We start from the raw sequence: 57,671 nt of genomic DNA on the forward strand, positions 1-57,671 counted from the left end.
TCAACAATACAAAAAATTTCTGTAAAATCGTACATGGTAGTTAGAGCCTTTGGGTTGTGTCGTAACTTTCTAAATGGCTCTAACTACCTTTTTTTCAAGGGCTTTTCTTATCCGTAATTCGGGTTAAACATAATTTAAGGGTTTTAAATTTATTTAAATATCAAATATTTAGAAATGTGCTTCTAAGCCTAAATATGGGCCTTTAAACTCTAATTGAGTTTCCTGATTGGAATCTTGATTGAGCTTAATATCTAAAATGCGATAACCTGCTTTTAAACCAACATCGACTAAAATGGCATCTATAAAGTTATATTTAATTTCTGCCTGAGCATCACGAACTTCATTGTCGCTATTTTTGGCATAGTTAGCTTCAGCTTTGGCACTTAAACCTGTAAATGGTAATTTGACCGCTGCTTCTGCATACAGCATAGGTAAAGTTTCACTGACGTCTTGTGTCGAAAACAAATTCGATCTTAAGTCGCCTTCAAGTACTTTGGCACCAAATCCAACATCTGCGGCAACAATGTTATCTAAAATTTCATAATATAAAATGAAGTCTGAGTAATCTAAATCTAGTTGATTGATTTTTACACCAGCAGCGCTTTGCTCGCTTTCGGCCTGCAAATTGGCATGCTTAATTTTGGCATTGGGTAAAAAAGGAACAGGATGTTCTACTGCCAGAGTAAAGGGTAAGGCAAAATCGTTATCTAAGTTTGGTGATAACTGAGCCTGATTCCAGTCTGCGCTATATTTCCAATAATCTACACTGGCTTTTACCCCAATAATATCGGCATGAACCGCTGAACAACCAATTAAACTGCATGCTAAAGCAAAACGTTGTAATGTAAGCATATAAACCCTAGTATTTTTCATCATCATTTGGGATGAATGGTTTAGTGTTGTGATGTTCTCGTGACAAAAAATCATGTGAAATATTGTCCAACTTAGCGCATCATACATTTTCTTGAATCAAAATTCTTGTAAAAATATAGCCTAATTCGCGCCAAAAATAGAGGATTTCAGTATGCAAAATACCCATCCACCTGTCGATTACCCGCTCTATCTTGCCAATAAAGCCGTAGAAACAGGGCAATGGTTAGCCGTTCAGCATAAATATTCTCAAAAAGTATATGCGCGTGTTGCACTTGCCGATGAAAAAAGTATTGAAAAGGCCATTCGTGCAGCCGTAAAAGCAGAAGCTGAAATGGCAAAATTACAGCCCTTTCAAAAACAAAAAATTCTGTTGCATTGTGTGCAGCGTTTTCAAAACATGCGTGAAGAATTGGTCGAAATTTTAATTGCCGAAGGTGGAAAACCACGTTTGGCTGCGATGGCAGAAGTCGAGCGTTTAATTAATACCTTCCAAATTGCGGCAGATGCGGTGTCACAACTAGATGAAGGGCGTATTTTGCCGTTGGCAGTGACGGCTGCTGCTGCGAATTATCAAGGGATGGTTAAGCATGTACCCATTGGTACCGTGTCTTTGATTAGTCCTTTTAATTTTCCGTTGAATTTAACTGCACATAAAATTGCACCTGCGATTGCCGCAGGTTGTCCTTTTGTATTAAAACCTGCCAGTGCCACGCCTATTTCAGCATTGAAAATTGCAGAAGTGTTGGCAGAAACAGATTTACCTAAAGGTGCGTTTTCGGTATTGCCTTGTGAGCGTGAACAAGCTGATGTTTTAGTGACAGATGACCGCTTTAAACTGCTCAGTTTTACTGGTTCAGATGTGGTGGGTTGGGATATGAAAGCCCGCGCAGGACGCAAAAAAGTAACGCTAGAGTTGGGCGGCAATGCAGCAGTGATGATTGAACCCGATACTGAATTGAATGATGCATTGATTCATCGCTTAATTGGTGGTGCGTATAATCATGCTGGGCAGGTGTGTATTAGTGTGCAACGTATTTTGGTGCATGCTGACGTATATGCCGAACTGAAAAAGAAACTTGTGAGCCAGCTCAAGAAAATTAAAGCGGCAGATCCTGATTTAGACAGCACTTTGGTCGGGCCAATGATTAAGGAAGCTGAAGCGCAGCGCTTGAAAAAGTGGATTGATAAAGCGGTGAAAAAAGGCGCAAAAATATTGGCAGGTGGCGAGCTGAAAGGTGTGATGTTTGAACCGACTTTATTGGAACAGGTCGATCCAAACTTGGAAGTTTATAAAGATGAAGTTTTTGGCCCTGTTGCCATTTTGGAAAAATATTCATCTTTTGAACAAGGAATTACACATATTAACCAAAGCCGTTTTGGTTTACAGGCGGGTATTTATACACAAAGCTTGGAAAAAATGCTGTATGCATGGGATCAGTTACAAGTTGGTGGGGTGATTATTAATGATATTCCATCGTTCCGTGTGGACAATATGCCTTATGGTGGCGTGAAAGATTCGGGTTTAGGGCGTGAAGGGATTCAATCTGCTATTCGGGATATGCAGGAAGAGCGTTTATTGGTAATTAAGCGTTAAGTATCTGATCTAATGATGCATCGTTATAAATAAAGAGAAAGGATGAGTTAACTCTGAATTTTGAGATGATTGATTACAGCGCTGTGGTTTGGTGAATAATAAGCTACAGCGCTGCTATAATAGATGAAAAGTAAAACAACTCAAATAGCACCAACATTACATTCCAAATAGTTATATGACTTATAACCAAAAAATCAAGTCAAAATGGAGTGGAATTTGAACGTTTGATTAAAAAAATGCATACAAAAAGCATCTTTCTAAGCAGAATTTACAGAAAAATTGTTCAAAAATGAGTATTGTTAAGCCATACAAAAGCGCAATATTGGGCAAAGACTTTAAGCAAGATTTTCCGAATATTTCGCTGTTTGACCTTTAGAATTTGATGCTCAAAAGGTGTGACTCTAAAGCAAACACCCAGATTTTCATTTTTTGCAGGATATTTTTTGCGTGCGCTAAAGTACCGTTATATAAAGTAAATTTAAGCTAATGAAAAAGCAAGTTATTTATATAAAAGGTCAGAATTAAAAAACAAGCAGCAAAAAATAGCCTGAAGTTTAGGTGTTCTATGACAGATTCTCGTGAGAGTTGGTCCGCGCGATCAGGCTTTATTATCGCAGCCATTGGTTCTGCGGTCGGGTTGGGCAATATTTGGCGTTTCCCTTATGTTGCCTATGAAAATGGCGGCGGCGCATTTTTAATCCCTTATTTAATTGCGATCTTTGCCGCAGGTTTGCCATTGCTGTTTTTGGACTATGCAGTCGGACATAAATACCGTAAAGCACCACCAACCGCTTATAAAAAGCTCATGAACAGTGAAGCATTGGGCTGGTGGCAGGTGATGGTGACTTTACTGATTGGTATTTACTATGCCAGCGTATTGTCTTGGGCAGGTAGTTATATGTTCTATTCCATTGGTCAGCAATGGGGAACAGACACTGAAAAATTCTTTTTCACAAGCTACTTACAAAATGGTGAAGGCTTAGCCTTTGGTTTTGTACCTACTTTATTTATTGGCTTGGTCATCGTATGGACGGTGGTGATGTTCATTTTATACGGCGGGGTGAAAAAAGGGGTTGAGCTGTCAAATAAAATCTTTATGCCACTTTTGGTGATTTTATTCTCTATTCTTGTGGTTCAAGCGTTACGTTTACCGGGTGCAGTCGATGGCTTAAATGCTTTCTTTACGCCTAACTGGGAAGCGATGGCGAACTATAAAGTATGGTTAGCTGCCTTTGGTCATATCTTCTTCTCACTTTCAGTGGGTTTCGGGATTATGTTGACCTACTCATCTTACCTAAAACGTAAAACCAACTTGACTGGTTCAGGCTTGGTGGTTGCACTTGCAAACTCATCTTTTGAAATTTTAGCGGGTATTGGTATTTTTGCTGCGCTTGGTTTCATGGCGTACAGCGCAGGTTCATCGGTAGATGAAGTGGTTTCTGGCGGTATTGGTTTAGCCTTTATTGCATTCCCGAAAATCATTTCAAGCTTGGGTGCAGGTGGCGATTTATTTGGTTTCTTATTCTTCGCTTCATTGACGGTTGCAGGGGTGACCTCAATGGTGAGTATTCTGCAAGTGCCCATTGCTGCGTTCCAAGACAAGCTGGGTTGGTCGCGTAAGCGTGCAGTAACCATTATTGCGGGTGGTTCAGCTATTGTTTCAACCATTTTATTCTCTACCCACAGCGCGATTACTTTTGTCGACATCATTGACTACTTTGCCAACAACATTGGTATTGTTGGTGGTGGTTTATTGTCGATCATTTTGGTGACTTGGTTCCGTCGTCCATTGCTCAAAGAGTTACAGCAACACGTTAACCAATACTCAAGCATTAAATTGGGTTGGGGCTGGAATTTCCTGTTAACCATCGTGACGCCGCTTTCATTGCTCGTGGCTTTAGGTTTAACCCTTAAATCTATTTTTGCAGAAGGCTATGGTGGTTATCCATTACACATTTTACTCACCGTGGGTGGTGGTACCGTGGTGCTCTTTATTATTGGCGCGGTATTGCTTAGCCGCTTAAAAGATCACGACGCAGCGGAGAAATAAGATGAATACATCTGCATTGGTGATGTTGATTATTTCAACAGTGGTACTTTGGGGTGGTTTGGTTTTGGCGATGATTCACCTGATCAAAAACCCAGATGAACTTGAAGACTAAGCATTTTACTGAACGAGTGCAATGTTGTAAGGCATTGCACAGCCTGAGCAAAAACAAGCACTGCTTTGTTTGCAGCGCAAGGCGCAGCGAAGGACAAGCATATTTTTTGCTGCTATTGCGTTATGTGCCAGTCATTTAGAATGACTAAATTTCCTGTCCCATGCCTTATATCAGCTAAAAAATATGCGTCGTCGCAAACATAGACGAAGTGTCAACAGACCCTAAATTAACCCTTGATTGATTCAAGGGTTATTTTTTTGGAAAGGCTATTAAATGAGAAGAATCGTTAAAACAGAAACAGCTTAGGCGGTTTTTTCAATACGACAATAATAAAAACCATCCCCGCGTCCTTGTTGCGGCAATAATTGGCGTCCATACAGTTGTGGAATGCCCCAATCTGCCTCAATTTTGACTTCTTTGGCATTTTGATGTTCGGCAAAGAATTGCTGCATTTGCTGTTCATTTTCGGCTTTTAAAACCGAGCAGGTAATGTAAAGCAAGGTGCCACCAACTTTGAGTTGCTGCCACATCTGCTGCAAAATCTGTTGCTGTAATGCCACCGTTTGCTGAATATCGCTAGATTGACGCAGCAAACGAATATCTGGATGGCGACGCAAGACTCCAATTGCAGAACACGGTGCATCCAATACAATACAGTCCACTGCTTCACTGGCATTCCATGTGGTTGCATCGGCAGCCAAAATTTCAACTTGCGCTTCTTGATTCAGTTGCAGACGTTCTAGGTTTTCGCTGACACGTAACAGACGTTTGGCATCCTGATCTAAGGCAATCAATTTTTTAGGCTGAAATTTTTCGAGCAGATGCGCTGTTTTACCGCCGGGTGCTGCGCAGGCATCGACCACGACTTTGCCATCTAAATTTGGCAAGAGCGTTGCACACAGTTGGGCATGTTCATCCTGAACGGAAAATACGCCTTCATCAAAACCAGGTAAGTCAGGAATGTGCACATTTTGCAGCATCACAATACCGACTTCAGACACGGTGCAAGCTTCTGCAGCAATCTCTTGTTCCTGCAAAATTTCTAAATAGTCATCGCGGCTGATTTGGCGTGTATTGACTCTTAAAGTCAGAGGCGCGGTTTGCTTTAAAGTTTGCGTCAGTTGTTCTTGTTGTTCAGGCCAATCTTTTTTCAGACGTTTATACAACCAACTTGGCAAACCATGTGCCTGCGCCAAAGCCTTTTGAAATTCCGATGTTTCACGTGAAACACGACGCAGAATTGCATTCACCACACCGCTGAGTGCTTGATAGCCCAATTGTTTGGCTGCAGTTACGGTTTCAGAAATTGCGGCATGACTGGCTACACGAGTACAAAGCACTTGATATAAGCCGACATATAAACAGGTTTCAACAGTTTCATTGTTGAGTGGTTTCACCAACAGCGGCAAAGTAATGCTTTTTAGGGCATACCATTGACGCAAAGTGCCCAAAACCAGTTCATGAAACAAGGCGCGGTCACGTTCTGCGACTTTACTTAAATGTGCAGGTAAAACGCTCGCCAATGATTGCCCTTGTTGTACAGCCAATAGCGTACGGATGACTTGGGCACGCAAGTTCAAATGTGAGTTGCCTGATTCAGAATGGCTCATGCGAGAACTTGTCCTGTTTGAAGTTTTTGAGTTTGAATGATTTGCACAGGATTCAGCGGTTTAGCGCCTGGCCATTGCAACGAGCTTAAGCATACCGCTTGTTGATCGCCACAAGCGACGTGTACGCCTTGTTTGTCCAGTTTTAAAATTGTGCCTGCAGCTTTGCCTTGTGCAGATTCATCCGATAATGCTGAACCCCAAACGCGCAAGTTTTGTGTTTCATCTAAAGGGATAAACGCCACCGGCCACGGGTTAAAGGCACGGATATTACGGTCAATTTCGGCTGCAGTTTGTGACCAGTCAATTTGTGCTTCGGCTTTGGTCAATTTGTGTGCATAGACCGTCAAGGCTTCATCTTGCACTTCACGCGCAGCCAAATAGTCTTGCAATTTTTGCTCTGAAGCCAGTACTTCAACAATTGCTTTGGCACCTTGCTGCGCCAGTTTGTCATGTAAAGTGGCAGAGGTGTCTGTGGCAGTAATTGGGCATAGGGTTTTATACATCATATCGCCCGTATCTAAGCCTGCAGCCATTTTCATAATGGTGATGCCTGTTTCGGTATCACCTGTGGCAATCGCGCGCTGAATCGGCGCTGCACCACGCCAACGTGGCAATAACGAACCGTGAATATTCAAGCAGCCATATTTAGGAGTATCTAAAACCACTTGCGGCAAGATTAAACCATAGGCCGCAACCACCATCACATCGGCATTCAGGGCAGCCAATTCTTGTTGGGCCGCTAAACCTTCTTCAGTAGATGATTTAAAATGCAAAGGTTGATAGACAGGAAGATCGTGTTGCAGTGCCAATTGTTTAACCGCTGAAGCAGTGAGTTTTTGCCCACGTCCCGCTTTACGGTCAGGCTGAGTGTAGACCGCGACAATGTCATGTTCAGTGTTCAGGAGTGCTGCCAAAGCACTTGCAGCGAATTCAGGCGTACCCGCAAAAACGATTTTCAATGGAAATCAACCCATGTAAATAGATAACGCAGCAATTATAACAAATTGCAGCTCAAAGGTCGGAAAGGGATGTAACAAATCCCCTCTGCGGCTGTTCTGTGCTATAAATTATTATGATAAAAATTAGTAATGCAAAATTTAAAAATTATTCATGAAAGTTTTGTATTGCATTCAGTATGATCAACAAGGTGCTGTGGGTTCTCGTCACTTTTTATCCATCATAAAGTTGGTAAAGCAGCAGCCTTACTACCTCAAGCTGTAGTAAAATAGAAAGACTCTTAAACTATTTTGCAGTGATACAGATCTTGCAAACAGTATTATTTCGCCAGAATGAATTTCAGATTCATTTCAGCACAACCAAGTTGGAACTTTATAATGCCTGACTATCGTTCAAAAACATCGACACACGGAAGAAATATGGCGGGTGCACGCGGCTTATGGCGTGCAACGGGTATGAAAGACGAAGATTTCGGTAAGCCGATTATTGCGGTGGTCAACTCATTTACCCAATTTGTACCTGGCCATGTGCATTTAAAAGACCTCGGTCAAATGGTGGCAGAGCAAATTCAGGCGGCAGGTGGTGTTGCCAAAGAATTTAACACCATTGCTGTAGATGACGGGATTGCCATGGGTCATGACGGCATGTTGTATTCATTGCCATCGCGTGACTTGATTGCCGACTCGGTAGAATACATGGTCAGCGCACACTGCGCCGATGCAATGGTGTGTATATCCAACTGTGACAAAATCACACCAGGGATGCTGATGGCTGCCATGCGCCTGAACATTCCAGTGGTGTTTGTGTCTGGCGGCCCAATGGAAGCAGGTAAAGTCAAAATTCGTGGCAATGAACACGCGATTGACTTGATTGACGCGATGATTGTGGCGGCAGATGACAACTATACGGATGAAGAAGTTGCTGAATATGAGCGTTCTGCATGTCCAACTTGTGGTTCATGCTCAGGGATGTTCACTGCAAACTCAATGAACTGCTTAACAGAAGCTCTAGGTTTATCTTTACCGGGCAACGGTTCAATTGTAGCAACTCACGCCAACCGTAAAAAACTGTTTGATAAAGCAGGTCAGTTGATTGTGGAATTGGCCAAACGCCATTATGAACAAGACGATTACAGCGTATTGCCACGTTCAATTGCAACCAAAGCATCTTATGAAAATGCTATGACGTTGGACATTGCCATGGGCGGTTCAACCAACACCGTACTGCACTTGTTGGCGGCTGCCAATGAGGCAGGTGTGGATTTCACCATGGATGACATTGACCGTTTATCACGTAAAGTGCCTGTACTATGTAAAGTAGCGCCTGCAAAACAAGATGTTCACATGGAAGATGTACACCGTGCGGGTGGCATTATGTCTATTTTAGGCGAGCTGGATCGCGCAGGTTTATTGGACACTTCAGTAGGCACAGTTCACGAAGCGACTTTAAAAGATGCTTTGGATAAATGGGACATCATCCGTACCGAAAATGAAGACGTTTACCAGTTCTTCCGTTCTGCACCGGGCGGCGTACCCACCCAAACAGCATTCTCACAAGACCGTTACTATTCACGTTTAGATGGTGACCGTGACAATGGTGTGATTCGTAATGCAGAACACGCTTTCTCTAAAGATGGTGGTTTGGCGGTACTTTACGGCAATATTGCTTTAGATGGCTGTATTGTAAAAACTGCAGGGGTGGATGATTCCATTTTGAAATTCAACGGCACAGCACGTGTTTTTGAAAGTCAGGATGCTGCTGTAGACGCGATTTTGGGCGGTAAAATCACAGCGGGTGATGTGGTGGTGATTCGCTACGAAGGCCCACGTGGTGGCCCAGGTATGCAAGAAATGCTCTATCCAACCAGCTATTTGAAATCGAAAGGTTTAGGCAAAGAATGTGCCTTACTGACCGATGGTCGTTTCTCGGGCGGTTCTTCAGGTCTTTCAATTGGTCACGTTTCTCCAGAAGCGGCTGAAGGTGGTGCGATTGGTCTGGTTGAAGATGGTGACCGTATCGAAATTGATATTCCAAACCGCAGCATTCACTTGGCGGTAGATGACGCAACTATGGCGGCACGTCGTGAAGCGCAAGAAGCTAAAGGCTGGCATCCTGCAGAAGAACGTCCACGTAAAATTTCTAAAGCGTTGAAAGCTTATGCCATGCATACCACCAGTGCGGCAAAAGGTGCGGTACGTGAAATCTAAGCAGTACTTGGCAATTTAAGCTGCTACAAAAAAGCACTCCAAAATTGGGGTGCTTTTTTATGTGTCTGCAATGAGCGATGTCAGTATCGCAGCAAATTTGAGCGATGAAATTAGACAGGCATTTTCGTTTACATCCTGCCTGCTTTCGATACAATGAAAAATAAATTGTCATGATGAATACGTCATTTCACCCATCTTGCTAAGGAATCAGCCATGAGTAAACAGAATATCCGCGAACATTCAGCCGAAGTCTATGAAGGCATTGAAAATGCACCTGCACGTTCCATGATGCGTGCGGTGGGTTTTAAGGATGAAGATTTTACTCGTCCATTTATTGGAATTGCATCGACTTGGGCCAATGTCACACCGTGTAATATGCACATTGACGGCTTGGCGCGCGAAGCAGAAACAGGCGTAAATCAGGCTGGTGGTAAAGGTATTATTTTCAATACCATCACCATTTCAGACGGTATTTCTAACGGCACCGAAGGCATGAAATATTCACTGGTTTCACGTGAAATCATTGCCGACTCAATTGAAGCGGTGGTGGGTTGTCAGGCTTATGATGGTGTAATTGCCATTGGTGGCTGTGACAAAAACATGCCAGGCTGCATTATGGGACTGGCACGTTTAAACCGTCCAGGCTTGTTTGTGTATGGTGGCACCATCAAACCGGGTGCAGGACATACCGATATTATTTCGGTGTTTGAAGCCGTGGGTCAGCATGCCAAAGGTGAAATTAACGAAATTCAGGTCAAACAAATTGAAGAAGTGGCTTTGCCAGGTGCAGGCTCTTGTGGTGGCATGTACACCGCGAACTCTATGGCATCGGCCATTGAAGCATTGGGCATGAGTTTACCAGGGTCTTCGGCACAAGAAGCTGTTTCTCAAGATAAAATGGATGACTGCCAACGTGCAGGCGAAGCGGTCATGAATCTGTTACGTCTGGATATTAAACCACGTGACATTATGACCAAATCTGCCTTTGAAAATGCCATTAAAGTGCTGATTGCTTTGGGTGGATCGACCAATGGTGTACTGCATTTAATTGCCATGGCACATTCTGCAGGGGTTGAACTGACACTAGATGATTTCGTGCGTATTGGTCAGGAAACTCCAGTGGTGGCCGATGTACGTCCATCGGGCAAGTATTTAATGTCGGAGCTGATTGCCATTGGCGGCATTCAACCATTGATGAAACGTATGTTAGATGCAGGCATGCTCGATGGTTCTTGCTTAACGGTTACAGGTAAAACTTTGGCAGAAAACTTGGCCGATGTTGCTGATTATCCTGAAGGTCAGCAAATTATTTTACCGTTTGATGCGCCAATCAAAAAAGATTCACACTTGGTGGTTTTAAAAGGCAACTTATCACCTACGGGCGCAGTGGCAAAAATTACAGGCAAAGAAGGCTTGTATTTTGAAGGCCCTGCACGCGTTTTTGAAGGTGAAATTGGCGCGATGCGCGGCATTTTAGATGGTGAAGTGCAAGAAGGTGAAGTGGTGGTGATTCGTGGTGAAGGCCCTAAAGGTGGCCCGGGTATGCCAGAAATGCTGAAACCAACTTCTGCAATTATTGGCAAAGGTTTGGGTAATTCAGTCGCGTTAATTACCGATGGACGTTTTTCGGGTGGCAGTCACGGTTTTGTGATTGGGCATGTGACCCCAGAAGCGTATGAAGGCGGGCCAATTGGTCTGGTGAAAAATGGCGATAAAATTTCGATTAATGCCGAAACCCGTGAAATGACTTGGCATGTGTCGGAAGAGGAAATGGCAGCACGTAAAGCGGCATGGGTCAAACCAAAGCCAAACTATACCCATGGTGCATTGGCGAAATTTGCTAAATTGGCATCGGGTGCAGAAAAAGGTGCAGTGACTGATCTGAATTTAGAGGTCTAATTGATCATTTTTATATGAATTGATATAAATCCTTGTGTACTATTGAAGGACGAGCGCACATGATTTGCATGTGGCTTGTCCCCAAACCACAAGGATTTTCTTTTTAGAGGCTGATCTCATGTCACTGTTACGCCGTTGGTTCGATCCGATCAGATCGAGTTGGTTTTATCAAAAACCATCTCGGCAAGCGGTGTTGCCCACGGAACACGGACTGAGTGTGTATTTACGTCTAGATGATGTATATAGCTATTTGGCGGTACAGCAGTTGCCGCAATTAGAAGATATTCTGGCCGATGAATTAAAACCTTTAACCGTGGTGATTTCGCGGCAAAGTGGCGATGCACCGAATCAAATGTCGGCTGCAGAATGGCAAAATTATTGTATTCAAGATGCACAAATTCTTGCCAAACAACACCGTTTTAGTTTTCACGATAGCCCTGAACCACCGACTGCAGAGGCCTTAATGCAGGCAGAAGCTATTTTGCGGCATACGCCGTTACGTGGTCAGGATTTCTTGTATTTACTCGAAGATGTGTTTCACATGCTGTGGCAAAAGCAGTCGGGTAAATTACGCACTTTATATGCCATGTCCAGCCGTCATCATCAAATTCAGGATTTTCCTGAACGGGTTTTTGATGATGCACCTGTATTGGCCAGTTATTTTGAGTTTGGTGGACGTAAATATCATGCGGTCGATGATTTATTGCGTTTGACACGCCGTTTAAAACAACAAAAATTACTCACCGATAATCCTATTTTCTTGATCAATCACATTGAATGGCGAGAACATTTAATTAGTGATGCCGAAGAACTTAATGAAATTCAGGCACTCGACCCTGAACTGGATTTGTATATTGCACTGGAAGACCCGATTTCTTGGTTGTTATTGGCGTATATCAAAGAAGAATTAGCTGCCTATTACAATATCCATTTGAATGTGTATCCCTTGTCTTATCATGGACGCGACTGGTTTGACTGGAGTTTGGCAACACGTTTATCTAAACGTACTGATGTTGCGTTTACGCCGTTTTGCCGCCCGACTGAGCAGGCGACTTATCAAATGGCACAACTGTATTACAGTGCGCCTGAAGAACAGCGTGTGGATGCCATGTATCGCATTTTGCAGGCGGTATGGACGAGGGGACAGGATTTATCCTTTAAAGCGCATTTTGAGCGTATGCAGCGTGAACTGGAGTTAGATCAACTGACCACAGCCGATGTGACCGAGTTGCTCAAAGAAAACGATATGCTGTGTGAAATGAAATCTCAGCCCGATTTTCCTGTGTTGGAATTGCGCATAGATGGGCAAAGCTACGTGTTTAACAGCTTATATCGGGTGTGGATGATTGAAAGTATTTTCAGTAATGTGTTAGAAGAAAAGTATAAGAGTGAAAACGAAACCGAAACTGAAAGTGTAGCCCAAGCCCATGAACAATGAAAAAGTAAACTCATTACAACAAGCACGTGACAAAATAGACCAAATTGATGTGGCTTTAATTGAACTGATTGCATCGCGTCAGTTTTATGTCGATCAGGCCATGCGCCATAAACAGACTGTGGAAGATGTACAGTCACCGCAGCGCGTGAAAGAAGTGATTGAAAAAGTCCGTACTTTGGCTGTGCAACATGCAGTCGATCCTGACATGGTCGAGCGTTTGTATCACGATATGATTCAGCATTTTATTCAGCGTGAATTAAAAGAATTCCGTCCTTAATTGATCTATCCCTAAGTTTGGGCGATGCTTCAAACGCAGCCCAAACTTTGCGTTTTTGCGGTAAAACCGCGTATTTATATGCCATCTTGGTATTCAAAGCATAATTTTTAAAAATAATTTGCTTATTTTTTCTGCAGGTGGTTTTAAGCGCAAAGCCTTGCCTGTCTTGGCTTTGCTGGGTTTTTAAAAAGTATTGGTAAAAAAAAGAATATGATTTTATTACATTTTTTAAAATTGTAAGTTTGCTTTATTTTAAAAAGTATATATATTGTATATACATCTTTTGCAAAGCAGTCTTTATTTTGGAGAGATCAGCAATGAACGAGCAAATCAAAAAAATAAAGACAGGCAAGAAAGATGGACAACTTTTAATTCGTATTAATAGTACTGAACGTGATGAATTTATTCGTTTATGTGAAGAACTTGATACTAGTGCTGCTCGTGAATTAAGAAAATTTATTCGTAGTTTTGTGAAACAACACAATGGCAACGAATAGCCTTACTAAGGAGTAATACCATGGCTAAGCAAGTTAAATCTTTGAAGCAACAAATCAAAGCACGTTTGAAAAAGATTTCAAAACATAAAGGCAAATTGAAGCAACTTAAGCAAGAGCTTAAAAAACAGAAATAAGCCAAGTAAAAGCATTATCTCTTAAAAACGGTTCATTCTAGACAGACCGTTTGAGGTAAAAAAGACCGAACAATCACTGTTGTTCGGTCTTTTTGCATTGTTTCGGCATTTGCTTAGGTTCAAGCAAATGACCGCAAGTTCTGATTAAGAGGGATCACGCAAACTAAAGAACCAGTTCAGGAACAAGGCTGCAAAAGTTGCTGTCCCAATCCCGCCCAAGTTAAAGCTGCCCAATTGCAACGCAAAGTCACCCGTTCCTAAAATAATGGTCACGGCAGCCACCATCAGATTTTTGTTTTTAGAAAAATCGACTTTGTTTTCAATCCAGATTTTCGCGCCAGCAATGGTAATCAAACCAAATACCACAATCGAAGCGCCCGTTAAAATGGCGGTAGGAATGGTATGGATGATTGCCCCAAATTTTGGTGATAAGCCAAGGAAAATAGCAAAGACCCCCGCCACCACAAAAATAATCGTGGAATACACGCGGGTAACAGCCATCACCCCAATGTTTTCACCATAGGTAGTCATACCCGGTGCACCGACACCACCTGCAAGGGTTGTGGCAACACCATCGGCTACAAAGGCTTTACCAATGTGTGGATCGAGGTTTTCACCAGTCATGGCACCTACTGCTTTAATGTGTCCCAAGTTCTCTGCCACCAAAATGAAGGCAATTGGGGCAATAATCAGCATGGCATTCACATCAAATACAGGCGCATGAAAGTCTGGTACGCCAAACCAAGCGGCTTGCTGAATCGGTGCGAAGTTAATTGGCGTCCCCCAACCCATGACATTGGTGACTACAAAATAGATCAGATACGATATGAGCAAGCCAATCAGGAGCAAGAGGCGTTGCAGTAAACCTTTGGTAAATACGGCAATCATGCCCATACATAGCACAGTCACCAAGGCCATCCACATATTAAATGGATTGCCTGCAACCGCTTTGACCGTGACAGGAGCAAGGTTTAAACCAATGATCATCACCACCGCACCTGTCACCACAGGTGGCATTAATTTTTCAATCCAGCGGGTGCCAGTAGCCATCACCAAAAAGCCAATCAGGGCATATAAAATACCGCAGGCAATAATCCCGCCTGCCGCAACCCCAATATTGGCATTTAAACCGCCTGCTGCGCCTGCATAGCCTGTGGCAGCAATCACCACCCCAATAAAGGCAAAGCTTGAGCCTAAATAACTTGGAACACGCCCACCTGTCATGAAAAAGAACAGGATGGTACAAATCCCTGACATTAAAATGGCAAGGTTCGGATCAAAGCCCATTAAAAAAGGTGCAAGTACAGTGGCACCAAACATGGCAAATGCGTGTTGTATTCCCAGTACAACGGTCTGTGCTGGAGGTAGATACTCATTGGTACCTACAGGACGGGCATCAATGTTGCCTTCATAAGGGCGCCATTTGGGAAACCAATTGGACATTAAGCGAGCACTCAAAAGCTAAATTGAGCACATCATACTCTTGTATTGCCTAAATTTTTTAAAAATTTAGGCAGAAAATACGCTTGACCTAGCAAAAAGGCTAATTTTTTTACTATTTGTTAAAATTTAGACCAATATAAATAAGTAATTTTATTTATAAATTTTTAGAATATGTTTGTGCAGCAATTAATCTCATTATTTAAAATAAATTTTCAGCTGAAAAATATTTTGCTTAAATTTAAGACACTGCTTTCTCACCAGACGCTATATCTTGCTGAACATTATTGCGTCCACTTTGTTTGGCTTTATACAGAGCGGCATCGGCACGTTGAATCAGTTCATCGAGTTTCTCCGTGGAAACCACCTCTGTTTAGGGGGAGGAAACGGAAGATTTTTTAAAATATAAGTCCAATAAACTTGTTTTTCAAAACATTTTAAAAAATAATAGAGTTATGAAAAATGATACCCTAGTGATAACTGCTAAAGTGCAGATACTCCCAAACAAGCGACAAGTTATTGAGCTTAAAAAATGTTTGAGCTGTATTCGCTTGCTTGTAATTGGTTATCAAAAAAAGTTTTTCAAAATAAAGTTCTCAATCAAGTTAAATTACACCACCTTGTTTATGAACAAATGCGGTCTGAATTAGGCACAAAAGCCCAATTTACTCAGTCTGTGATTAAAACCGTTGTTGCTCGATATAAGTCTGCTAAGTCTAATGGTCATGATTGGTCATTGGTGAAATTTAGCGGTAAGGATTATGACCTCGTATGGAATCGTGATTACTCAATTGTAGGTAATCAGCTTTCGTTGGGTGTAAGTTCAGGGCGCATCAAGGTAAATTTCGCTAAAAAACCTTTAAGTCAATTTCAGAAAGCCAAAGCTAAATTTGGCTCTGCGAAGGTGGTCAATAAATTGGGGAAATGGTTTTTACACATCCCAATAAGCAAGGAAGCTCCTGCTTTAACAATTGATGATGTTACTAATGTGGTTGGTATTGATCTTGGCATCAATCACCTTGCGACCACTTACGACAGCAAAGGAAAAACTGACTTTTATCGAGGTGGAATAGTTAAACATAAGCGTGGTGTGTTTAAAGCACTCCGCAAATCATTACAGGAGAAACAAACTTCGTCTGCAAGGCATCGTCTAAAGCAGATTGGGAGTCGAGAAAACCGTTATATGATTGATGTTAACCATCAGATCACAAAGGCACTCACTCAAAAGCATCCCAAAGGCACAGTATTTGTTCTTGAGGATTTGACAGGGGTAAGACAGGCAACCGAAAATGTGCGTCTAAAAAACCGTTATGTCAGTGTATCGTGGGCGTTTTATCAGTTTAAGAAATTACTCTGCTATAAAGCCAAAGAAAACGGTCAATCCGTTATTTTGATTGGCCCCAAATATACATCACAAACTTGCCCGAAATGTGGAAACCGTGAAAAATCAAATCGTGATAAGAAAAAGCATCACTTTGATTGTAAGCGTTGTCATTATCAATCAAATGATGATCGTATCGGTGCAATGAACATACATCGCAAAGGCATTGAGTTTGTTTCTCAATCTGACCCTTCGATGGTAATAGAACAAGCTTCTGTTGCTAAGGTTGAAGTCAATCAACCTGATATGCCGACAGCCTAATTTTAGGTAAAAAAGGTGGGAGTAGAAATACGTTTGCACCACTTGTCAGGCATGAGCCTAGTAAACACTATGATTGGTGTGGCAAACCTCCTCATTTATGGGGAAGTCATTGATATTGGAGTTTTGTATTTTTTAAATGGATTAAAAATGCCCAAAAAAATTCAGTTTTTTCAGCCAAAATAGCAAGCAGAGCATGTGGCTCTGCCTGCTCGATTGGTTTGGTTTTAGCCTGTATTGCGCAGACCTGCGGCAATTCCTGCAATACTGACCATCAACGCATGATCAACAGGGGTATGTTCTGCCTGTTTTTCTGCCAAGTACAAACGACGACGTTTCATTAACTCTGCTTGCAGTAAGTGCAATGGCAATAAGTACGGTTTACGCACGCGCATAGATTGATCCAGCACATCATTGCTGCTGAGCAGTTGTGATTCACCTTTTAAGGTTAATAGGGTGGTCACAGCATCACGCAGGCGTTGACGCAATTGCTCGCCTAATTGTTTTAAGTCTTCGTCATCAGTTAGGTGTGACTCATAATACAATGCGATATTGCTGTCGGCTTTAGACAGCACCATTTCCAGCATATCAATCAAGGTTTGGAAATATGGCCAGTCGCTGAGCATTTCATCCAAAATGGCTTTTTGCCCTTGATCTAGGGTTTGGTTAATGGCCGCACCTGTGCCGAGCCATGCAGGTAACATCAAACGGATTTGTGTCCATGCAAATACCCATGGAATGGCTCTTAAAGATTCAATGCCACCACTGACTTTACGTTTAGCGGGGCGTGAACCTAAAGGCAGCATTTGTAACTCCAGCTCTGGGGTTACGGTGCGTAAATACTTCACAAAATGTGGATTTTCACGCACAGTTTGACGATACACCTGTACTGATAACTCAGTCATGTTGTGCATCAACTCGCGCCACTCAGGTTTAGGAACTGGCGGTGGCATTAAGGTCGCTTCTAAGGTTGCCGCGGTATAGACTTCCAGATTTTGTAAAGCAACGCCTTCAAGCCCGAATTTAAAGCGAATCATTTCGCCTTGTTCTGTGACGCGAATTGCACCTGAAATAGAGCCAGGTGGTTGTGAAAACAGCGCTTGCTGAGTCGGTGCGCCACCACGGCTGATTGAACCACCACGACCGTGGAATAAGGTCAACTGTACAGCGTGTTGTTGCGCTACAGCTGTTAATTCTTCTTGCGCACGGTACTGTGCCCAGTTAGCCGACATAAAGCCCGCATCTTTGGCTGAGTCTGAATAGCCAATCATTACCTCATGTTTGCCCTGAATATGCTGTTTATACCAATGCATCCCAAACAGGGTATTCATGGTTTGCGCAGCCCCATCTAAATCTTTCAGGGTTTCAAACAGGGGAACAACACGTAAAGGATGCTGAATACCCGCTTCTTTTTGTAGCAGTAACACTGCCAACACATCACTTGGATATTCCGCCATGGAAATAATATAGGCACCCAAGCTTTCCTGCGGCTGTGCAGCCAAGGTACGCATCGTGGCAAAGACTTCTTGCACATCTGGGTGTTGAATCAGACTTTGTGCAGGTTCCTGCATGAATTTTGGCAATAACGGACGCTTGCTTTGTAATTCTTGTAGCAAGAAGTTTTGACGTGCCTGTTCTGTCCAAGTTTCAAAATTGCCCAAACCTAAGTATTCGGTAATGGCAGAAATGGCTTGGCGATGACGTCCAGACTCCTGACGAATATCCAGTTTCAGTAATTCAATGCCAAAACAGTTGACCCGATGAATCAGATCCAACAATTTGCCATTGGCAATCTCTGATAGCTGGCAGGCGGTGAGTGAGCGATAACACAGCAATAAAGGCTGTAAAAGTTCATCTTTGCTTTTAATCACCAAGCTGTCATCGCCATCTTTGCCTTGTAATTTGGCAGCCAACCAATCACGGGTGGCCTTTAGACGTTCGCGAGTGTCGCGTAAATATTCACGATACGGCTCTGCATGGAAATGTCCTAAGGCATCGGCCAGTTCTGGGCTGCATTGCTGAATCGAGAGTTCCCAACGCAAGTTTTCAATATCGCGTAAATATAATTCTGCAGCTTTCCAGCGCGACAACCACAATACTTCTTGAGTGACTTTATGAGTGACATTAGGGTTGCCATCACGGTCACCACCCATCCATGAAGCAAAACGCACAGGGGCAACAGTTAGCGGCAAGTTTTGCCCACAATGTTCCTGCACAATACCGTCTAATTCACGCATGAATTTAGGCACGGCATTCCATAAGGTCTGCTCAATGGTGGTAAAGCCCCATTTGGCTTCATCGACTGGGGTTGGGCGATGCTGACGAATTTCATCGGTTTGCCAAGCCGAGCTGATGAGCTGTTTTAAATCTGCCAAAACTGCCTGACGTTCACGTGGGGTCAGTTTTTGCTGATCCATTTTAAACAGGCAGTCATTAATATCGTCATATTTTTGAATCAGGGTACGACGGCTGACTTCAGTTGGGTGTGCAGTCAGTACCAGTTCAATTTTTAGTTCACAGACTTGCTGAAACAATGTTTCTGCAGAAATTTCATGGTGTTTAAATTTTTCAAATAAGCGGTCTAAAGGGTTAGGAGAAACCGCATGTTCATCAAACTCACTCTGACGACGGCTGCGCACCACATGATATTGCTCGGCAATGTTGGCAAAGTTCAGGAAGTGGGTAAAGGCACGGGTCAGCGGTAAGATTTCATCATCTTCGAGGCTTAAAAATAGTTGTTCGAGCTGTTTTTCTGCTTCGGCTTGTCCATCACGTGCGCCTTTAGATAATGCTCGAATTTGTTCGACCTGATTAAACAAATCTTGTCCTGCGTGTAACTTGAGGGTTTCGCCCAGCAAGTTCCCAAGTAAGCGTACGTCATCGCGTAGAGGAGCATCAATTTGTTGAATCATTCGTTGTTCTCCATGTTTTGTGTTTTTCTACTCTAAAAAGACTATACCCCGATTTATCTACAATCCAAGCGGGCTATCTACAAAAGTTGCATGGATTTTGCGCATCTGAGCTTATAGTGCCAAGCAGCAGTATTTAGGAGAGAAATACAGGGCGGAGTGGAATGCTATTTGGTAAAAGAAACTCCGATTTAGATCAACCTTTATTAGCCTGTTCAACCATAACGCAGCATAAAAATACCAATCGCATCTTCAATAATCTTTTGAGATTGTTCAGCATCGGGCACGGCACGTACGCCGAGTAAAACTTCGTGGTGACGTAAACCATGCAGTAAGGAAACGATCAATTCAGTTTGTGTTTTAGGTTCATCTGCCTGAATAAATTTTAGTTCTGCTGCTTGACGAAAGAAGCTTTCCCACATCGCACGAAGTTTGGCATGTGAGGCATTGTAAAACTGCAATGCCAACGGATTTTGCTCCGAGGCCAGTTCCATCAGCAAGTGCTCTAATTTAATCGCTTCAGGCATATTGACCAAGTTCAAGGACAGTTCACAGGCTTGGTATAAAGCTTGCTTAAAATTGCGATGTGCAGTCAAGTCCAAAGGCTGTGCTTTGAGCAGACTTTCACAGGTTTCTTCAATGGCACAGGAAAATAAGGTGGCTTTGTCTTGAAAGTGATTATACACCGTTAATTTGGTCACGCCTGCTTCACGTGCAATCTGATTCATACTCGAACCATGAAAGCCCAACTTTAAAAACAAGTGTTTTGCCGACATTAAAATACGTTGGCGTTTTTCTAAATCTTTGGGTCTTCCGACATGAATCTGCACACGCTCCTCCTAATTTGCCTCAGTACAACTAGAAAATGACGCTTCAGTTTTAATTAATGTACCTGGTGGTATATTAATTAAAAAATAATCAATTTAATATAGGGGTTTGCACGCACTTCATAAATGGCTTGCGCTGTAGGCTAAAACTGAGCAGATCAGGCATGAAACGCAGGGAATAGCGAGACTATTACCAAGTTTCATAACGCAATCTGAGAAAGTTTTAGCCACAGTCCTTTGGAACAAGCATATTTTTTACTGCTATTACGTTATGAGTCAGTTACTTAGAATGACTAAGTTTCCTGCCTCATGCCTTATATCAGCTAAAAATATGCGCTGTCGCAAACATAGACGAAGTGTCAGCAAACCCTACCGTATTCTGCCCTAAAAAAAACGTTTAAATAAGAGCAAACCTGATGAACACGACTCAGAATCTCATTGCCAGCCTGATGCTGCTGTGCTGTATCACCCTAATTGGATGCAGTAAGCAAAAAACCGAGGTTGAACAGGAAGTCCCTTTGGTGATGGTGACCCAGCCCAGCAGTTTACATCTTGAGCAAAAAAGCTATGCAGGCGAGGTGCAAGCACGTCAGCAAACGGCCTTGGCATTTCGGGTTGCAGGGCAAGTTACACAGCGTTTTGCCGATGTGGGAGATCAGGTCAAAGTTGGGCAAGTCTTAGCAAAACTGGATGTGCAAGATGCCGCATTGCAGCTCAATGCCGCGCGTGCGCAACTGGAAAGTGCGCAATCTGCTGCAAAAATTGCTAGCGATGAGTTACAGCGTTTTCAGCAATTATTACCCATGAATGCCGTCAGTCGCTCGCAATATGATGCAGTCAAAAACCAATATCAACATGCTATGGCACAGTTGAAACAGGCACAGTCCAATTATGCAGTCAGCAGTAATCAAACCGACTATAACCAGTTACGTGCCACAAAAAATGGTGTGATTACTGAACGCAATATTGAAGTTGGGCAGGTTTTAGCGGCAGGGCAGGTCGCTTATCAATTGGCGATTGATGGGGAGCGTGAAGTCGTGATTGGCGTGCCTGAACAAGCGGTGGGTGAAATTCGAGTCGGGCAAGAGGCAACGGTAAGTTTATGGTCACAACCCGATACCCGTTTTGCAGGTACGGTTCGAGAAATTTCCCCTGCGGCAGATCAGTCGCGTACTTTTAAAGTCAAAGTGGCTTTACGTGAAGGCAATGCACAGATTCAATTGGGGCAAAGTGCGCGGGTATTTCTGACTCGCCAAGCCAATCAGGGTTTATATGTGCCTTTATCTAGCGTGTCGGCAACAGGGCAACAAGCTTTTGTTTTGGTCTTACAGCCAGACTCAACCGTGCGCCAAATTCCTGTTACATTGGGCGCTTATGGACGTGACAGCGTGCCTGTACTGAGTGGCTTACAGCCGCAAGATTATGTGGTGATGGGTGGGGTGCATTTACTGCGTGATCGACAAAAAATTCGCCCGATTAACCGTGACAATCAAGCTGTACAGGCAGTCAATCCAACAGCTCAGGCAGCTTCTGCGGCCACACAGACGGAGCGTTAAAATATGAATTTTAACTTATCCGAATGGGCGCTGAAAAATAAAGGTCTAGTGGTCTACTTGATGCTGCTGTTGGGCATTGTCGGGATTTTTTCCTATTCCAAACTGGCACAAAGTGAAGATCCACCGTTTACTTTTAAAGTGATGGTGATTCAAACCTATTGGCCGGGAGCGAGCGCCAAAGAGGTCTCGTTACAAGTCACCGACCGCATCGAAAAAGAATTGATGAGCACGGGCGACTATGAACGCATCATGGCTTATTCGCGTCCGGGCGAGTCCATGGTGACTTTTATTGCCAAAGATTCCATGCGTTCTAGCCAAATTCCAGATGTTTGGTACAAGGTGCGTAAAAAGGTCAATGATATTCGTCATGAATTGCCGCAAGGGGTACAAGGCCCATTTTTTAATGATGAATTTGGCGACACTTTTGGCAATATTTATGTGCTGACAGGCGCAGACTATGGCTACGCCACCCTCAAAGAATATGCCGACCGTTTGCAGCTACAATTACAGCGAGTCAAAGATGTTGCCAAAGTTAATTTGGTCGGTTTGCAAGATCAAAAAATTTGGATTGAGTTATCTAACACCAAAGCCGCACAACTTGGTATTCCTGTTACCGCGATTCAGCAAGCCTTACAACAACAAAACAGAATGGCAAGCGCAGGTTTTTTTGAAACCCATTCAGACCGTATTCAGGTGCGTGTCAGCGGTGCGTTGCACAGTGTCGATGAGTTGAAACAAATGCCGCTGTTGGTGAATGGCACCACCATTCAACTGGGCGATGTTGCCGAGGTCTATCGTGGGTTTAGCGAACCTGCTCAACCGCGTATGCGCTTTATGGGCGAAAATGGCATTGGCATTGCGGTGTCGATGCGTAAAGGCGGTGATATTCTGGCTTTGGGTGAAAATCTGGAAACAGAATTTGCCCGTTTGCAAAAAACATTGCCTTTGGGCATGCAACTGCAAAAGGTTTCTGATCAACCTGTTGCGGTAAAACACAGCGTCAATGAATTTATGAAAGTATTGGCTGAGGCGGTGATTATCGTGCTCTTGGTCAGCTTCTTTTCACTGGGTTTTCGCACAGGTTTGGTGGTGGCATTTTCCATTCCATTGGTCTTGGCGATGACTTTTGCAGGTATGCATTTGTTTGATGTCGGGCTGCATAAGATTTCACTCGGTGCGCTTATTCTAGCCCTCGGATTGTTGGTGGATGATGCCATTATCGCCATTGAAATGATGGCAATTAAGATGGAGCAGGGCTATAGCCGCTTGCAAGCCGCAGGTCATGCGTGGCGAACGACTGCTTTCCCTATGCTGACTGGGACATTGATTACCGCAGCAGGTTTTTTACCCATTGCCACGGCAGCCTCAAGTACAGGGGAATATACCCGTTCAATTTTCCAAGTGGTGACCATTGCTTTGGTGGTGTCATGGTTTGCTGCCGTGCTGTTTGTACCCTATCTGGGCGATAAATTATTGCCAGATTTTCAGCGCCATGCACAGCGAGCGCCGTGGTATCAACGTCTTTGGGCGCGTGTACGCAAACAAGCTGAACCGCAGCCTGTGCTACAGCACGCAGGTGAATTACACGACCCATATCAAACCCGCTTTTATCAAGTGTTTCGTGGATGGGTTAATACTTGTGTGCGCTATCGAAAAACCGTCATTGCAATCACAGTTGGCATATTTGTACTGTCAATTGCGATGTTTAAATTGGTACCACAGCAATTTTTCCCACCTTCCAATCGGGCAGAAATTTTAGTCGATTTAAAACTTGAAGAAGGTGCGTCTTTAACAGCCACAGAAGCAGCCGTTAAAAAAGTTGAAAAGTTCTTGGCGCAACAACAAGGCATCGACAATTATGTAGCCTATGTTGGCACAGGTTCGCCGCGTTTCTATTTGCCTTTAGATCAGCAATTACCGCAGGCCAGTTTTGCCCAATTTGTGGTATTGGCATCGTCTTTAGAAGACCGCAATGAAATTCGCCGTAATTTATCTGAACAAATTCGCTTGTTATTGCCAGAGGTGCGTACTCGCGTGTCATTATTGGAAAATGGCCCACCAGTGGGTTATCCATTGCAATTCCGCGTGTCAGGAGAAGACTTGGCACAAGTGCGACAATGGGCACAGCAAGTCGCAGCCACCATCAGTGCCAATCCAAACAGTACCAATGTGCATTTAGATTGGGGTGAGCCGAGCAAAGTCATTCAATTGCAGATTGATCAAGACCGTGCCCGTCAAATGGGGGTGTCGAGTCTGGATTTAGCTAACTTCCTTAATAGCTCTATCAGTGGCGCGGCTATTAACCAGTATCGTGAAAAACGTGAACTGATTGAAATCCGTTTACGTGGTGATCAAACCGAGCGCCTAGATGTCGCATCTTTAAGCAGTTTGGCTATACCGACTTCACGTGGAACATCGGTGCCGTTGGCGCAAATTGCACAAATTGAATACCGTTTTGAAGAAGGCTTAATTTGGCATCGTAACCGCTTGCCGACCATTACCGTACGTGGTGATATTCGTAGCAATTTGCAACCTGCAACGGTGGTGGCAGAACTGTCCGAACCGATGGCGGCCCTGCGTGAAAAGTTGCCAAGTGGCTATTTAATTGAAGTGGGTGGCACGGTTGAAGAATCGGCACGTGGGCAAAAGTCAGTCAATGCAGGCATGCCATTTTTCCTTGCCGTGGTGATGACTTTGTTGATGATTCAGCTGCGTAGCATGTCCCGTGCATTCATCGTGTTTTTAACTGCACCGCTCGGCATTATTGGCGTGGTATTGTTCCTGTTGCTGTTTAACAAACCCTTTGGTTTTGTGGCGATGCTCGGCACCATTGCCTTATCGGGCATGATCATGCGCAATTCTTTGATTTTAATTGATCAGATTGAGCAGGATGTTCGGGCTGGGGAATCGCAGTGGGACGCGATTATTAACGCTACGGTGCGCCGTTGTCGTCCAATTGTACTGACCGCTTTGGCGGCAGTATTGGCCATGATTCCACTTTCTCGCAGTATTTTCTTTGGCCCGATGGCTGTGGCGATTATGGGCGGATTAATTGTCGCGACCCTATTAACCCTGTTCTTTTTACCTGCATTATATGCACAGTGGTTTAAAGTGAAAAAAAATCCACATAATCTGTAAAAGTGACATAATAACGGGTGCGAAACTTGGAAAATTTCAATATAGTAGCACCTTATATTTTTCAGCCTTTGCATACGTTACAGCATGCGCCAGATTAAAAAATAAAGCATGGCACAGATGGGGTTAAATCACATTATGAAGCAAGATAACTTGGTAAAGTTTCGCCGGTCTGTCGCGATCTCTTACGTGTTTATGTTTTTTGCTTTATTTACTGTGGTGAGTGGTGCATTGGCGTATTGGTATGCACGAAAAGTGATTGTGGTCGATAGCACTGAAGTCTGGTTACAGGCACAGGCTTTATGGATCATGCGTAATGTGGTGATTTACAGTGTATTGGCATTGTTTGCTGCATTGTGGTTTATTCCATTGGCCTTCTTTCCTTGGGATGCCTTTTTATGGGTCAAAGCCTGCACCGTAGCAGGTGTGGTCTTTGCCGTGATTGCCTTCTTATTTTTAATCAATGCTTGGATTAAAGGGCTATCCAAATTTTTGAAAAATAAAGCTGTGTTCTAATGGCTTGAACTTCATCTAAAGCACTTCAGCTAAAATTTTTAACAGCTTTCCCTTGTAAAACTCAGTTTGACCCCAATTTCAGACTTCAGTTAAGTTTTAAATAGAATTCCGTGAGGAGCATCGCCAGACATGGCTAAACGTGATTATTATGAGGTTTTGGGCGTCTCTAAAACCGCTAGTGATGATGAAATTAAAAAAGCCTACCGTAAGTTGGCGATGAAATATCATCCAGACCGTAACCCGGACAATCCTGAAGCTGAAGAGAAGTTTAAAGAAGCTTCAGAAGCGTATGAAGTTCTGTCAGACAGCGAAAAACGCAGCATGTACGACCGTATGGGCCATCAAGCCTTTGAAGGTGGTATGGGCGGTGGTGCTGGCGGCTTCGGTGGTTTCAGTGCGGAAGATATTTTCAGCCAGTTTGGGGATATTTTCGGTGGAGCCTTTGGTGGGGGGGGGCGTGGCCAGCAACGTCAACGCCGTGGTTCAGACTTACGCTATGTGATGGAATTGACGCTTGAAGAAGCAGTCAAAGGCGTTAAGAAAACCATCACCTTTACAGCACCTGCGCCATGTGAAGCTTGTGATGGTAAAGGCTCAGAAAATCCAAATGATGTTGAAACCTGTCCAACCTGTCATGGTGCGGGTCAAGTACGCATGCAGCAAGGTTTCTTCTCGGTACAGCAAACCTGTAGTACCTGTCGTGGTCAGGGCAAAATCATCAAGAATCCATGTAAAAAATGTCATGGTTCGGGGGTATCAGACCGTCAACAAACTCTTGAAGTGACCATTCCTGCAGGGGTGGACAATGGCGACCGCGTTCGCTTAACGGGTAAAGGTGAAGCGATTCGTGATGGTCAATCGGGAGATTTATACGTAGAAGTAGTGGTGCGCGAGCATGAAATCTTCCAGCGTGATGGTGCCGACCTATATATGGATGTACCTGTCAGCATTGCCGATGCTGCTTTAGGTAAGGAAATTGAAATTCCGACTCTAGATGGCCGCGTGAGCCTGAAAGTGCCTGAGGGAACACAGACGGGTAAGTTATTCCGTTTGCGTGGTAAAGGGGTAAAACCTGTGCGTAGCAGTATGCAGGGCGATTTGCTCTGCCGTATTGTGGTGGAAACACCTGTGAATTTAACTGCACGTCAGCGTGAATTGTTAAAAGAGTTACAGACGACGATGGAAGGTGAGGGCAGTCAGTCATCACCAAAGAAGAAGTCTTTCTTTGATCGTTTGTTTGATTAAGGAAACTTAGATTAGGTGTGTCGAAGCACAACCTGATCTAAACTCAAAAAACAAAGGCGATCTTAAGGATCGCCTTTGTTGTATCTGCTGCACGCTTATTCGACTTCAGGTATATCTATCTCTAAAACATCAACCATTTCAGTCGTTGCTGTTTCAACGGTAGTTTGTGGTTGAGCGCTTGCAACAACCTCATGTTCTGCTGCTGTTTCTTCTAGTTCAGGTGCATCGACTTCAACAGCAAGAGGTTCTTGTAGCGTCACGCTAATACGGACTTTAGACAGGCTTTCAAGCGTATCACCTTCTTGAAGTGCAGGCTCTGCAAATACGGATGCTGTGCTGATGCCTAACAATAATGCCAATACCATGTTCTTCGAATGCATGTAAATCCCCTTTAATTTGTGCAGTTGTTATCATTCGTGCAGGCTAGTCTGCGCATACAAGTTTGCAAATTTGTGAAATAAAAACAAAAAATGAGCATTTTCAGATAAATTTTTAGCATCGCTTCGTTAAAAGTTTGCCTGAGGTGTGTAAAGTGACCATCAGCAGTACAGCTCGGCTTGCTTTTGAATCTGCGAATAAAAATAAACCCAGAAACTTGGCTGACAAACTTAGTCTAGGCAGCTAGTTTTGATATAGTAAGCACAATTTAGAATCTATTTTAGGAATATGCTATGTCAGCAACTCCACGCATTGGTGTATTAGGCGCAGGCGGCCGCATGGGACGCATCTTAATTCAAGCTGTTCAAGAAGCAGGCTACCAATTGGCTGCCGCAGTAGAGCGTCCAGAAAGCAGTTTATTGGGTGCAGATGCAGGAGAGTTGGCAGGTGTAGGTACACTGGGCGTGAAAGTGGTGGGTAGCCTAGAGCAAGTATTAGCTGACTGCGATGTCGTGATCGACTTTACCGCACCAGCCGCCACAGCACAGCACTTAAAGCTTTGTCGTGAAGCAGGCGTGGCGATTGTGATTGGCACCACAGGCATGAATGATGAACAAAAAGCACTCTTAGAAGAATCGGCTCAACAGACCCCAGTGGTGTATGCCGCCAACTATTCAGTTGGGGTAAACGTATCTATTAAACTGCTGGAGTTGGCAGCCAAAGTCTTTGGTGATAGTGTAGATATTGAAGTGATTGAAGCGCATCATCGTCATAAAGTCGATGCACCATCAGGCACGGCATTGATGATGGGCGAGGCCATTGCAGCAACCTTAGGTCGTGATTTAAAACATGATGCTGTTTACTGCCGCGAAGGACACACAGGGCCACGTGAACGTAAAAGTATTGGTTTCCAAACCATTCGTGGTGGCGACATTGTGGGTGAACATACTGCGATGTTTATTGCCGATGGCGAGCGTGTGGAAATTACCCACAAAGCCACCAACCGCATGAACTTTGCTGCAGGTGCTGTGCGTGCTGCAGCGTGGGTGGTGGGACGCGAAGCGCGTAAATACGATATGAAAGATGTTCTTGGATTTAACGATATTCAGGTTTAAAAATTGCGCAGGAATCCGAAATAGATAAAAATGACTTGAACAATTTTCAATCTGCCGCTAAAACTAGGGTCTGATGTCATGGATGATGACGCATCAGACCCCACATAAAACTAAAATAAGATGCAAAATAAAATGAAAAAATCTCTGTTGATGCTTGGGTTAAGCACCTGTATTTGTGCGGCCTCTGCACAAAATATTGAACATGCCAAACTGAGCATACATAAAAACAATATTAAAGTCTGGACCTTTCAACAGCAGTCTAGCCCTGTGTTTTTGTATAAGGCCGAAACCACCTTCAATGTACCTTTAGAAAAAGCTGCTGCCTTAATTTTAGATGTCGATCATGCCGTGAAATGGGTGCCTTATGTGGGCAGTGTCAAAGTCTTATCACGAGATGACCAAAAAGGTGAGTTCTTGCTGTATATGGTGTTGGATTTTCCTTTTCCGCTAAAAGATCGTGATTTAGTGGTCAAAGGCAAAATGAGTAAAGATGCACAAGGTATGGTTAGTATTCAAAATAAAGCCATTGAGGGGGGCTATCCCTTGAACCCAGATTATGTGCGTATTCAGGATTACGAAGGCGACTGGACCTTTCAGAAACTGGGTAATCACAAAGTCAAAGTCAGTACCTATGGCTATGCCAACCCTGAAGGCTCGATTCCTTTAAGTTTTGTGAATATGTTTGTGCAGCAGCAACCGTATCAAATGTTGCAAAAAATGAAAATTGAATTAAGCAAAAGTGGTAGTTATAAGGCATTGCCTGAAATTTTGCGTTAAATAATTGAGTTGCGCTGAATTTTTAATCTTAGAAAAATGGATGAAATCGGTGTCGATTTCATCCACGAAGTATTTCGGTCTAGCGGGTAGACTTAATAAGAAAACAGCCCTTTTTCTAAAGAAAATTCAATGCCAATCGATGCACCACCATCATTGCCATGGGCATCTGAATCGCTAATCCAGCCATTCAGTTTAAGTGGAATATCTGGACGTAAATAGTGTGTCCAAGTCAAATCCAAAGCTTTTAACTGATCTTTTTCTGGGAACGCTTGGTTGGTTTCACCTCTCGCACGTCGATTAGCCGCCTGATCAAATTTGGCAAACAGCATACGTGCATTGACTCGGTTTAGGCGGTCTAGACGGATATCACCACCGACTGAAATCATTTGTCCATCACCACCCATAGCATGCGCTAAAGGATAGCCATGTTGGTAGAAACCGTGAGTATAGGTGCTGTGATTATAAGTGATACCTTGTGCTTTACCGTTGGTACGGGTGTCAGCCCATTCGGTATAGAGGTGGAACGGCATATTCTGATAGCTTGATGAATAGTCTACCCCAGCCAAATACATTTTTTTTGAAGGTAAGCCGCCTGCTTCCTCTTCACCAGCATATTGTGCATAAACACCCATTGGCACTTGTAGCAATGGCTGTAGGTTTAAGCGTGCATCAAAGCCTGCCACCTGGTTAGATGGGTTAGGAGTATCTCCATACACATTATCTTTACCAATCACCGCATCCCAGAATGAGTCAAAACTTTCTGGACGATCTTCCCCCCCCCCATTGAAAGGCACGTGAAGCACCCAATTCCAAATAAGGCAGCGGTTGTGCAGTGACACGTAAACCAATCAATTTGGCATCGGGTACAGCATCATAATCATGCAACTGACCTGCAAAGGCCTGATATTGCCATGGACCAATCCATGACAACCATTTGTTGCTGAAAGCTTGTTGTTCGGCACGTTGCATAGTTACGCCGTAAACTGGGCGGCTAGCATCGCCACGAATTAAACTGCCGTCATGTGCAGGCCCCCAGTAGGTTGGAATTTGCCCAGCAATGAGCCATTGATTCCAAAGCTTGGCTGCAATATAGGAGCCTTCAATATTGACATCTTGATCGTTATCAATTTGTGGGTCTTTTTCTGCATTGACCCGAATTTTAGCATCCCAGTATTGATTGCCTGCATTGAGTTCCAAACCTGCTTGATATTGCGCTTTTTGTTGGTCGCCAAAGGCTTGTGGAATATTTTTTTGATCTGTTTCTGCAAAAAGCGAGGCTTTGAGCAGTTGGTTATTGGCATTTAAATGTGCCACCACTGCATCGATGACTTTTTGTTGATTGTTGTTGCTGACTTTTGCTTGAGAAAGTGCACGTTGAATTTCATGACCACTCATAGGCCAAGTTGACGTACTAATTTGAATCACACCTTGCTGATTTAGCCAGTTTAAATCGGTACGTAAGTTTTGGTCATTTAAGACAATGCCTTGGGCAAAGGTTAAGGATGAGCTTAATGCCAGTGTCGCCAGCAGCGCTTTGGGTGCAAACATGCTTATATATTCTCAGCGTTTATAAGCTGTAAACAAGATAGGTTTTTGAGTGGATTTTTGCAATGTGAATTGTTGAGTATTGTTGTAAATTTCAAAAGAAAATTCTTTAAAAATAGGTGAGTATTGCGGTGGCGGGCTGATTTCAGCCCACCAATCACTTCAAATTAATCATCATTCTTATTGGCTTTATAGGCATAAGCATAGTTATAACCATAGCCATAACCATAGCCGCCTGCTTCACGTTGAATATCATTCAAAATAAAGCCGTTGACTTTCACGCCAGCTTGTTCAAAGCGGTTGACAGTCAGTTCCAGCTCTTTCATTTGCGTCTTGGCATAACGTGCCACTACCAAATTCACACCCGCATATTGTGAAATAATAATCCCATCGGTAACCGCAAGAACTGGCGGGGTATCAATCAGAATATGGTCAAACTGGCCCGACAAGTGCGTGAGCATCTCTGCAAATTTTTGCGTACTTAACAACTCTGACGGATTGGCAGGGCTTTTACCACGGCTCATGATGCTTAAATTTTCAACTTCCGTACTACGCACAATACTGCCTAACTCTTGCTGACCATTCAGGTATTCGGTTAAGCCTGGCTTAGGGTCGTAATTAAAGTATTTATGCATATAACCACGACGTAAATCGGCGTCAATCAGTAATACACGTTTATCACTTTGCGCCAAAATTGTGGCTAGGTTGGTTGAAATAAAAGATTTACCCAACTCTGGTGCAGGACCAGAAATCATGATGATATTATTTTTGGCACTGCTTAAAGCAAAGTGAATAGCAGTACGCATGCTGCGCAGGCTTTCAATGGCAATATCATCACTATTTTTAACCGCAAGAATAGGAATATTCTTTTTCTTTTTCAGAATTTTAATACGACTTTCTTGTACTGGTGAGCGTGGCACAGTGGCATAAACAGGTAAATCCAGTTCATTTTCAATTTGATTAGAGTCTTTAATACCTGAGCGCAACATATTACGCAGTAAGGCCAACAATGTACCCAGAAAACCACCCAAGAAAACGGACAAAATCAGAATTAGTAATTTCTTTGGTTTAATTGGCTCAATCGGTTCTACCGCAGTATCGACAATACGCACATTGCCAATTTCACCTGCTTTAGCAATCCGCAGTTGTTGGTAAGAGTTAAGCAAGCCTGTATACAGCTGTTGTTTGACTTCTACTTCACGGAACAGTTGTAAATATTGGCGTTGTAATTCTGGCAAGCGTTTGAGCGTGCCATCTAACTCTGAAATGCGTTTGTTAATCGCACCCAATTGAGCATTCATTTGCTGCATCACAGGGTGTTCGTTGGTGTACTTAGCCGCAGCTTCAGCCACTTGTTGCTCTAACTGCGCTTTTTGGGTTTCCAAAGTAATACTTTGGGTTAAATATAACTCAGATTCTTTGGTCACATCGACTGTATTAAATTGTTGGCGGAAACGGTTAAATTCACGTTCTGCCACATCTAACTGTTGTTTCAGTTCAGGCAGTTGATCTTCCAAAAACTTTAAGGTCTGTGCTGTTTCTGCACTGCGACGTTCAATATTTTGTTGGCTATACGCCGCTAAAATTACATTCAGCACTTGGGTAATGTGTTGTTTGTCTTGTCCTTGGTAATTCAGCCCCAACACGCCTGTTAACTTGCCTCTTTCTACCACTGAATAATTTTCAGTTAAAGATTCCATCGCGGCAGGCAAACTTTGTTTTTCAATATTATAAGTGCTATCAAAGTTGTCTTGACTAAAAATAGCGACTTTCCACGCCCCAAATTCAGACTGTAATTGACTGACTTGGTTTAAAGGTGCAGAAAAAATCACCTGTTCGGTTTCTTCATCGGTCAGGCTGTATTTGCCTTGTGCAAATTTTAAAATTAAGTTTTTATCTTGAAAATATTGCGGGATATCGAACTGGCGAATATCAAAACTTTTTTGATTGTCTTTAAATAGCACTGACTGAGATGAATATTCACTGTCATATTCATGCTTGGCAATTAAACGATTCCAGAAACTGTCTTCTGTACCCGAAACGCGAATATTTAAATTTAGATGATCAATCACGTTACCCAACACTAAACGTGATTTTAAAATTTCAATTTCAGCTTGTGCAGGTGATTTCTGCTCAATCATATTGGACAGATCACCCAATAACGCTGCAGAGGCCCCTTTGCTGTCTTCGACCTGTACCAAAGCATCTACTGTATAGGTATCTGGTGTGGTTCTTATATACAGTAAAGCGCAGACAATACTGAGTAGAACGCAAAGGGTAATCATTTTCCATTGTGCGATTAAGGAAAAAAATAATTCCTTTAAATCAATGGTATCTTCGGTGTTGGCGGTTTGGCTCATAGTTTAAATATCAAAAAAGTAGAATTTTAAAAAAAGCTAGAATATCAAGAAACTAGATATATTTTTTCCAGTCGGCAATGCAGGCTTGAATTAACGCACAGGTTTCATCAAATACGACCTGATCGTGCTGATAGGGGTCGGCCACGTTTTTACTTTGCCAGTGCCCCAATCTAAAGGTTTTGCCTTTGGCAAAGGGCCAGGTTTGTTCCACATGCTTTTGTTGATTTTGGCTCATCACCAAAATCAGGTCAGCTTTTTTAATTAAGTCTGCATTGAGTTTTTTTGCTACGTGTGGACTCATGTCGATGCCGTGACGTTGCATACATAAACGAGCTTTGTCATCGGCTGCATGGCCCTCCAAGCCTAAAATACCTGCAGATTCAATCTGTAAGTGAGGGTACTGCTGTTTTAAAAAGTATTCTGCCATGGGGCTACGGCAAATATTGCCAATACACACCACCAAAATGTGATTAATTTTCATTATTTACCCAAATTATCTAGTTGATAAAGCACACTAGAGAACGGAATCATCTGATTCACGACACGTTGCCAGCGGGCCAAGCCAGAAGCATCGACATACACAATATCATTGCTGCGCATTTTAAACTGATTTGCCAGACCAAAGTCGGCAATGCTGGTTAAATCCATGTGATAGACTTCGGTATGTGCTGCATTGGGCTGACTACGAACCACATAAATTTTACTACGGCTGGCAGACAGTGGGTTTAAGCCTAGGCTTTCACCTAATACATCGCTTAAGCTCATGCCTTGATCACGCATAGGGAGCGATTGATTTTTACCTGATTCACCCATGACATAAATTTTTTGGTTTTCACGGTTGTTGACATACAAGGTGTCATTTGGCTGGATGAGTAAGTTGTGCAATGACAAGCCTGCTTTTTCCAACTCTACGGTATTGAGTTGATAGCTACGCCCCTGACGCACTAAAGTCATAGAAGCATTGTCACCTTGTTGGGCATTGACCCCGCCTGCCATACCTAGTGCGGTATAGACACTCACAGGTTGATCATTTAAATAGAATTGCCCGCCTTTCATGACATTGCCTTGTACAGAGTATCGCTGCCCTTGGTAAGACAAGACTCGTACAATCACGTCTGGGGTTTTTAAATAACGTGCCAATTGACCGCGCAACTCACGATTCACTTGCGCTAAAGATTTACCTGCAGCTTTATAACGCCCGATAATCGGAAACTGAATATAACCCTGTGAGTCAATTTGATAACCATTGGACTCGACCGCTTTTTCACTACTAATGGTATTGGTTGGTGGTGTAATTTCAGGATATGCCCATAAATAAATAGAGAGAATATCACCTGAACTTAAGGTGTATTGACGCTGTGGTGTATGAAATAAATGCGCATAGTCTTGTTGAATATTGTGAACTGCAGGCTGCACCGCAAGCATTGAGTCTTGGGTGAGTTTAATCACATTGACCGCTGTGCCCAAGTCGGTGGTATAGAGCCCTTCATTTGGTATGTCATAGGTTTGTAAGCCAGATGTCACAGCACAGCCAGTGGCGGCAATGCCACATGCCAATAAAACAGCCAGTTGAAAGTGTCGCACGCGAGATTCCATTATTAATTTTTTAAAATCTTTTAAATAAATTGCAGTCATTTTACCGAACTTGTAAAATAGGTACATAGCAATTTGTAATCATTTTGCAGATTCTGTCAAATTCTTTGCGAAAAGTGATAAAAATCGCAAATTGTGAATTTACTCTAAATTTAAAAAGTTGAATATTCGCAAAAACTATACACTGTTGATCCTCTTAAGTAATTTGAGCACAAATCACAATAGAAATTTCATGATTTTCTGCTAGAATCGCAGCCGAAAGATTCATTCTTCATAAAATACAGATATAAATTTAAAGGCGCTCAAATGCTACAGCTCTCAGACCTAAAAATTGCCATTATTGGTTTAGGCTATGTCGGTTTACCCTTAGCGGTTGAATTTGGCAAGAAGCTGCCTGTTGTGGGTTTTGATATTCAGCAAAAACGTATACAAGAATTAAAAAGTGGACAAGATCATACTTTAGAAGTGTCGCCAGAAGAACTTAAACAAGCGATGCATTTAAGCTATTCAGCCAATTTGGATGACTTACGCAGCTCCAATTTTTTTATTGTGACGGTGCCAACCCCAATTGATGAATTTAAACAACCTGATTTAACCCCGCTCATTAAAGCCTCTACCAGTATTGGGAAAGTACTTAAAAAAGGCGATGTGGTAGTGTACGAGTCTACAGTATACCCAGGTGCGACTGAAGAAGTTTGTGTTTCAGTTTTGGAACAAGTGTCAGGCTTAAAGTTTAATCAGGACTTTTTTGCAGGCTATAGCCCAGAACGGATTAATCCAGGTGATAAACTACACCGAGTCACCAATATTTTAAAAATCACTTCAGGCTCTACTCCAGAAGTGGCAGACTTTGTAGACCAAGTTTATAACTTGGTGATTGAAGCAGGTACACATAAAGCCGCGAGCATAAAAGTGGCTGAAGCCGCTAAGGTGATTGAAAACACCCAACGTGATGTGAACATTGCTTTAATTAATGAGTTGGCGGTGATCTTCAATAAAATGGAGATTGATACCGAAGCGGTGCTTGAGGCTGCGGGAACGAAATGGAACTTCCTGCCGTTCCGTCCGGGTCTGGTCGGCGGGCACTGTATCGGGGTGGATCCGTACTATCTCACCCATAAAGCGCAAGCGATTGGTTATCACCCTGAAATTATTTTGGCCGGCCGCCGTTTAAATGATGGTATGGGTGCTTATGTGGTGACTCAGTTAGTCAAGGGTATGATTAAAAAGAAAATTCAGGTGGAAGGTGCTAAAGTTTTAGTTTTGGGCTTAAGTTTTAAGGAAAACTGTCCCGATATCCGTAACACCCGCATTATTGATATCGTCAATGAACTGAAAGAATATCACGTGAATGTGGATGTTTATGATCCATGGGTAGATCGTGCCGAGGCCGAGCATGAATACGGGATTCAGCCTGTTTCGACATTAACAGACCACAGCTATGACGCCATCATTTTGGCGGTGGCACATCATCAGTTTGAAGAGATGGGCGTAGAGAAAATTCGTGCCTTGGGCAAAGCAGAACATGTTTTATACGATTTGAAATATGTACTTGCACAGTCTGAATCTGATCTTCGTTTATAATTGATAAGGATATTATAAAGATGAGCCAATATCAGACAGTATGCGAGCAATTAAAGCAGAGCCCTAAAATCTGGCTAGTGACGGGGGTTGCCGGTTTTATTGGCTCAAACTTATTAGAAGCTTTACTGAAGCTGAATCAGAAAGTTGTGGGTTTAGATAACTTTGCCACAGGTCATCAGCATAATTTGGACGAAGTGCAACACTTGGTGAGTGTTGGGCAATGGGCAAACTTTAAGTTCTATGAGGGTGATATTCGTAATCTAGAAGATTGCCAAAAAGCCTGTGCAAATGTGGACTATGTATTGCACCAAGCAGCTTTGGGTTCTGTGCCACGTTCTATTGCAGACCCAATTACGACTAATGCTGCCAATATTACAGGTTTTTTAAATATGTTGGTGGCAGCACGTGATGCTAAAGTATCTAGCTTTACGTATGCTGCCAGTAGTTCTACCTATGGTGATCATCCTGCATTGCCAAAAGTGGAAGAAAATATTGGTAACCCGCTTTCGCCTTATGCAGTCACTAAATATGTAAATGAGTTGTATGCAGATGTGTTTGCACGTACTTATGGTTTTAAAGCCATTGGTTTGCGTTATTTTAATGTGTTTGGCAAACGTCAGGATCCAAACGGTGCCTATGCTGCGGTGATTCCAAAATGGACCGCAGCCATGATTGCAGGTGATGATGTTTTCATTAATGGTGATGGTGAAACCAGTCGTGATTTCTGTTTTATCGAAAATACAGTTCAAGCGAATATTTTGGCAGCAACTACGCATAATGATGAAGCCAAAAACCAAGTCTATAATGTAGCAGTGGGCGATCGTACTACAATAAATGATTTGTATCGTGTGATTCATGCTGCACTAGCTGAAAATGGCGTGAATTACTGCAAAGATGCAGTGTATCGAGACTTCCGTGCTGGAGATGTACGTCACTCCCAAGCCAGCATTGCCAAAATTGAGAAAGCTCTGGGTTATGCACCTGAGTTTCGAATTGATGCTGGTATTCAGCTGACCATGCGTTGGTATATTAAAAAGCTGACATGATTGCGCGTATTTTCGCCAAATATCAGTCGATTGGCTTAATTACGTCGAGTTTATTGGTAGGTGTGATAATTACATTTATAGCACTCCCTTTTTTAACGCGCCTTTATTCGGTGCAGGATTTTGGTGAATATGGTATTGCCTTGGCTGTGGTCAGCGTTTTATCTACCATTGCCAATTTGCGTCTCGATCAAGCCTTATTGGTCGCGGAAGAGCAGGACAAAAAAAGCCTGATCTTTGAAGGAATGATGTTCTCCACAGGTATTGTGGCGGTCAGTGCCATCATCTTAAGTTTTATTTTTAATGCGGCTGTGGTGGTTGCCATTTGTAGCGGTGTGTTGGCCAATACCCTGATTCAAACTATCTATAATTATAAATTTGCCGCGCATGCAGAATATTTCTGTGTCGGACTGAATATTTTGCGTAGCCTGATTGTGGTGCTGGTACAGCTGGGTTTGCCCTTGTTGATGAGCATCAGCCTGGTCAACAGTTACAGTGCCAGTTCGCTGCTGATGCTGCTGTTTATATTGATTTATATTGTAAAAAATCAGCTTTATCAGGTCAGTTGGCAGGCATTTAAGCACTATCAGGATTTTATTTATTCCAATACGCCACATGCCTTGCTGAACAGCTTTTCGCATAACTTGCCTTATTATGTGGTCTCGCATTTTGTCGGTGTGCAGGCGATGGGCTTCTATGCCATTGTGGAGCGGACTTTGCGGGTGCCGATTAATTTAATGTCGCAAACCATTCGCCAGTTCTTTATCCGCAAATTTAAACATCTGGAAAATAGTCAGGAAGCCCTGAAAAGCAGTGTACTGTTGAGTCTGCTGTCTCTGCCGCTGTTTGCCGTGTTTTTTGTGCTGCCAGAATCCCTGTATCTATGGGTATTTGGCAAAGACTGGGTCGGCATCTCTACCTATTTCCAGATTTTGGCCTTGGGCTATTGGGCCATTTTTTGTAATCCGCCCAGTTCGGCCTTCCTGATTGCACAGCGTAGTAGCCATGTGCTGTTTAGATTGCAGATTATTGAGTTATTGATTAAATTCGTTTTATTTTTCGGCCTGTATCTACTGGTAGAAGATAAAATCTATATGCTGCTTGCCGTGCCGGTTGCCCTGATTTTTTATAACTTTGCCATTTTATTCTCTGTGTGGAGTAGCAAAAAGTGATGTTTTTTAAAACCTTAAAATACATGAATTGGTTTGCTTCACAGTGCCGTAAAGTGATGTACAACATGGCATTTGGCACAAAATTTCGTTACTTCGGCAAAGCGTGTACCCTAGAGATTAATGGCCAAGTCAAGATCGGCAACAATGTTTATATTGGCGATCATGCCAGCCTAATCGTTGAAAATGGTGCAGTGCTTGAGATTGCTGACAACAGTTTTATTGGTGAAAACTGCTATATCAAATGCTTTGGTGGCAAGGTCTTAATTGGCAAGGATGTCAGCATTAATTCCAAATCGTATATCAATGGCTGTGGTGGTATCACGATTGGCGATAACACCCGTATTGGCACGCAAAGCATTATTATTGCCAGTAATCATAAATTTGGTGAGCCTGATCTGTTGGTGAAAGATGCGATTACCAAGCAGGGCGTGAGTTTAGGGAAAAATATTTGGCTTGGTGCACGAGTTACGGTACTTGATGGTGTAACTATTGCCGATGATAGCGTGATTGGCGCGTGTAGCCTCGTGTCGAAACCTTTGGATGAATCAGGTGTCTATGTCGGTAGTCCTGTTAAAAAAATCAAATCGCTCTGATCTTATTTTTTCATCCTGCATCGTGACTGCGGTTTCCATATCGTAAAGTAGATTTTCAGCGTAAAATAGCTGACTTATTTTCCTCCTTTTAAGTTGCCTCGCCTCATTCAGGTATTGTGTATGTCATTTATGGTTTCTGCTTTTCTACAGCTGTTTGATTTGGCTTATTTTATGGCAAAAGGCAGTGTGGCTTATGCACGTAAAAAAGGTGTGACCGTCGGTGAAAATTGCCGAATTTATATTAAAAGCTGGGGCTCAGAACCATTTTTGGTCAGTATTGGTGATCATGTGACCGTGACCTCGGGGGTGAAATTTATTACCCATGATGGCAGTACTTGTTTAATCAAAGATGAGCAAGGTAAACGCTACCAACGCTTTGCACCAATTCAAGTCGGTTCGCATGTATTTATTGGGGTCAACAGCATTGTTATGCCTGGTGTGAGCATTGGCTCAAATGTGGTGATTGGCGCAGGTTCAGTGGTGACCAAAGACATTCCTGATCATAGCGTGGCAATTGGCGTACCTGCAAAAGTGGTATCCAGTTTTGCAGATTATCAAGCCAAAATTCAAAGTACTTGTGCCAGTGACAGTGAGCTTGCAGGTATCACGGATTATCGTGAGCGGGTTGAGCGCGCTATGGCCATTCAAGCCTCAAAAACACCGCATTAATATTCTCCCATTTTAAAATTTAGGTCTGCATATGTTGAATAAAGTCATGTTCTTTTTGCCAAGCTTGGGCGGTGGCGGTGCAGAACGTACTGTCATTCAACTCGCCAACAGCTTTGCAGAACAAGGTCTGAATATTCATTTGGGCGTGTGTGATGTCAAAGGTGATAAAGCCAAACTCTTGCCTGAAGTCAGCCCGAAAATTCAATTGGTGAATTTTAATTGCGGTCGTGTTGTGAATAGCATCACACCCTTAAAAATGAAGCTGAAAGCTGAGCAGTATGATTGTTTGGTTGCAACACAAACCCATACCAATATTGTGGCGAGTATTGCTAAAAAACTGGCAGGCGTTCAAACCGCATTAATTTTCCGTGAAGTATCGACGCCGTCTAAAAATTTGAAATTACAGGGTGTTGCTAAATTCGTTTTAAAAACTTTGGTGAATTGGACGTATCCTGTGGCACAGCAAGTGGTCTGTGTCTCCAAAGGGGTTGAAGCAGATTTTCGTGAATACTATAGCTATAAGAAAAATAACCTGAGCACCATTTATAACCCAGTGTTAGATGATGCCTATTTTGAAAAGCTCAAAGCGCCCGTTACGCATCGCTTTTTTAATAATGACCATAAAGTGATTTTGGCAGTGGGGCGTCTCACTGAAGCAAAGAACTTTGGTTTTTTGATCCGTTCGTTTAAAGCCTTGCATAATCAGCATCCTGAAACCCGATTATTGATTTTAGGTGAAGGCGAATTACGTGCTGAGTTTGAGGCTCTAGTGGTGGACTTGGGTTTAAAAGACGTGGTGGATTTACCGGGCTTTGATGCCAATCCATACGCTTATTTTAAATATGCATCGCTATTTGTTTTAAGCTCGAATTGGGAAGGCTTGCCGGGTGTACTTATTCAAACCTTAGCCTCTAAAGTGAAAGTGGTGAGTACCAACTGTCCAAGTGGACCAATGGAAATCCTAGAAAACTCTAAGTTTGGTTTATTGGTTGAATGTAATGATCAGGCAGGTTTAATCCAAGCGATGCAGCAAGCGATATTTGCAGATTATGTGCAATATCAAGATGCTGATTTTGAATCACATATTCAGCAGTTTCATAAGCAAACCGTAATTAAGCAGTATTTGCGAATCATGGAGTCGGCGGCATGAGCAAACCTTTGATGGTACATGTGATCACCAACTTTGCAGGCGTAGGTGGTGCCGAAATGATGTTGGCACGCTTAATTCAGCAAACTGAACATGACTATCAGCACGTGATCATTGCACTGATGAAAACTTCCGAGGTGTATCAAAGTACTTTAGAGTGTTGTCAGTCGCATTATGCGCTCGGTTGGAATGGTTTAAATACGCTGAGTACGGTGAGTAAGCTGCGCGCATTACTCAAAAAGCTACAGCCCGCAACGGTGCAATGCTGGATGTACCATGCCAATGCATTGACCAGTCTCAGTGTTATTGGTTTAGCGAAAAAACCAAAGGTCGTATGGGGCATTCATCATTCTCTTGCTTCTCCTAAAGATGAATCAATCAGCACCAAGATTGCCTTGGGCATAAGCAAAATACTGTCACAGCAACCTAGTGCTATTATTTATTGTGCGCATTCGTCTATGCAGCAGCATCAGGCCTTCGGCTTTAAAAATGGCTATAGCCAAGTGATTGCCAATGGCGTGTTTTTAGATAAATTTCAGCCTAATCCTCAATTGCATGAACCAACCGTGATTGGTTTTGCAGGGCGTTATCATACGGCCAAAGGTTATCCCTATTTGTTTGAAACCATGGGCTTGCTGAAAAATGAAAACATCATTTTTAAAATTGCAGGTGGTGGTGCAAGCCTAGAAAATCTTGAAGTGAAAGCTTTATTCGAGCAGTATCAGTTAGATGCCGAAAAAGTTCATTTGCTTGATCAAATCTCAGATATGCCTGCCTTTTATCAATCCATTGATGCATTCCTCATGACTTCGATTACCGAAGGTTTTCCGAATGTATTGGTCGAAGCCATGGCATCAGGTTTGCCATGTATCAGTACCGATGTTGGCGATGCCAAATATATTGTGCAGGATTTAGGCAGTATCGTTCCACCACGTAATGCGCAAGCTTTGGCACAAGCAATTTTAAAATATGTGCAGCAAAGCAATGATGAAAAATTGCAGTTGAAACAAGCCGTGCGTGAGCGCGTAGAAGCAAATTTCAGTATTGAGAAAGTGAGTCAGCAATATATGCAAGTTTGGGAGCAAAGCCGTTGAAATTTCTAATGATCAGCAGTTTTTTTCCATCTGTACTCAATTTTCGTGGCAAGTTATTAGAAGCGATTTCTGCGCACGGTTATGAAATTCACATCATGGCGCCTGAATTTGCATCATTCCCCGAAGAACAGCAAAAACTGCAAGCCCTGGGCTATCATCTGCATGAGATTCCCATGCAGCGTACCGGCACCAATCCACTGGCTGATTTAAAACTATTAAAACATATCTATCGGCAAATTCGTCAAATTCAGCCTGAGTATGTGCTGTCCTATACTATTAAACCTGTGATTTATGGCACGCTCGCGTCATGGCTTGCGAAAGTACCGCATCGTTTTGCCTTAATTACAGGTTTGGGCTATGCCTTTCAAAATGTGGAATCTGGCAAGCGTAGTCTGTTTCAAAAGCTGGTGCATGGCTTATATGCGCAAGCATTAAAACGTAGTGACAAAGTCTTTTTTCAAAATCCTGATGACCTCAAATTGTTTCAAGATATGCACTTGCTTGATGCTGATAAACCCACTGTAGTAGTGAATGGTTCAGGGGTAAATGTGCAAGACTTTGATGTCATGCCTTTACCAAAAAATGAACAAGGGCAGGTCAAAGCCTCTTTCTTACTTATTGCACGACTTTTGGGTGATAAGGGCGTGCGTGAATATGCTGAATCGGCACGTATCATCAAAGAAAAGCATCCTGAAGCGGAATTTCATTTGGTCGGTTGGATTGATGATAATCCATCAGCTATTTCTCAAGCCGAACTCGATACGTGGATTGCCGATGGTCGCCTTAAATATTGGGGGAAACTCAGTGATGTCAGACCGGCTATTGCCCAAAGTTCAATATATGTATTGCCATCGTATCGTGAAGGTACACCACGTACTGTATTAGAAGCGATGGCTATGGGGCGGGCGATTATTACCACTGATGCACCCGGTTGCCGTGAAACAGTATCGCATGGTGTGAATGGTTATTTGGTCGGGGTGAAATCAGTCGATGATTTGGTGCAAAGCATGCAGTACTTTATTGAAGATCCAAAATTGATTGAATATATGGGGCAGCGTTCGCGGGAAATTGTGCTGAATAAATATAATGTGCATCAAGTGAATAAGCACATGCTGGCTGAAATGGGTATCCATTAAAGGCGATTCACCCAATTTAAGAGGCGATCCAGATGACTTTAAAATATATAAAAAGTGATTTATACCGTTATACTGGTCATGTCAGTTTGAAAACTTATTTTTTCAATCGTGGTTTTAATTTTTCATTTTGGCTGCGTTTGGCCAGTGCAAAATCTTTTTGGGCGAAGTTGGCTTATCCGATTTATTATTATAAAAGAAAGCAGTACGGCATAGATATTCATACCACGACTAAAATTGGCTATGGCTTGTTTATTGGTCATGGCGGGCCGTTGGTCGTCAATCCGACAACCGTGATTGGCAATAATGTGAATTTGTCGCAATTTACCACCATTGGCGCCAATGGTGGGCGTAAAGCTGCTGAAATTGGTGACAATGTTTATATTGGACCAAATGTCTGCATTATTGAGCATGTCAAAATTGGCAATAATGCCACTATCGGTGCAGGCAGCGTGGTGACGAAAGACATTCCTGAAAATGCAACTGCAGTAGGAAACTACGCGAAGGTTATCAGCATGAATAACCCAGGTCATGCAGTCAATCGTCGTTGGACAGATCTCTAAACAGCTATATGGTTTGGCAGCTTTTAGAACAGTGACTACTTGAGTCCCTGTGATGGTTGAAATATTTTACAAATCTGATGACGTCGAACAGGGTATAATCATTGCTAGAAATGGATACTATTTCCCCATCTTCATCTAATCTTAAGAGTGAACCATGTTAAAGCGCTTATTGGATATTGTTATTGCATCATCTGCGCTGGTGCTGCTGTCGCCTATGTATTTGATCGTGGCACATAAAGTGAAAAAGAATTTAGGTTCACCGGTGTTGTTTCGTCAGGTGCGTCCAGGTTTAAATGGTCAGCCTTTTGAAATGATTAAGTTCCGCACCATGAAGGATGCGCTTGATGCTGAGGGCAATCCATTACCCGACAGTGAGCGTCTCACGCCATTTGGCAAAATGCTTCGTGCAACCAGTTTGGATGAAATGCCGGAGCTGTGGAATGTGATTAAAGGTGATATGAGCATTGTTGGCCCACGTCCCTTACTGATGGAATATCTGCCTTTATATAACGAGCAGCAAGCCAAACGTCACAACGTGCGTCCGGGCATCACCGGTTATGCGCAAGTGAATGGTCGTAATGCCATTTCATGGGAAAAGAAATTAGAACTCGATACATGGTATGTTGAAAATCAATCGCTGTGGCTCGACTTTAAAATCATGCTGAAAACCATAAAAAAAGTCATTGCCAAGGATGATATCAGTGCTGAAGGTGAAGCGACCATGACCAAATTTACCGGCACACCGGAACAAAAAAAATGACAACACTTTATGCAATTTATGGCGCTTCAGGTTGTGGGCGTAGCATGATGCCTGTCGCGCGTCAGCAATTGGCACGTCAAGGTGATGCGTCTGAAATTATCTTTATCGATGATGCTTTAACAGACATTGCTTCAGTCAATGGTCATCGTGCCATGAATTACCAAGCGTTTCTAAATGAATTTGCATCGACAAAATACGTGCAAATTGCGATTGCCAATAGTCGTGTGCGTGAAAAAATCGCTCAGCGTTTAGAAGCGGATGGCATTCAGCTTTGGTCGATCATTGCGGACCATGTGGTTTTAATGGATCAAATTGAACTCGCTGAAGGTTCTGCTTTGAGTCCTTTTGTCAGCATTGGCTCTAATGTCAAAATCGGCAAGTGTTTTCATGCCAATTTATACAGTTATGTCGAGCATGATTGTGTGATTGGGGATTTCGTTACCTTTGCGCCAGGCGTAAAATGCAACGGCAATATTCATATTCATGACAATGCCTATATCGGCGCAGGTGCCATGATTAAGCAGGGTACGCCCGATCAGCCATTTGTGATTGGCAAAGGCGCGATTGTCGGCATGGGCGCCGTGGTCACCAAAAGTGTCCCTGCGGGCGCAACAGTGGTGGGCAATCCTGCCCGTATTGTGACGAAAAAATAGATTTTTAAACTCGATTTTGAGACTAGGAAAACTCGATGTTAAACAGTGCATTTGAACCTTGGCCAAGCTTTACTCAAGCAGAAGCCGATGCGGTATCAAAAGTCCTTTTATCTAATAAGGTGAATTATTGGACCGGTCAAGAATGCCGTGAATTCGAAAAGGAATTTGCACAGTTTGCTGGAACCAAACATGCAGTTGCCGTCGCCAATGGTACCGTGGCACTTGATTTAGCCCTTAAAGCTTTGGGTATTGGTGCAGGTGATGACGTGATTGTCACCTCACGCACGTTTTTAGCTTCAGCAAGTTCAATTGTCACCGCAGGTGCAAACCCGATTTTTGCCGATGTGGAACTCGATTCACAAAATATTTCACGCCATACAATTGAAGCGGTTTTAACACCCAATACCAAAGCCATTATTTGTGTGCATTTGGCAGGTTGGATGTGTGATATGGACCCCATCATGCACTTGGCTGAGGAAAAAGGCATCTTCGTGATTGAAGACTGTGCCCAAGCACATGGCGCGATGTACAAAGGCAAATCGGCAGGTTCAATTGGTCATATTGGGGCGTGGTCATTCTGCCAAGACAAGATTATGACCACAGGCGGTGAAGGCGGGATGGTCACCACCAATGATGAAGTTCTTTGGAAAACAATGTGGTCGTATAAAGATCACGGTAAAAACTTTGATAGCGTCTATAACAAACAACATCCACCGGGCTTTCGTTGGTTGCATGATTCATTTGGTACCAACTGGCGCATGATGGAAATGCAAGCCGTGATTGGTCGGCTGCAACTCAAAGAAATGCCAGAATGGACAGCAAAACGCAATGCCAATATGGCACGTATCCAAGCTGTATTTGAAAACAGCCCTTATTTTACCGTAGCGAAACCCTCTAGTTACTATGTACATGCCGCTTATAAATGCTATGTGCAAGTCAATGTCGATGTTTTACCCGACGGCTGGTCTCGTGACCGCATTATGGCGGAAATTTCATCTCAAGCAGTTCCATGCTTTAGCGGTTCATGTTCAGAAGTGTATTTAGAAAAAGCCTTCGATGGAACGCCTTGGCGTCCTGAGCAACGACTGGTTAATGCCAAAAGCTTGGGAGAAAACAGTTTAATGTTTTTGGTACATCCGACTTTGTCTGACAGTAATATGCAAAAAATGGTGGATAGTATCCAACAGGTGATCTCACAAATCTCCATTTAAAACAGCGTATAATTTGTTATGCAACTTTTTGCCTTTATCTAAACCATTGAGCCCATCGTGAAAGACATTATCCGAGTCATTGCATCTTTGCCGCGCCGTCAAAAACAAGCTGTTTTAGTGGTCATGGATATCTGTGTTTTGCCTTTGATGATGTGGCTGGTTTATGCCATTCGACTAGCCAAACCTAATGTTCCAGTCATGGAAGGCTTAGATTTCTGGTATCTGTATGTAGGTGTTTTTGGTGTTGCAATTTTTGCCTTACTCGGCATTTATAGCGCGATTGTACGCTCTTTCAATGAAGATTATTTGCTACGGATTTCGATTGCGACATTTATTCAAATTGTTGGGTTATATGCGGTTAAGAAACTTGGTTTAGCCTTTATTCCTATGAGCATTCCGCTCATGTACGGCTTTGTGCTGTTTTCTTGGATGTGGTGGAGCCGTGCTGTGATTCGCTATGCCACACTGCGTACTTTTGTGAAAAAGCAAAACCGTAAGCGTGTCGCGATTTATGGTGCGGGGCTTGCGGGGCAGCAAATTGCGGCCGCATTATATCGCTCAGATGACTATTTGCCCGTCTGTTTTATTGATGATAAAGCTTCGCTACAAGGGCAGTCTTTAAGCGGATTAAAAGTCTTTTCACCCAAAAAGGCACTCGGAGCATTTCGTAAGTTTCACATCGAAGAAATATTACTGGCTATGCCATCTGTAAGTCGTGCACGTAAAAAAGCAATTATCGAGTCTTTTGAACCGTCTAATGTGAAAATTATGGAGCTGCCAGGAGTTACCCAACTGGTAGGAGGGCGCGTTCAAGTCTCCGACATCAGAGAAGTCGACATTATTGACTTACTAGGACGTGATCCAGTACCACCAAAGTTAGCGCTTTTAGAAAAAAATATTAAAAATAAAGTGGTCATGGTCACAGGGGCAGGGGGGTCAATCGGCTCTGAGTTATGCCGTCAGATGGTGAAACATCAGCCTAAATTGCTGGTGCTGTTTGAAATGTCTGAATTTGCTTTGTATTCGATTGACCGTGAATTGCAGGCATTTGATATACAAATTATTCCAGTATTAGGTTCTGTCACCAATCAGTCAAAACTGGAACGTATATTGCAGCAATATGCGGTACAAACGGTGTATCACGCGGCGGCTTATAAGCATGTGCCGCTTGTAGAGGCAAATCCATTTGAAGGCATTTACAATACCTCAATTGGTACGCGGCGCAGTGTAGATGCTGCAGTGAATCAAAATGTTGAAACCTTTGTATTAATTTCAACGGATAAAGCCGTGCGTCCAACCAATGTGATGGGCGCTTCTAAACGCATGGCAGAGCTGTATTGTCAGGGTTTAGCATCGACAAATCCAAAGACTCAAATCAGTATTGTACGTTTTGGTAATGTGCTGGGTTCATCAGGTTCTGTGGTACCATTGTTTAAAAAGCAAATTGCACAAGGCGGACCTGTCACGGTGACGCATCCTGAAGTAACGCGTTACTTTATGACTATTCCAGAGGCTGCACAGCTGGTGATTCAAGCGGGTGCGATGGGTACTGGTGGTGATGTATTTTTATTAGATATGGGCGAGCCTGTTAAAATTGTAGACTTAGCCAAACAAATGATTCGCTTGAGTGGTTTTAAGCCTGTAGATGAAAAAGGGCTTGGGGATATTAAGATTGAATTTACTGGGCTAAGACCAGGTGAAAAATTGTATGAAGAATTATTAATTGATGCAGAAAATGTTGAAAAAACAAAGCATGAGCGGATTTTAAAATCTTTTGAAAAATATTATGAGTTTTTAGAAATAGTTAGTATATTTGAGCAACTTGGCGAAAGTTGTAAAGATCTTTCAAAAATACTTCATTTGAAGTCACTCTTGGAGAGTTACGTTGATGGTTACTCCAGAAATAATTAATTAGGTTCTATAAATGCAACGAAAAGAAATTTCTTTACTTGTGATTTTGTATGGCAAGGATTTTACGCAATCTCAAACATTAAAATGTATTCTTGATTTTGAAAATAAAATCGACAATTTAGTAGTTGTAAATAATGGTCCTGAAAAGTTAAATGGTGAAGATAGCTTTTTGAATTTTCTAAAATTAAAGCATAATCAAGTTTATTTTTTTGAGTTTTTGGAAAACAAACCTTTAAGTTGGATTTATAATGATTTTGTTGCTAACTTTAAAAGTGATTATTATGTGATTTTTGATGATGATACTCATATTACTAAAGAAAGTGAAAAACAAATTTTTAATTTAAGTGATATTGATATAGAAATCCCAAAAATTTATGCAATTCAAGATAAAAAACAATATTATCCAATCGTAAATGGAAATATTTACACATCTTATGGTCTGATTACTGAGTATTCTGAGATTTACTCTATTGGTTCTGGCTTGATTTTTTCTAAAAATGTTAAAGATGTCTTCAGGGATAATAATCTTGAATTGTTTGATTCGAATTTTTCACTTTATGGTGTGGATATTAGCTTTTTTAGGAAAATTAATTATTTAAAGGGTGAAAATATAGCCTTTAAAGTTAGCTCTTTGATTTCTATTGATCACTCATTATCCCGAGCTGAGGGGGGGATCAGTGAATGGCGATATATAGAGAGATTATATGATCAGACTTTATCTATAAAATATTATCAAAAATTTAAAATGCTCAGGTTGTTAAAGCTACTAATAAAAAATTTCCGAAAATTAAATCGTATAGAAGTAATACTTATGACTTATTTTAATGGATTTCACCCTAGATGTGCGAAAAAAGCGAAAAAATAGATGTCATTATTAAATAATGTGAAATGGATTGGGGTTAGTCAGTTAGTAAAAATTTTAGCACAAATAGTAACAATTTTTTATCTAACACGGATTATCTCGCCAAATGAATATGGTTTGCTGGCAATGACAGCGATAGTCATGAATTTGGCAATCATTTTTAGTGATATGGGAACTGCTTCTGCTGTTATACAAAAGCAAAATATTACTATTGGTTTTTATAACTTAGTATATAAAATTAATATATGTATTGGAATTTTAGTATTAGGTGTGATTTTTTTATGTGCACCTATTGTTGTTGAATATTTTGGAAGGTCAGAGCTTTATGGTTTACTTTATTTTTTATCTATAATTTTTCCAATTACTGCTTTAGGTATAGTGCATAGGGCAAAATTAGAAAAAGAGCAGAATTTTAAACTATTAGCAAAAATTGAAATTTTTTCTAGTACTACTGGCCTGGTAGTGGCAATCATAATGGCGCATCTTGATTTTGGTGTGTATAGTATTGTAACTCAGATGGTGGTTTCAGCTTTACTGATTTCTATTTCTTGCCGGTTTTTATCTGGAGTGAAGTTGAGTCTATTTGATTCATATAAAAATGAAGATTTAAAACATATTTATCATTTCAGTGGGAATTTATTAGGATTTAATTTAATTAATTATTTTTCCAGAAACTTAGATGTTATTTTAATCGGTAGATACTTTTCCTCTGCTGTTTTAGGTGCCTATTCAATTGCATATAGAATAATGCTTTTTCCTGTGCAGAGTATGACATTTGTTGTTTCGAGAGCTCTTTTACCTCATATTTCTCATGATTTAAGCAACTTTGATGTAATTAGATATAATTATTTTAATTGTGTCTTCATAATTTGCATGTTAACAGCACCTCTAATGTTTGGGATATCTGCATTATCAAATGATTTTGTAGCTCTTTTTTTTAAAGATGAGTGGGCGGGTGTTACGATTATTCTTTGCTGGTTAGCGCCAAGTGCCATTATTCAAGCCATATTAAGTACATCGGGTGCAGTTTTTACAGCATTCCAACGTACAAATTGGTTGTTTTTATTGGGGTGTGTTGGAGCTCTTATATATAGTTGCGCATTTTTTATAGGTGCTCAGTATGATATTGAAATATTTGTGAAAATGTATTTTATAGCAAATATTTTGAACTTTTTCCCTGTAATGTTTTTAATGGGTAAAATTTTAAAATTTTCCTTAAAAGATGTATTTCTCGTTATTTATAAAACTATAATACCGGCATTATTTATGTTTTTAGTGCTGTATGTAGTAAATTTATATTTAGAAAAAATAACATTTAACAATTTTTTTATTAAACTTATAATAGGGTTAATTGCATACATAATACCTCTTTGTTTTTTGAATCCAAATTTGGCAAAGAAATTTTTGAATAGATAAAAGGGCATTATTATGATGAAAATCTGTGTTGTTGGCACGGGCTATGTGGGTTTATCTAATGCGATGATGTTGGCTGATCAGCATCAGGTTATTGCATTAGATATAGATCAGCGTAGGGTAGCATTACTGAAAAATGGAATTTCTCCGATTCAAGATGAATATATCGAGAAATATTTAAAACACGTTGCTCATTTTGAGGTGACAATTGATCGGGCGATTGCTTATAAAGATAGAGATTTTATTATTATTGCGACACCGACCAATTATGATGAAGAAACTAATTACTTTGATACTTCTTCTATTGAACAAGTAATTAAAGACCTAGATACCTTACAGTCGAAGGCAACGATTATTATTAAATCAACTATTCCAGTGGGTTTTACTCAAAATATTCGAATCCAATATCCGAATTTAAATATCGTCTTTTCACCAGAGTTTTTACGAGAAGGTAAAGCGCTGTACGATAATTTATACCCTTCACGAATAGTGATCGGTGACCGTTCAGAAACAGGGCGTAAAGTTGGGGAGTTGTTTCAGCAGGCGGCATTAAAAGATGATGTTGCTGTTTTATTGATGGAGTCAACAGAAGCAGAGGCTGTAAAACTGTTTTCTAATACCTACTTAGCAATGCGTGTAGCTTATTTTAATGAATTAGATACTTATTGTGAATTACGTGGATTAAACAGTAAAGATATTATTGAAGCTGTAGGTTTGGATCCGCGAATAGGTAGCCATTATAATAATCCATCATTTGGTTATGGTGGTTATTGCTTACCTAAAGATACCAAACAGTTATTAGCCAATTATCAAGCTGTGCCACAAAATTTAATTGGTGCAATTATTCAGTCCAATACCACCCGTAAAGACTTTATTGCGCAACAAATTATACAATTAAAGCCACAAGTGGTTGGAATCTATCGTTTAGTGATGAAACAAGGCTCGGATAACTTTAGAGAATCTGCGATTCAAGGTATTATGAAGCGTATTAAAGCCAAAGGTATTGACGTGATTGTCTATGAGCCAAATTTGACGGAAGAGCGCTTTTTTAATTCTGAAGTAGTGAATGATTTTTCTGTTTTTAAACAACGTGCAGATGTGATTATTGCGAATCGGGCTGTAAATGAATTAAGTGATGTGCTCGATAAAGTGTATACACGTGATCTTTTTGGTGAAAATTAATATTTCGGAATTATTATGAAAATACTTGTTACTGGGGGAGCTGGTTTTATTGGATCAGCAGTAGTACGTCATATTGTTCAAAACACTCAAGATGTTGTTCTGAATGTTGATAAACTCACGTATGCTGGAAATTTAGAATCTCTAGCAAGTGTTCACGGTCACGAACGTTATACATTTTCACAAACTGATATTTGTGATCGTCAAACTTTTGATCGCCTTATTGCTGATTTTCAGCCAGATGCGATTATGCATTTAGCTGCAGAGTCACATGTAGATCGTTCCATTTCAGGCCCTGCAGCTTTTATTGAAACCAATATTATTGGTACGTACCAGTTGTTAGAGGCATCACGCCAATATTGGAATACTTTACCTGATAATAAAAAACAAGCTTTCCGCTTTCATCATATTTCTACAGATGAAGTGTATGGTGACTTAGAAGGGACAGATGATCTTTTCTTAGAAACAACACCTTATGCACCAAGTTCGCCGTATTCGGCAAGTAAAGCAAGTTCAGATCATTTAGTCCGTGCTTGGCATCGTACTTATGGTTTACCTGTGGTAGTGACCAATTGCTCGAATAACTATGGACCTTATCATTTCCCTGAAAAACTTATTCCTTTGATTATTCAAAATGCTTTGGCAGGAAAAGCCTTGCCTATCTATGGTAATGGTCATCAAATCCGTGACTGGCTTTTTGTTGAAGATCATGCACGTGCTTTATATAAAGTCATGACAGAAGCTGCAGTGGGCGAAACATATAATATTGGCGGTCATAACGAACAAAAGAATATTGATGTTGTAAAAGCCATTTGTGATTTGCTTGAAGATTTAGCACCAAATAAGCCTCAAGGTATTAAGCACTATCAAGATTTGATTACTTATGTAACAGATCGACCAGGGCATGATTTACGTTATGCGATAGATGCGAGTAAAATTCAAAAAGACTTGGGTTGGGTACCTCAAGAGAGTTTTGAGACAGGCCTAAGAAAAACGATTGAATGGTATTTAAGTAATCAAGAATGGGTTGAGCATATTCAGAGTGGTGAATATCAGAACTGGATTCAACAGCAATATCGAACTGAACAGGTCTGATTATTCAATGAAGATTTTACTTTTGGGTAAAAATGGTCAGGTTGGTTGGGAGCTTCAACGTGCATTACAGCCTCTGGGTGAAGTCACAGCCTTAGATCGCTCTAATAATGAAATTGGATTATGTGGTGATATTGCAAACTTTTCAGCGATTGAACACGTATTGAAGCAAATCCAACCTGATATTGTGGTTAATGCGACTGCATACACGGCAGTCGATAAAGCAGAATCTGAACAAGATGCTGCTGATTTAATTAATCATACCGCAGTGGCATATTTGGCTGAGCGATGTAAACAGCAGAATATACTGTTAATACATTACTCGACTGATTATGTATTTGATGGTATGGGGGTAAATGCTTGGACTGAAGATGAGGTCAAACAGCCTATAAACTATTATGGCCGTAGTAAGCGTGATGGTGAAATTGCGCTTGAAAATAGCCAAGTGCGTTTTATTAATTTCCGTACCTGCTGGGTCTACGGTACACATGGGCATAATTTTATTAAGACTATGCTTAAATTGGCAAAAACCAAAGATGAATTGAGCATTATTCAGGATCAAGTGGGTGTGCCTACAGGTGCAGCTTTAATTGCTGATATTACAGCTCAGGTTCTACGTTATTACAGTTTGCAATCTTCTGAGCAGCAAGCAATCTTACATGGGCATTATCATTTGGCACCTGCGGGCGAAACAACATGGTATGACTATGCTCAGTTTATTTTCGCACAAGCTCGTCAAAGTGGCATAAATTTAGCTATTCAAAGGGTAACTCCAATTGCTACATCTGCATACCCAACTCCAGCACGACGCCCATTAAATTCGCGTTTAAATACACAGAAATTAAAACATACATTTAAGTTGCATTTACCAGAGTGGAAGCAAGGCGTAACTCAGGTCATTCAAGAGATTTTATAACATGACAAACTCAATAAATCGTAAAGGCATTATTTTAGCAGGTGGCTCTGGTACACGTTTATACCCAATTACAATGGGAACATCTAAACAATTGCTACCAATTTATGACAAGCCAATGATTTACTACCCGCTTTCTGTTTTGATGCTAGCGGGTATTAAAGAAATTCTGATTATATCGACACCAGAAGATTTACCAAATTTTGAAAAACTATTGGGTACGGGTGAGGAACTTGGTATTCAACTGTCTTATAAAGTTCAGCCTTCACCAGATGGTTTGGCGCAAGCATTTATTTTGGGTGAAGAGTTTATTGGCGAAGATAATGTTTGTCTGATTTTAGGGGACAATATTTTCTATGGTCAACACTTTAGCGATCAGTTAAAACGTGCGACAGATCAGTCAAATGGTGCAACTGTATTTGGCTATTATGTCAATGATCCTGAGCGTTTTGGGGTGGTTGATTTTGATACTGAAGGTAAAGCTTTAAGTATTGAAGAAAAACCTGAGCAGCCTAAATCTAACTATGCGGTAACAGGTCTCTATTTTTACGATAACACTGTGGTTGAAATTGCGAAAAATATCAAGCCCTCACACCGTGGTGAGCTCGAAATTACAGATGTCAATAATGTATACCTACAGCAAAATAGTCTTAATGTGGAAGTACTTGGCCGTGGTTTTGCATGGTTAGATACAGGTACACATGACTCACTATTGGAAGCAAGCCAGTTTGTACAGACCATTGAGCATCGTCAGGGCTTGAAGGTGGCGAGTCTGGAAGAGATTTCATTTAATAATGGCTGGATTAATGCAGATCAGCTTAAAGCACGTGGCGAGTTTTTCAAAAAAACAGGCTATGGGCAGTATTTGCTTAAGTTATATAAAGACCAGTCACATAAAGCTTAATCCCTAAATTGGCAGAAGTGATTTATAATGAAATAAATCACTTCTTGCCGACCATCAATCAGGTAAAAATATGAATATTATTGAAACTAAAATCAAAGATTTACTTATCTTTGAACCGCGTGTGTTTGGAGATGACCGTGGTTGGTTCATGGAAAGTTTTAATCAACAGGCATTTGAAAAAGCATTGGCTGACCGCGGTTTAGAGATTCCTCAATTTGTTCAAGACAATCATTCTTTTTCTAAAAAAGGTGTACTACGCGGTTTGCATTATCAGTTAAATCCACATGCGCAAGGTAAGTTGGTTCGTGTGGTCCAAGGCCGTGCATGGGATGTTGCCGTAGATATACGTAAAGACTCTGAAACTTTTGGGCAATGGGTTGGTGTTGAATTGAGTGGTGAAAACCATAAGCAGTTTTGGATTCCTGCTGGTTTTGCCCATGGTTTTATTGCTTTAGAGGAAAATACACAGTTTTTATATAAAACAACTGATTACTATTCTAAAGAGTGTGAGCGTAGTATTGTTTGGAATGATCCAGAAATTACAATTGAATGGCCAATTGAAGTAAATGTAGAAATAATGTTAACTGATAAAGACCGTTTTGCTTTAAAAATTAAAGATGCTGAAATTTTTGTATAAAATATTATGAAAGTATTAATTGTAAATACCTTATACCATCCACATAAAATAGGTGGGGCAGAAGTATCAGTACAGCTTTTAGCTGAAGGTCTTGTAAAAGCAGGGCATGAGGTTCGAGTCGTTTCTTTACATGATCAAAATGTAAAGAAAATAGATAGAGTAAATGGAGTAGAAGTTTCTTATTTACCACTGTTTAATAAGTATTGGCCATATTCTGATTATGTACCGACTAAATTGGAAAAGTTAGTTTGGCATCTTTTGGATACATATAATATTGTAATGTCCAAAAGGATAGAAAGTGAACTTTTAGAATTCAAACCAGATGTTGTACATACAAATAATATAGCCGGTTTTTCAGTTGCTGTATGGTCGATAGTTAATAAACATAAAATACCATTGGTACACACATCAAGAGATTATTATTTACATCATCCTAATTCTACTTTATTCAAAAAAGGAAAAATACAATCTACAAATGATATTGAAGTCAAACTTTGGTCCTTTATAAAAAGGAAAGCTTCCAAAAAAGTAACTTCATATGTTGGAATAAGTAAATTTATTTTAGATTTTCATTTAAATGAAGGATTCTTCAATAATAAAAATGCAGATTTTATTTATAATCCTATAGAAAAAGTTTTTGTAAATAAAGAAAAACCTACTAAATGTGTAGGTTTTATTGGTAGGTTAAGTGAAGACAAGGGGTTTGATGTATTTTGTGATATTGCAAAAAAAAATCGAACTGAAAATATTAAATTTATTGCAGCTGGAAAATTTCCAAATGGTTCCGAAGGGGATCAATTAAAAAAAATTGCAGATGAGGCAAATGTGGAATTATTGGGATTTATAAACTTTAAAAGTTTTATAAGCCAAGTAGATTCTGTAGTTTTACCTATTAAATGGAACGAACCCTTTGGTAGGGTTGTTGTTGAATCCGCATTAGCAGGCGTCAATGTTTATACTAATAAAATAGGTGGTGTTGCTGAATTATTTGATTTTTTTGATAATATTTATGAAATTAAAGAATTTTCTTCGAATGTAAAGCAGGTTGTGAAAAAAAATATAACAATGGATTTTAATATCAAAAAAAATGTTGAGCTATATGTTCTGATTTATGAAAAGGTATTGAAGGATGAAACTTAAATTAGATCGTTTTAATCTAGGTGTAATGTTTCTAATGGTTGTTTATACTTCTTTGTCGGTTTTTGTAATTTCTATTAGCCCATTACTAAGATATATTTTCCCATTTTTGATGGTAATTTTAATTCCTTTAAATATTTTACACTATTCAAAAAACAAAAGAAATTGGTTTTTGTTCTACTTTATAATTTTAATCTATATGATTATTTCTTTAATGGATCAAAAAATAATTTCTTCACTATTAGGTGTATATGTTTTTATAACTATTTTTTTCTCAGCTTCAATAAAATACGAAATATTATTAAAATTTTTATCTGCTAAGTTTTTTTGGGTATTAATTTTTTTATGTAATTATATAGGTCTATTTTATGTAGATAGCTTTGGTTCAATATTTCAGGGGGTCGAGTATGAAACATTTGGCTCAACAAAAAACATTTCTAAAGATTGGACTGCATCTGGAGTTAATAGAAATCCTGGTTTTACAGAAAGCTCAATAACAGTGGCTGCATTATTACTTATAAGTGGCACACTTTTCTTGGGTGAATTTATTAAAAAAATAAATTTATTAAATATAATAATTTTTATAATTATATTTGGTTTGATGCTACATGGATTATTTTTGAGTACTACAAAAACAATGATAGCAACAGCAATAATTGTGCTATTGATATTTTTTATTAAAAATAAATTTAAATTTATAGTATTGCAAATATTAACATTTTTTTATCTTCCGATTTCATATTATTATCTTTTTTTTGGCGAGAAAGATTATTTAGGTAATAACACACTATTTATAAGATTTTATGAAACGTGGCCAGATAGTTTTAAACTATTGAATAGCCTATTAGATAAGACATTTGGATCTGGTTTTGGATCTATCGGATCTCCTTTGATGCTAAAGGGATCATCAGCTTATCCTGCTGATAATTTCTTGGTCTATTTATATATTAATTTTGGAGTAGTGAGTCTAATTTTCGCAGTTTATTTTTTACTAAATATATTGAAAATAAAAAAAATATACTGGAATGATAACTTTTTACTTATATATGTTATTTTATTAATGGGGTGTCTGACATATAATATTGTGGAATTGCCTATTTACTCTATTTTTTTAGGTGCTATTTTATTATCTTTCTTCAAGAAATATAATAATTAGATTAATTCAAATTGGATGGTATTGTAAATGATTGAGAAAAAAATACATATTTTTTGGTTCGGTAAATCTAAGAAAACTGAATTCATAAAAATATTGAATACAAATTTAAAAAAATTAGAGTCTTATGGTTACCAGATTTTTGAATGGAATGAAGATAATTAT

The 57,671-nt window shown here is 41.1% G+C and carries 49 protein-coding genes and 1 pseudogene (1 of these 50 running past the window's edge); 38 read left to right on the plus strand and 12 right to left on the minus strand.

The window, feature by feature from the left end:
• Window positions 1–168: 168 nt before the first annotated feature.
• Window positions 169–852: a TIGR04219 family outer membrane beta-barrel protein gene (locus FTV28_RS10365; RefSeq protein ID WP_179990355.1), complete on the minus strand. Its 684-nt coding sequence runs from the start codon at window positions 850–852 to the stop codon at window positions 169–171.
• Between the two features lie 172 nt (window positions 853–1,024).
• Between FTV28_RS10365 and FTV28_RS10370 the strand changes: the two genes are divergently transcribed.
• The 3 genes from FTV28_RS10370 to FTV28_RS10380 all read left to right on the plus strand — a co-directional run bounded on the left by FTV28_RS10370 (window position 1,025) and on the right by FTV28_RS10380 (window position 4,629).
• Entirely contained in the window at window positions 1,025–2,467 is a 1,443-nt protein-coding gene (locus FTV28_RS10370; RefSeq protein ID WP_179990358.1) for an aldehyde dehydrogenase family protein, read from the plus strand.
• A gap of 565 nt (window positions 2,468–3,032) precedes the next feature.
• Entirely contained in the window at window positions 3,033–4,517 is a 1,485-nt protein-coding gene (locus tag FTV28_RS10375; RefSeq protein ID WP_179990360.1) for a sodium-dependent transporter, read from the plus strand.
• A 1-nt stretch (window position 4,518) separates the two neighbouring features.
• Window positions 4,519–4,629, plus strand: coding sequence for a methionine/alanine import family NSS transporter small subunit (locus tag FTV28_RS10380; RefSeq protein ID WP_004970370.1), 111 nt, complete (start codon window positions 4,519–4,521; stop codon window positions 4,627–4,629).
• A gap of 302 nt (window positions 4,630–4,931) precedes the next feature.
• Here FTV28_RS10380 and rsmB read toward each other — a convergent pair whose 3' ends face one another.
• Both rsmB and fmt read right to left on the minus strand, forming a co-directional pair.
• Entirely contained in the window at window positions 4,932–6,239 is a 1,308-nt protein-coding gene (gene rsmB / locus FTV28_RS10385; RefSeq protein ID WP_179990361.1) for a 16S rRNA (cytosine(967)-C(5))-methyltransferase RsmB, read from the minus strand.
• Complete coding sequence (fmt, locus tag FTV28_RS10390; RefSeq protein ID WP_179990363.1) at window positions 6,236–7,198, minus strand: methionyl-tRNA formyltransferase; 963 nt, start codon at window positions 7,196–7,198, stop codon at window positions 6,236–6,238. Before fmt ends, rsmB begins: the two co-directional genes overlap by 4 nt.
• Before the next feature lie 375 nt (window positions 7,199–7,573).
• On the opposite strand from fmt, the gene ilvD (FTV28_RS10395) reads away from it, so the two are divergent.
• The 5 genes from ilvD (FTV28_RS10395) (at window position 7,574) to FTV28_RS10415 (ending at window position 13,514) form a co-directional block, all read left to right on the plus strand.
• Window positions 7,574–9,403 carry a dihydroxy-acid dehydratase gene (gene ilvD / locus FTV28_RS10395; protein ID WP_019837334.1) on the plus strand — a complete coding sequence of 610 codons (1,830 nt, stop codon included), beginning with the start codon at window positions 7,574–7,576 and terminating at the stop codon, window positions 9,401–9,403.
• Window positions 9,404–9,616: 213 nt separating this feature from the next.
• Window positions 9,617–11,302 (plus strand): dihydroxy-acid dehydratase, encoded by a 1,686-nt coding sequence (gene ilvD, locus FTV28_RS10400; RefSeq protein WP_004970362.1) that lies wholly within the window; start codon window positions 9,617–9,619, stop codon window positions 11,300–11,302.
• 118 nt (window positions 11,303–11,420) lie between these two features.
• Entirely contained in the window at window positions 11,421–12,740 is a 1,320-nt protein-coding gene (locus FTV28_RS10405; protein WP_179990365.1) for a hypothetical protein, read from the plus strand.
• Window positions 12,730–13,017, plus strand: a complete 288-nt coding sequence (locus tag FTV28_RS10410; protein ID WP_004970358.1) for a chorismate mutase — start codon at window positions 12,730–12,732, stop codon at window positions 13,015–13,017. Before FTV28_RS10405 ends, FTV28_RS10410 begins: the two co-directional genes overlap by 11 nt.
• A 317-nt stretch (window positions 13,018–13,334) precedes the next feature.
• Complete coding sequence (locus FTV28_RS10415) at window positions 13,335–13,514, plus strand: hypothetical protein (protein WP_004970356.1); 180 nt, start codon at window positions 13,335–13,337, stop codon at window positions 13,512–13,514.
• Between the two features lie 278 nt (window positions 13,515–13,792).
• Here FTV28_RS10415 and FTV28_RS10420 read toward each other — a convergent pair whose 3' ends face one another.
• Window positions 13,793–15,091, minus strand: coding sequence for a solute carrier family 23 protein (locus FTV28_RS10420; protein ID WP_179990367.1), 1,299 nt, complete (start codon window positions 15,089–15,091; stop codon window positions 13,793–13,795).
• Between the two features lie 238 nt (window positions 15,092–15,329).
• Window positions 15,330–15,455, minus strand: coding sequence for a diguanylate cyclase (locus FTV28_RS10425; protein WP_179990369.1), 126 nt, complete (start codon window positions 15,453–15,455; stop codon window positions 15,330–15,332).
• 165 nt (window positions 15,456–15,620) lie between these two features.
• Here FTV28_RS10425 and FTV28_RS10430 point away from each other — a divergent pair, with 165 nt between their 5' ends.
• A complete protein-coding gene (locus FTV28_RS10430) occupies window positions 15,621–16,730 on the plus strand; it encodes an RNA-guided endonuclease TnpB family protein (protein ID WP_218944936.1) in 1,110 nt (369 codons plus the stop codon).
• Between the two features lie 224 nt (window positions 16,731–16,954).
• Here the strand turns inward: FTV28_RS10430 and ppc are convergent, their stop codons facing one another.
• Window positions 16,955–19,639: a phosphoenolpyruvate carboxylase gene (gene ppc / locus FTV28_RS10435; RefSeq protein WP_179990371.1), complete on the minus strand. Its 2,685-nt coding sequence runs from the start codon at window positions 19,637–19,639 to the stop codon at window positions 16,955–16,957.
• 212 nt (window positions 19,640–19,851) lie between these two features.
• On the minus strand, window positions 19,852–20,466 hold the full coding sequence (locus FTV28_RS10440) for a TetR/AcrR family transcriptional regulator (RefSeq protein ID WP_179990373.1): 615 nt from the start codon (window positions 20,464–20,466) through the stop codon (window positions 19,852–19,854).
• A 413-nt stretch (window positions 20,467–20,879) separates the two neighbouring features.
• On the opposite strand from FTV28_RS10440, the gene FTV28_RS10445 reads away from it, so the two are divergent.
• The 4 genes from FTV28_RS10445 (at window position 20,880) to dnaJ (ending at window position 26,915) form a co-directional block, all read left to right on the plus strand.
• Window positions 20,880–22,019, plus strand: coding sequence for an efflux RND transporter periplasmic adaptor subunit (locus FTV28_RS10445; RefSeq protein ID WP_168525909.1), 1,140 nt, complete (start codon window positions 20,880–20,882; stop codon window positions 22,017–22,019).
• A gap of 3 nt (window positions 22,020–22,022) precedes the next feature.
• Complete coding sequence (locus tag FTV28_RS10450) at window positions 22,023–25,157, plus strand: efflux RND transporter permease subunit (RefSeq protein ID WP_179990375.1); 3,135 nt, start codon at window positions 22,023–22,025, stop codon at window positions 25,155–25,157.
• Window positions 25,158–25,292: 135 nt separating this feature from the next.
• Window positions 25,293–25,670 (plus strand): hypothetical protein, encoded by a 378-nt coding sequence (locus FTV28_RS10455; RefSeq protein ID WP_026438412.1) that lies wholly within the window; start codon window positions 25,293–25,295, stop codon window positions 25,668–25,670.
• A gap of 129 nt (window positions 25,671–25,799) precedes the next feature.
• Window positions 25,800–26,915: a molecular chaperone DnaJ gene (gene dnaJ, locus FTV28_RS10460; protein WP_179990377.1), complete on the plus strand. Its 1,116-nt coding sequence runs from the start codon at window positions 25,800–25,802 to the stop codon at window positions 26,913–26,915.
• Between the two features lie 95 nt (window positions 26,916–27,010).
• Here the strand turns inward: dnaJ and FTV28_RS10465 are convergent, their stop codons facing one another.
• Window positions 27,011–27,295 (minus strand): hypothetical protein, encoded by a 285-nt coding sequence (locus FTV28_RS10465; protein WP_168525915.1) that lies wholly within the window; start codon window positions 27,293–27,295, stop codon window positions 27,011–27,013.
• 291 nt (window positions 27,296–27,586) lie between these two features.
• Here FTV28_RS10465 and dapB point away from each other — a divergent pair, with 291 nt between their 5' ends.
• Together dapB and FTV28_RS10475 are read left to right on the plus strand one after the other, a co-directional pair.
• Entirely contained in the window at window positions 27,587–28,408 is an 822-nt protein-coding gene (dapB, locus tag FTV28_RS10470; protein WP_070154911.1) for a 4-hydroxy-tetrahydrodipicolinate reductase, read from the plus strand.
• A gap of 150 nt (window positions 28,409–28,558) precedes the next feature.
• Window positions 28,559–29,185, plus strand: coding sequence for an START domain-containing protein (locus tag FTV28_RS10475; protein WP_257221730.1), 627 nt, complete (start codon window positions 28,559–28,561; stop codon window positions 29,183–29,185).
• Window positions 29,186–29,277: 92 nt separating this feature from the next.
• On the opposite strand, the pseudogene FTV28_RS10480 reads toward FTV28_RS10475, so the two are convergent.
• The 4 genes and pseudogenes from FTV28_RS10480 to FTV28_RS10495 form a co-directional block, all read right to left on the minus strand.
• Window positions 29,278–30,733 (minus strand): annotated as a pseudogene (locus tag FTV28_RS10480) (capsule assembly Wzi family protein).
• Between the two features lie 164 nt (window positions 30,734–30,897).
• Complete coding sequence (locus FTV28_RS10485) at window positions 30,898–33,090, minus strand: polysaccharide biosynthesis tyrosine autokinase (protein WP_179990379.1); 2,193 nt, start codon at window positions 33,088–33,090, stop codon at window positions 30,898–30,900.
• Window positions 33,091–33,142: 52 nt separating this feature from the next.
• Window positions 33,143–33,571, minus strand: a complete 429-nt coding sequence (locus FTV28_RS10490) for a low molecular weight protein-tyrosine-phosphatase (protein ID WP_179990381.1) — start codon at window positions 33,569–33,571, stop codon at window positions 33,143–33,145.
• Window positions 33,571–34,674 carry a polysaccharide biosynthesis/export family protein gene (locus FTV28_RS10495; protein ID WP_179990383.1) on the minus strand — a complete coding sequence of 368 codons (1,104 nt, stop codon included), beginning with the start codon at window positions 34,672–34,674 and terminating at the stop codon, window positions 33,571–33,573. Before FTV28_RS10495 ends, FTV28_RS10490 begins: the two co-directional genes overlap by 1 nt.
• Window positions 34,675–34,989: 315 nt before the next feature.
• On the opposite strand from FTV28_RS10495, the gene tviB reads away from it, so the two are divergent.
• From tviB to FTV28_RS10610, 23 genes are all read left to right on the plus strand, one after another.
• The gene (gene tviB / locus FTV28_RS10500) at window positions 34,990–36,267 is read left to right on the plus strand and encodes a Vi polysaccharide biosynthesis UDP-N-acetylglucosamine C-6 dehydrogenase TviB (protein WP_179990385.1); all 1,278 of its coding nucleotides are present in this window, start codon (window positions 34,990–34,992) and stop codon (window positions 36,265–36,267) included.
• A 20-nt stretch (window positions 36,268–36,287) separates the two neighbouring features.
• Window positions 36,288–37,313 (plus strand): NAD-dependent epimerase/dehydratase family protein, encoded by a 1,026-nt coding sequence (locus FTV28_RS10505; RefSeq protein WP_179990387.1) that lies wholly within the window; start codon window positions 36,288–36,290, stop codon window positions 37,311–37,313.
• Window positions 37,310–38,482: a lipopolysaccharide biosynthesis protein gene (locus FTV28_RS10510; protein WP_179990389.1), complete on the plus strand. Its 1,173-nt coding sequence runs from the start codon at window positions 37,310–37,312 to the stop codon at window positions 38,480–38,482. The genes FTV28_RS10505 and FTV28_RS10510 overlap by 4 nt, the downstream gene beginning before the upstream one ends.
• Window positions 38,482–39,075 (plus strand): acyltransferase, encoded by a 594-nt coding sequence (locus FTV28_RS10515; protein ID WP_179990425.1) that lies wholly within the window; start codon window positions 38,482–38,484, stop codon window positions 39,073–39,075. Before FTV28_RS10510 ends, FTV28_RS10515 begins: the two co-directional genes overlap by 1 nt.
• Window positions 39,076–39,195: 120 nt before the next feature.
• Window positions 39,196–39,744 carry an acyltransferase gene (locus FTV28_RS10520; RefSeq protein WP_168541910.1) on the plus strand — a complete coding sequence of 183 codons (549 nt, stop codon included), beginning with the start codon at window positions 39,196–39,198 and terminating at the stop codon, window positions 39,742–39,744.
• A gap of 31 nt (window positions 39,745–39,775) precedes the next feature.
• Window positions 39,776–40,894, plus strand: coding sequence for a glycosyltransferase (locus tag FTV28_RS10525; protein ID WP_179990391.1), 1,119 nt, complete (start codon window positions 39,776–39,778; stop codon window positions 40,892–40,894).
• Entirely contained in the window at window positions 40,891–41,985 is a 1,095-nt protein-coding gene (locus FTV28_RS10530) for a glycosyltransferase (RefSeq protein ID WP_179990392.1), read from the plus strand. Before FTV28_RS10525 ends, FTV28_RS10530 begins: the two co-directional genes overlap by 4 nt.
• Window positions 41,982–43,121, plus strand: a complete 1,140-nt coding sequence (locus FTV28_RS10535) for a glycosyltransferase family 4 protein (protein WP_179990393.1) — start codon at window positions 41,982–41,984, stop codon at window positions 43,119–43,121. The genes FTV28_RS10530 and FTV28_RS10535 overlap by 4 nt, the downstream gene beginning before the upstream one ends.
• Before the next feature lie 32 nt (window positions 43,122–43,153).
• On the plus strand, window positions 43,154–43,681 hold the full coding sequence (locus FTV28_RS10540) for a serine O-acetyltransferase (RefSeq protein WP_179990394.1): 528 nt from the start codon (window positions 43,154–43,156) through the stop codon (window positions 43,679–43,681).
• Window positions 43,682–43,835: 154 nt separating this feature from the next.
• Window positions 43,836–44,441, plus strand: a complete 606-nt coding sequence (locus tag FTV28_RS10545; RefSeq protein WP_179990395.1) for a sugar transferase — start codon at window positions 43,836–43,838, stop codon at window positions 44,439–44,441.
• Window positions 44,438–45,094: an acetyltransferase gene (locus FTV28_RS10550; RefSeq protein ID WP_179990396.1), complete on the plus strand. Its 657-nt coding sequence runs from the start codon at window positions 44,438–44,440 to the stop codon at window positions 45,092–45,094. Before FTV28_RS10545 ends, FTV28_RS10550 begins: the two co-directional genes overlap by 4 nt.
• 35 nt (window positions 45,095–45,129) lie before the next feature.
• Complete coding sequence (locus FTV28_RS10555; RefSeq protein WP_179990397.1) at window positions 45,130–46,305, plus strand: DegT/DnrJ/EryC1/StrS aminotransferase family protein; 1,176 nt, start codon at window positions 45,130–45,132, stop codon at window positions 46,303–46,305.
• Between the two features lie 57 nt (window positions 46,306–46,362).
• Window positions 46,363–48,216, plus strand: a complete 1,854-nt coding sequence (locus tag FTV28_RS10560) for a nucleoside-diphosphate sugar epimerase/dehydratase (protein WP_179990398.1) — start codon at window positions 46,363–46,365, stop codon at window positions 48,214–48,216.
• Window positions 48,217–48,229: 13 nt separating this feature from the next.
• The gene (locus FTV28_RS10565; RefSeq protein WP_179990399.1) at window positions 48,230–49,081 is read left to right on the plus strand and encodes a glycosyltransferase family 2 protein; all 852 of its coding nucleotides are present in this window, start codon (window positions 48,230–48,232) and stop codon (window positions 49,079–49,081) included.
• Window positions 49,082–50,494: a lipopolysaccharide biosynthesis protein gene (locus FTV28_RS10570; RefSeq protein WP_168730960.1), complete on the plus strand. Its 1,413-nt coding sequence runs from the start codon at window positions 49,082–49,084 to the stop codon at window positions 50,492–50,494. It abuts the gene before it with no gap.
• Between the two features lie 15 nt (window positions 50,495–50,509).
• Window positions 50,510–51,673: a nucleotide sugar dehydrogenase gene (locus tag FTV28_RS10575; protein WP_179990427.1), complete on the plus strand. Its 1,164-nt coding sequence runs from the start codon at window positions 50,510–50,512 to the stop codon at window positions 51,671–51,673.
• Between the two features lie 15 nt (window positions 51,674–51,688).
• A complete protein-coding gene (rfbB, locus tag FTV28_RS10580) occupies window positions 51,689–52,765 on the plus strand; it encodes a dTDP-glucose 4,6-dehydratase (RefSeq protein ID WP_179990400.1) in 1,077 nt (358 codons plus the stop codon).
• A 7-nt stretch (window positions 52,766–52,772) separates the two neighbouring features.
• On the plus strand, window positions 52,773–53,678 hold the full coding sequence (rfbD, locus tag FTV28_RS10585; RefSeq protein ID WP_179990401.1) for a dTDP-4-dehydrorhamnose reductase: 906 nt from the start codon (window positions 52,773–52,775) through the stop codon (window positions 53,676–53,678).
• A gap of 1 nt (window position 53,679) precedes the next feature.
• Window positions 53,680–54,579: a glucose-1-phosphate thymidylyltransferase RfbA gene (gene rfbA, locus FTV28_RS10590; protein WP_179990402.1), complete on the plus strand. Its 900-nt coding sequence runs from the start codon at window positions 53,680–53,682 to the stop codon at window positions 54,577–54,579.
• Between the two features lie 70 nt (window positions 54,580–54,649).
• Window positions 54,650–55,216, plus strand: a complete 567-nt coding sequence (gene rfbC, locus FTV28_RS10595) for a dTDP-4-dehydrorhamnose 3,5-epimerase (protein ID WP_179990403.1) — start codon at window positions 54,650–54,652, stop codon at window positions 55,214–55,216.
• Between the two features lie 6 nt (window positions 55,217–55,222).
• The gene (locus tag FTV28_RS10600) at window positions 55,223–56,356 is read left to right on the plus strand and encodes a glycosyltransferase family 4 protein (protein ID WP_179990404.1); all 1,134 of its coding nucleotides are present in this window, start codon (window positions 55,223–55,225) and stop codon (window positions 56,354–56,356) included.
• A complete protein-coding gene (locus FTV28_RS10605) occupies window positions 56,346–57,509 on the plus strand; it encodes a hypothetical protein (protein ID WP_179990405.1) in 1,164 nt (387 codons plus the stop codon). The genes FTV28_RS10600 and FTV28_RS10605 overlap by 11 nt, the downstream gene beginning before the upstream one ends.
• Window positions 57,510–57,536: 27 nt before the next feature.
• A protein-coding gene (locus FTV28_RS10610) for a glycosyltransferase family 32 protein (protein ID WP_179990406.1) crosses the window boundary here: on the plus strand, window positions 57,537–57,671 show its 5' end (the start). 594 nt of this gene lie beyond the right edge of the window; only the first 135 of its 729 coding nucleotides appear in the window; the start codon lies at window positions 57,537–57,539; its stop codon lies beyond the right edge, outside the window.

The sequence above is a fragment of the Acinetobacter sp. YH12252 genome, from assembly GCF_013417365.1.
Lineage (GTDB): Bacteria > Pseudomonadota > Gammaproteobacteria > Pseudomonadales > Moraxellaceae > Acinetobacter > Acinetobacter towneri.

Coding starts and splice junctions, on each gene's coding strand:
- FTV28_RS10365 (WP_179990355.1), bottom strand. CDS start 852: ATGCTTACATTACAACGTTTTGCTTTAGCATGCAGTTTAATTGGTTGT.
- FTV28_RS10370 (WP_179990358.1), top strand. CDS start 1,025: ATGCAAAATACCCATCCACCTGTCGATTACCCGCTCTATCTTGCCAAT.
- FTV28_RS10375 (WP_179990360.1), top strand. CDS start 3,033: ATGACAGATTCTCGTGAGAGTTGGTCCGCGCGATCAGGCTTTATTATC.
- FTV28_RS10380 (WP_004970370.1), top strand. CDS start 4,519: ATGAATACATCTGCATTGGTGATGTTGATTATTTCAACAGTGGTACTT.
- rsmB (WP_179990361.1), bottom strand. CDS start 6,239: ATGAGCCATTCTGAATCAGGCAACTCACATTTGAACTTGCGTGCCCAA.
- ilvD (WP_019837334.1), top strand. CDS start 7,574: ATGCCTGACTATCGTTCAAAAACATCGACACACGGAAGAAATATGGCG.
- ilvD (WP_004970362.1), top strand. CDS start 9,617: ATGAGTAAACAGAATATCCGCGAACATTCAGCCGAAGTCTATGAAGGC.
- FTV28_RS10405 (WP_179990365.1), top strand. CDS start 11,421: ATGTCACTGTTACGCCGTTGGTTCGATCCGATCAGATCGAGTTGGTTT.
- FTV28_RS10410 (WP_004970358.1), top strand. CDS start 12,730: ATGAACAATGAAAAAGTAAACTCATTACAACAAGCACGTGACAAAATA.
- FTV28_RS10415 (WP_004970356.1), top strand. CDS start 13,335: ATGAACGAGCAAATCAAAAAAATAAAGACAGGCAAGAAAGATGGACAA.
- FTV28_RS10420 (WP_179990367.1), bottom strand. CDS start 15,091: ATGTCCAATTGGTTTCCCAAATGGCGCCCTTATGAAGGCAACATTGAT.
- FTV28_RS10430 (WP_218944936.1), top strand. CDS start 15,621: ATGTTTGAGCTGTATTCGCTTGCTTGTAATTGGTTATCAAAAAAAGTT.
- ppc (WP_179990371.1), bottom strand. CDS start 19,639: ATGATTCAACAAATTGATGCTCCTCTACGCGATGACGTACGCTTACTT.
- FTV28_RS10445 (WP_168525909.1), top strand. CDS start 20,880: ATGAACACGACTCAGAATCTCATTGCCAGCCTGATGCTGCTGTGCTGT.
- FTV28_RS10450 (WP_179990375.1), top strand. CDS start 22,023: ATGAATTTTAACTTATCCGAATGGGCGCTGAAAAATAAAGGTCTAGTG.
- FTV28_RS10455 (WP_026438412.1), top strand. CDS start 25,293: ATGAAGCAAGATAACTTGGTAAAGTTTCGCCGGTCTGTCGCGATCTCT.
- dnaJ (WP_179990377.1), top strand. CDS start 25,800: ATGGCTAAACGTGATTATTATGAGGTTTTGGGCGTCTCTAAAACCGCT.
- FTV28_RS10465 (WP_168525915.1), bottom strand. CDS start 27,295: ATGCATTCGAAGAACATGGTATTGGCATTATTGTTAGGCATCAGCACA.
- dapB (WP_070154911.1), top strand. CDS start 27,587: ATGTCAGCAACTCCACGCATTGGTGTATTAGGCGCAGGCGGCCGCATG.
- FTV28_RS10475 (WP_257221730.1), top strand. CDS start 28,559: ATGCTTGGGTTAAGCACCTGTATTTGTGCGGCCTCTGCACAAAATATT.
- FTV28_RS10485 (WP_179990379.1), bottom strand. CDS start 33,090: ATGAGCCAAACCGCCAACACCGAAGATACCATTGATTTAAAGGAATTA.
- FTV28_RS10490 (WP_179990381.1), bottom strand. CDS start 33,571: ATGAAAATTAATCACATTTTGGTGGTGTGTATTGGCAATATTTGCCGT.
- tviB (WP_179990385.1), top strand. CDS start 34,990: ATGCTACAGCTCTCAGACCTAAAAATTGCCATTATTGGTTTAGGCTAT.
- FTV28_RS10505 (WP_179990387.1), top strand. CDS start 36,288: ATGAGCCAATATCAGACAGTATGCGAGCAATTAAAGCAGAGCCCTAAA.
- FTV28_RS10510 (WP_179990389.1), top strand. CDS start 37,310: ATGATTGCGCGTATTTTCGCCAAATATCAGTCGATTGGCTTAATTACG.
- FTV28_RS10515 (WP_179990425.1), top strand. CDS start 38,482: ATGTTTTTTAAAACCTTAAAATACATGAATTGGTTTGCTTCACAGTGC.
- FTV28_RS10520 (WP_168541910.1), top strand. CDS start 39,196: ATGTCATTTATGGTTTCTGCTTTTCTACAGCTGTTTGATTTGGCTTAT.
- FTV28_RS10525 (WP_179990391.1), top strand. CDS start 39,776: ATGTTGAATAAAGTCATGTTCTTTTTGCCAAGCTTGGGCGGTGGCGGT.
- FTV28_RS10530 (WP_179990392.1), top strand. CDS start 40,891: ATGAGCAAACCTTTGATGGTACATGTGATCACCAACTTTGCAGGCGTA.
- FTV28_RS10540 (WP_179990394.1), top strand. CDS start 43,154: ATGACTTTAAAATATATAAAAAGTGATTTATACCGTTATACTGGTCAT.
- FTV28_RS10545 (WP_179990395.1), top strand. CDS start 43,836: ATGTTAAAGCGCTTATTGGATATTGTTATTGCATCATCTGCGCTGGTG.
- FTV28_RS10550 (WP_179990396.1), top strand. CDS start 44,438: ATGACAACACTTTATGCAATTTATGGCGCTTCAGGTTGTGGGCGTAGC.
- FTV28_RS10555 (WP_179990397.1), top strand. CDS start 45,130: ATGTTAAACAGTGCATTTGAACCTTGGCCAAGCTTTACTCAAGCAGAA.
- FTV28_RS10565 (WP_179990399.1), top strand. CDS start 48,230: ATGCAACGAAAAGAAATTTCTTTACTTGTGATTTTGTATGGCAAGGAT.
- FTV28_RS10570 (WP_168730960.1), top strand. CDS start 49,082: ATGTCATTATTAAATAATGTGAAATGGATTGGGGTTAGTCAGTTAGTA.
- FTV28_RS10575 (WP_179990427.1), top strand. CDS start 50,510: ATGAAAATCTGTGTTGTTGGCACGGGCTATGTGGGTTTATCTAATGCG.
- rfbB (WP_179990400.1), top strand. CDS start 51,689: ATGAAAATACTTGTTACTGGGGGAGCTGGTTTTATTGGATCAGCAGTA.
- rfbD (WP_179990401.1), top strand. CDS start 52,773: ATGAAGATTTTACTTTTGGGTAAAAATGGTCAGGTTGGTTGGGAGCTT.
- rfbA (WP_179990402.1), top strand. CDS start 53,680: ATGACAAACTCAATAAATCGTAAAGGCATTATTTTAGCAGGTGGCTCT.
- rfbC (WP_179990403.1), top strand. CDS start 54,650: ATGAATATTATTGAAACTAAAATCAAAGATTTACTTATCTTTGAACCG.
- FTV28_RS10600 (WP_179990404.1), top strand. CDS start 55,223: ATGAAAGTATTAATTGTAAATACCTTATACCATCCACATAAAATAGGT.
- FTV28_RS10605 (WP_179990405.1), top strand. CDS start 56,346: ATGAAACTTAAATTAGATCGTTTTAATCTAGGTGTAATGTTTCTAATG.